Origin of the sequence: Halohasta litorea (assembly GCF_024494645.1) — an archaeon.
Taxonomy (GTDB): Archaea; Halobacteriota; Halobacteria; order Halobacteriales; family Haloferacaceae; genus Halohasta; species Halohasta litorea.
Genome location: NZ_JANHDJ010000005.1, coordinates 1 through 57,671, shown reverse-complemented (window position 1 = coordinate 57,671; position 57,671 = coordinate 1). Strand labels below are relative to the sequence as shown.

At 55.3% G+C, this 57,671-nt stretch carries 48 protein-coding genes (1 of these 48 running past the window's edge); 27 read left to right on the top strand and 21 right to left on the bottom strand.

Annotated elements, in window-relative coordinates; translation table 11 throughout:
* On the bottom strand, positions 1 to 396 hold the beginning of the coding sequence (locus NO877_RS12465; RefSeq protein WP_256396678.1) for a methyl-accepting chemotaxis protein. The gene continues 939 nt to the left of window position 1, outside the view; the window shows 396 of its 1,335 coding nt (coding positions 1–396); it begins with the start codon at positions 394 to 396; the stop codon falls past the left edge of the window.
* Positions 397 to 600: 204 nt separating this feature from the next.
* Between NO877_RS12465 and NO877_RS12460 the strand changes: the two genes are divergently transcribed.
* Both NO877_RS12460 and NO877_RS12455 read left to right on the top strand, forming a co-directional pair.
* Entirely contained in the window at positions 601 to 1,008 is a 408-nt protein-coding gene (locus NO877_RS12460; RefSeq protein WP_256396677.1) for a hypothetical protein, read from the top strand.
* A gap of 49 nt (positions 1,009 to 1,057) precedes the next feature.
* The gene (locus tag NO877_RS12455) at positions 1,058 to 1,333 is read left to right on the top strand and encodes a ribonuclease P protein component 4 (RefSeq protein WP_256396676.1); all 276 of its coding nucleotides are present in this window, start codon (positions 1,058 to 1,060) and stop codon (positions 1,331 to 1,333) included.
* A gap of 87 nt (positions 1,334 to 1,420) precedes the next feature.
* Here the strand turns inward: NO877_RS12455 and NO877_RS12450 are convergent, their stop codons facing one another.
* Positions 1,421 to 2,662 carry a cation:proton antiporter domain-containing protein gene (locus tag NO877_RS12450; RefSeq protein ID WP_256396675.1) on the bottom strand — a complete coding sequence of 414 codons (1,242 nt, stop codon included), beginning with the start codon at positions 2,660 to 2,662 and terminating at the stop codon, positions 1,421 to 1,423.
* Between the two features lie 115 nt (positions 2,663 to 2,777).
* Between NO877_RS12450 and NO877_RS12445 the strand changes: the two genes are divergently transcribed.
* From NO877_RS12445 to NO877_RS12430, 4 genes are all read left to right on the top strand, one after another.
* Positions 2,778 to 3,671: an AAC(3) family N-acetyltransferase gene (locus tag NO877_RS12445; protein ID WP_256396674.1), complete on the top strand. Its 894-nt coding sequence runs from the start codon at positions 2,778 to 2,780 to the stop codon at positions 3,669 to 3,671.
* A gap of 130 nt (positions 3,672 to 3,801) precedes the next feature.
* The gene (locus tag NO877_RS12440) at positions 3,802 to 4,332 is read left to right on the top strand and encodes a 50S ribosomal protein L16 (protein ID WP_256396673.1); all 531 of its coding nucleotides are present in this window, start codon (positions 3,802 to 3,804) and stop codon (positions 4,330 to 4,332) included.
* A gap of 45 nt (positions 4,333 to 4,377) precedes the next feature.
* Positions 4,378 to 5,253, top strand: coding sequence for an ATP-grasp domain-containing protein (locus tag NO877_RS12435; RefSeq protein ID WP_256396672.1), 876 nt, complete (start codon positions 4,378 to 4,380; stop codon positions 5,251 to 5,253).
* Between the two features lie 50 nt (positions 5,254 to 5,303).
* The gene (locus tag NO877_RS12430; protein WP_256396671.1) at positions 5,304 to 5,666 is read left to right on the top strand and encodes a hypothetical protein; all 363 of its coding nucleotides are present in this window, start codon (positions 5,304 to 5,306) and stop codon (positions 5,664 to 5,666) included.
* Positions 5,667 to 5,683: 17 nt separating this feature from the next.
* On the opposite strand, the gene NO877_RS12425 is transcribed toward NO877_RS12430, so the two are convergent.
* Positions 5,684 to 6,007, bottom strand: coding sequence for a nuclear transport factor 2 family protein (locus tag NO877_RS12425; protein WP_256396670.1), 324 nt, complete (start codon positions 6,005 to 6,007; stop codon positions 5,684 to 5,686).
* 107 nt (positions 6,008 to 6,114) lie between these two features.
* Between NO877_RS12425 and NO877_RS12420 the strand changes: the two genes are divergently transcribed.
* The gene (locus tag NO877_RS12420; RefSeq protein WP_256396669.1) at positions 6,115 to 6,615 is read left to right on the top strand and encodes a DUF367 family protein; all 501 of its coding nucleotides are present in this window, start codon (positions 6,115 to 6,117) and stop codon (positions 6,613 to 6,615) included.
* A 65-nt stretch (positions 6,616 to 6,680) separates the two neighbouring features.
* Positions 6,681 to 7,838 (top strand): hypothetical protein, encoded by a 1,158-nt coding sequence (locus tag NO877_RS12415; RefSeq protein WP_256396668.1) that lies wholly within the window; start codon positions 6,681 to 6,683, stop codon positions 7,836 to 7,838.
* An 11-nt stretch (positions 7,839 to 7,849) separates the two neighbouring features.
* Here NO877_RS12415 and NO877_RS12410 read toward each other — a convergent pair whose 3' ends face one another.
* Positions 7,850 to 8,209, bottom strand: a complete 360-nt coding sequence (locus NO877_RS12410) for a DUF5518 domain-containing protein (RefSeq protein ID WP_256396667.1) — start codon at positions 8,207 to 8,209, stop codon at positions 7,850 to 7,852.
* Positions 8,210 to 8,393: 184 nt separating this feature from the next.
* Here NO877_RS12410 and NO877_RS12405 point away from each other — a divergent pair, with 184 nt between their 5' ends.
* The 3 genes from NO877_RS12405 to NO877_RS12395 all read left to right on the top strand — a co-directional run bounded on the left by NO877_RS12405 (position 8,394) and on the right by NO877_RS12395 (position 12,816).
* Complete coding sequence (locus NO877_RS12405) at positions 8,394 to 10,781, top strand: heavy metal translocating P-type ATPase (RefSeq protein WP_256396666.1); 2,388 nt, start codon at positions 8,394 to 8,396, stop codon at positions 10,779 to 10,781.
* Positions 10,782 to 10,886: 105 nt separating this feature from the next.
* A complete protein-coding gene (locus NO877_RS12400) occupies positions 10,887 to 11,183 on the top strand; it encodes a WNWW family protein (protein WP_256396665.1) in 297 nt (98 codons plus the stop codon).
* Between the two features lie 400 nt (positions 11,184 to 11,583).
* Positions 11,584 to 12,816, top strand: coding sequence for an MBL fold metallo-hydrolase (locus NO877_RS12395; protein WP_256396664.1), 1,233 nt, complete (start codon positions 11,584 to 11,586; stop codon positions 12,814 to 12,816).
* A gap of 40 nt (positions 12,817 to 12,856) precedes the next feature.
* Here NO877_RS12395 and NO877_RS12390 read toward each other — a convergent pair whose 3' ends face one another.
* The gene (locus tag NO877_RS12390) at positions 12,857 to 14,299 is read right to left on the bottom strand and encodes a response regulator (RefSeq protein ID WP_256396663.1); all 1,443 of its coding nucleotides are present in this window, start codon (positions 14,297 to 14,299) and stop codon (positions 12,857 to 12,859) included.
* A gap of 294 nt (positions 14,300 to 14,593) precedes the next feature.
* On the opposite strand from NO877_RS12390, the gene NO877_RS12385 reads away from it, so the two are divergent.
* Entirely contained in the window at positions 14,594 to 14,992 is a 399-nt protein-coding gene (locus tag NO877_RS12385) for a hypothetical protein (RefSeq protein ID WP_256396662.1), read from the top strand.
* Here the strand turns inward: NO877_RS12385 and NO877_RS12380 are convergent.
* Positions 14,989 to 15,282: a DUF6360 family protein gene (locus tag NO877_RS12380; protein ID WP_256396661.1), complete on the bottom strand. Its 294-nt coding sequence runs from the start codon at positions 15,280 to 15,282 to the stop codon at positions 14,989 to 14,991. The genes NO877_RS12385 and NO877_RS12380 overlap by 4 nt on opposite strands.
* 63 nt (positions 15,283 to 15,345) lie before the next feature.
* Here NO877_RS12380 and NO877_RS12375 point away from each other — a divergent pair, with 63 nt between their 5' ends.
* On the top strand, positions 15,346 to 15,654 hold the full coding sequence (locus tag NO877_RS12375; RefSeq protein ID WP_256396660.1) for a hypothetical protein: 309 nt from the start codon (positions 15,346 to 15,348) through the stop codon (positions 15,652 to 15,654).
* Positions 15,655 to 15,688: 34 nt separating this feature from the next.
* On the opposite strand, the gene NO877_RS12370 is transcribed toward NO877_RS12375, so the two are convergent.
* The 3 genes from NO877_RS12370 to NO877_RS12360 all read right to left on the bottom strand — a co-directional run bounded on the left by NO877_RS12370 (position 15,689) and on the right by NO877_RS12360 (position 20,490).
* The gene (locus NO877_RS12370) at positions 15,689 to 18,118 is read right to left on the bottom strand and encodes a DUF2309 domain-containing protein (protein WP_256396659.1); all 2,430 of its coding nucleotides are present in this window, start codon (positions 18,116 to 18,118) and stop codon (positions 15,689 to 15,691) included.
* The gene (locus tag NO877_RS12365; protein WP_256396658.1) at positions 18,108 to 19,598 is read right to left on the bottom strand and encodes a proton-conducting transporter transmembrane domain-containing protein; all 1,491 of its coding nucleotides are present in this window, start codon (positions 19,596 to 19,598) and stop codon (positions 18,108 to 18,110) included. Before NO877_RS12365 ends, NO877_RS12370 begins: the two co-directional genes overlap by 11 nt.
* 211 nt (positions 19,599 to 19,809) lie before the next feature.
* Positions 19,810 to 20,490 carry a PadR family transcriptional regulator gene (locus NO877_RS12360; RefSeq protein WP_256396657.1) on the bottom strand — a complete coding sequence of 227 codons (681 nt, stop codon included), beginning with the start codon at positions 20,488 to 20,490 and terminating at the stop codon, positions 19,810 to 19,812.
* A 152-nt stretch (positions 20,491 to 20,642) separates the two neighbouring features.
* On the opposite strand from NO877_RS12360, the gene NO877_RS12355 reads away from it, so the two are divergent.
* The gene (locus tag NO877_RS12355; RefSeq protein ID WP_256396656.1) at positions 20,643 to 21,659 is read left to right on the top strand and encodes an amidohydrolase family protein; all 1,017 of its coding nucleotides are present in this window, start codon (positions 20,643 to 20,645) and stop codon (positions 21,657 to 21,659) included.
* A gap of 9 nt (positions 21,660 to 21,668) precedes the next feature.
* Here the strand turns inward: NO877_RS12355 and NO877_RS12350 are convergent, their stop codons facing one another.
* The 5 genes from NO877_RS12350 to NO877_RS12330 form a co-directional block, all read right to left on the bottom strand.
* Positions 21,669 to 22,133 (bottom strand): Lrp/AsnC family transcriptional regulator, encoded by a 465-nt coding sequence (locus NO877_RS12350; RefSeq protein ID WP_256396655.1) that lies wholly within the window; start codon positions 22,131 to 22,133, stop codon positions 21,669 to 21,671.
* A gap of 410 nt (positions 22,134 to 22,543) precedes the next feature.
* Positions 22,544 to 22,993, bottom strand: coding sequence for a toxin-antitoxin system TumE family protein (locus tag NO877_RS12345; protein WP_256396654.1), 450 nt, complete (start codon positions 22,991 to 22,993; stop codon positions 22,544 to 22,546).
* Entirely contained in the window at positions 22,990 to 23,565 is a 576-nt protein-coding gene (locus tag NO877_RS12340; RefSeq protein ID WP_256396653.1) for a DUF7342 family protein, read from the bottom strand. The genes NO877_RS12345 and NO877_RS12340 overlap by 4 nt, the downstream gene beginning before the upstream one ends.
* Before the next feature lie 1,109 nt (positions 23,566 to 24,674).
* On the bottom strand, positions 24,675 to 26,981 hold the full coding sequence (locus NO877_RS12335; RefSeq protein ID WP_256396652.1) for a hypothetical protein: 2,307 nt from the start codon (positions 26,979 to 26,981) through the stop codon (positions 24,675 to 24,677).
* Complete coding sequence (locus NO877_RS12330; RefSeq protein WP_256396651.1) at positions 26,978 to 28,315, bottom strand: hypothetical protein; 1,338 nt, start codon at positions 28,313 to 28,315, stop codon at positions 26,978 to 26,980. The genes NO877_RS12335 and NO877_RS12330 overlap by 4 nt, the downstream gene beginning before the upstream one ends.
* A 359-nt stretch (positions 28,316 to 28,674) precedes the next feature.
* On the opposite strand from NO877_RS12330, the gene NO877_RS12325 reads away from it, so the two are divergent.
* Positions 28,675 to 29,085 carry a TRAM domain-containing protein gene (locus NO877_RS12325; RefSeq protein ID WP_256396650.1) on the top strand — a complete coding sequence of 137 codons (411 nt, stop codon included), beginning with the start codon at positions 28,675 to 28,677 and terminating at the stop codon, positions 29,083 to 29,085.
* Positions 29,086 to 29,094: 9 nt separating this feature from the next.
* On the opposite strand, the gene NO877_RS12320 is transcribed toward NO877_RS12325, so the two are convergent.
* A complete protein-coding gene (locus tag NO877_RS12320) occupies positions 29,095 to 29,655 on the bottom strand; it encodes a TATA-box-binding protein (protein ID WP_256396649.1) in 561 nt (186 codons plus the stop codon).
* A 466-nt stretch (positions 29,656 to 30,121) separates the two neighbouring features.
* On the opposite strand from NO877_RS12320, the gene NO877_RS12315 reads away from it, so the two are divergent.
* The 5 genes from NO877_RS12315 to NO877_RS12295 all read left to right on the top strand — a co-directional run bounded on the left by NO877_RS12315 (position 30,122) and on the right by NO877_RS12295 (position 36,495).
* On the top strand, positions 30,122 to 31,525 hold the full coding sequence (locus NO877_RS12315) for a uracil-xanthine permease family protein (RefSeq protein WP_256396648.1): 1,404 nt from the start codon (positions 30,122 to 30,124) through the stop codon (positions 31,523 to 31,525).
* A gap of 90 nt (positions 31,526 to 31,615) precedes the next feature.
* On the top strand, positions 31,616 to 32,977 hold the full coding sequence (atzF, locus tag NO877_RS12310; protein WP_256396647.1) for an allophanate hydrolase: 1,362 nt from the start codon (positions 31,616 to 31,618) through the stop codon (positions 32,975 to 32,977).
* Between the two features lie 124 nt (positions 32,978 to 33,101).
* On the top strand, positions 33,102 to 34,460 hold the full coding sequence (atzF, locus tag NO877_RS12305) for an allophanate hydrolase (RefSeq protein ID WP_256396646.1): 1,359 nt from the start codon (positions 33,102 to 33,104) through the stop codon (positions 34,458 to 34,460).
* Between the two features lie 661 nt (positions 34,461 to 35,121).
* Positions 35,122 to 35,271 carry a DUF2080 family transposase-associated protein gene (locus NO877_RS12300; RefSeq protein ID WP_114585475.1) on the top strand — a complete coding sequence of 50 codons (150 nt, stop codon included), beginning with the start codon at positions 35,122 to 35,124 and terminating at the stop codon, positions 35,269 to 35,271.
* Positions 35,272 to 35,274: 3 nt separating this feature from the next.
* Complete coding sequence (locus tag NO877_RS12295) at positions 35,275 to 36,495, top strand: RNA-guided endonuclease InsQ/TnpB family protein (protein WP_256396645.1); 1,221 nt, start codon at positions 35,275 to 35,277, stop codon at positions 36,493 to 36,495.
* Positions 36,496 to 37,097: 602 nt separating this feature from the next.
* On the opposite strand, the gene NO877_RS12290 is transcribed toward NO877_RS12295, so the two are convergent.
* A complete protein-coding gene (locus NO877_RS12290; protein WP_256396644.1) occupies positions 37,098 to 37,334 on the bottom strand; it encodes a HalOD1 output domain-containing protein in 237 nt (78 codons plus the stop codon).
* A gap of 310 nt (positions 37,335 to 37,644) precedes the next feature.
* Between NO877_RS12290 and NO877_RS12285 the strand changes: the two genes are divergently transcribed.
* The 4 genes from NO877_RS12285 (at position 37,645) to ddfA (ending at position 40,870) form a co-directional block, all read left to right on the top strand.
* On the top strand, positions 37,645 to 38,133 hold the full coding sequence (locus NO877_RS12285) for an Lrp/AsnC family transcriptional regulator (protein WP_256396643.1): 489 nt from the start codon (positions 37,645 to 37,647) through the stop codon (positions 38,131 to 38,133).
* Positions 38,134 to 38,422: 289 nt separating this feature from the next.
* Positions 38,423 to 39,070, top strand: a complete 648-nt coding sequence (locus NO877_RS12280) for a helix-turn-helix domain-containing protein (protein WP_256396642.1) — start codon at positions 38,423 to 38,425, stop codon at positions 39,068 to 39,070.
* A 502-nt stretch (positions 39,071 to 39,572) separates the two neighbouring features.
* Positions 39,573 to 40,385 (top strand): TrmB family transcriptional regulator, encoded by an 813-nt coding sequence (locus tag NO877_RS12275; RefSeq protein ID WP_256396641.1) that lies wholly within the window; start codon positions 39,573 to 39,575, stop codon positions 40,383 to 40,385.
* Positions 40,386 to 40,492: 107 nt separating this feature from the next.
* Positions 40,493 to 40,870, top strand: a complete 378-nt coding sequence (gene ddfA, locus NO877_RS19920; protein ID WP_425492945.1) for a DdfA family disk-determining factor — start codon at positions 40,493 to 40,495, stop codon at positions 40,868 to 40,870.
* Positions 40,871 to 41,072: 202 nt separating this feature from the next.
* Here the strand turns inward: ddfA and NO877_RS12270 are convergent, their stop codons facing one another.
* A complete protein-coding gene (locus tag NO877_RS12270) occupies positions 41,073 to 42,086 on the bottom strand; it encodes a lysylphosphatidylglycerol synthase transmembrane domain-containing protein (RefSeq protein ID WP_256396640.1) in 1,014 nt (337 codons plus the stop codon).
* 699 nt (positions 42,087 to 42,785) lie between these two features.
* On the opposite strand from NO877_RS12270, the gene NO877_RS12265 reads away from it, so the two are divergent.
* Positions 42,786 to 43,958 carry an ISH3 family transposase gene (locus NO877_RS12265; protein WP_256396639.1) on the top strand — a complete coding sequence of 391 codons (1,173 nt, stop codon included), beginning with the start codon at positions 42,786 to 42,788 and terminating at the stop codon, positions 43,956 to 43,958.
* A 193-nt stretch (positions 43,959 to 44,151) separates the two neighbouring features.
* Here NO877_RS12265 and NO877_RS12260 read toward each other — a convergent pair whose 3' ends face one another.
* From NO877_RS12260 to NO877_RS12245, 4 genes are all read right to left on the bottom strand, one after another.
* The gene (locus NO877_RS12260) at positions 44,152 to 49,032 is read right to left on the bottom strand and encodes a S8 family serine peptidase (RefSeq protein ID WP_256396638.1); all 4,881 of its coding nucleotides are present in this window, start codon (positions 49,030 to 49,032) and stop codon (positions 44,152 to 44,154) included.
* 195 nt (positions 49,033 to 49,227) lie between these two features.
* Positions 49,228 to 49,740, bottom strand: a complete 513-nt coding sequence (locus tag NO877_RS12255; RefSeq protein ID WP_256396637.1) for a hypothetical protein — start codon at positions 49,738 to 49,740, stop codon at positions 49,228 to 49,230.
* 283 nt (positions 49,741 to 50,023) lie between these two features.
* On the bottom strand, positions 50,024 to 50,188 hold the full coding sequence (locus NO877_RS12250) for a DUF8065 family protein (protein ID WP_256396636.1): 165 nt from the start codon (positions 50,186 to 50,188) through the stop codon (positions 50,024 to 50,026).
* 25 nt (positions 50,189 to 50,213) lie between these two features.
* Positions 50,214 to 51,893: a sensor histidine kinase gene (locus NO877_RS12245; protein WP_256396635.1), complete on the bottom strand. Its 1,680-nt coding sequence runs from the start codon at positions 51,891 to 51,893 to the stop codon at positions 50,214 to 50,216.
* Positions 51,894 to 52,320: 427 nt separating this feature from the next.
* On the opposite strand from NO877_RS12245, the gene NO877_RS12240 reads away from it, so the two are divergent.
* Both NO877_RS12240 and NO877_RS19820 read left to right on the top strand, forming a co-directional pair.
* Positions 52,321 to 56,607: a putative phosphothreonine lyase domain-containing protein gene (locus NO877_RS12240; RefSeq protein ID WP_256396634.1), complete on the top strand. Its 4,287-nt coding sequence runs from the start codon at positions 52,321 to 52,323 to the stop codon at positions 56,605 to 56,607.
* 79 nt (positions 56,608 to 56,686) lie between these two features.
* On the top strand, positions 56,687 to 57,583 hold the full coding sequence (locus tag NO877_RS19820) for a UvrD-helicase domain-containing protein (protein WP_256396633.1): 897 nt from the start codon (positions 56,687 to 56,689) through the stop codon (positions 57,581 to 57,583).
* The last annotated feature ends 88 nt before the right edge of the window (positions 57,584 to 57,671 follow it).

Sequence of the window (57,671 nt, the reverse complement as noted above, 5' to 3'; positions counted from 1 at the left end):
TTCCTCCTGGAGCCACGGGCCGTCGTCGGCTGGCGGCCGCTCCTCGGTGTAGACGACATCGATCACGATCCGGGTCCCGCTGTCGGTCACCGTCTCGTGGGTCAGCGGTTCGCCGGTTCGCTCGAACCCCGCCGATTCGGCGATCCGGTCTCCCGCCGCGATCTGCGCCTCGGTCACGCTCGGGTACTGGAACCACTGGGTCAGTTCGCCCACGTAGCTGTCGATCAGCTCGCCGATCGGCCGGTCGGAGCCGACAAAGAGGTCGGTCGCCCGCGTGACTGCTTCCAGTTCCTTGGTTCGCTCCTGGAGTTCGACCTTGGCTTCCGTCTCGCCCAGCCCGCTGTAGGACTCGTCCAACCGGTACTGCGACGATGGCAACTCGCCTGACTGACTCATATCAGTTATACTGGTATCCCAACAGGAAATAACCTGCTGGCTCAATTATCTGTCCTGATAGTGGTCCGCTTTGGCTGATACCACGCGCGTCGGCCGCGCAGTCCTCGGCCATGATTTGTGCCTCCGACCGGCGCTCGGTGTCGCGGGTCACGCCACACGTATCGATGAACAACCGTTTTCCGTCCCCCCAGCCAACGGGAGACCATGACAGACGAGCCAGACCAATCGGATGTCGATGAGGAGCCCACCGAGGGCGACGACGAGGAGAAATCGTTCCGCGAGCGGGTCGAGGAGATCCGCGAGAAACGTCAGCAGGAACGCGAGGAACGCGGCGAGGGCGGCGCGCCGAACCCCGAAGAGATGATGGGCGGTGGCGGTCCGGGCGGCATGGGCGGCGGTGGCGGCAACCCCTTCGCCCAGATGATGGGCGGGATGATGGGCGGCGGTGGCGGCCCACCCGGCATGGGCGGCGGCCCCGGCGGTCCCGGCGGTCAAAGCGAGGAGTCCGGCGTCGGCAACGAGGAACTCGTCCGCGAGGTCCGACAGCTCCGCGATGAGGTCCGCGACGCCAACCGCGAGCTCCGCCGGATCGCCGACGCGCTCGAAGACTGACCACTGCGGTTCGGAACACCTAACCGACACCCACCTCGCTTTGTAGCTGATGAGTATCGCCGAGGAGCGGATCGATATCCTGTTCGATCTCGCCCGGTCGGCTGCCTCCGACGGCGAGTTCGACCGCTCCCGAAAGTACGTCCGGCTGGCCCGCCGGATCGCCGAGCGGAACCGGTGTGGCCTCCCACGGGAGTTCAAGCGCTTTACCTGTAGCCGGTGTGATGTCGCCCTCCGCCCCGGCGTCAACGCCCGCGTGCGCCTCAATAACGGCCACGTCGTGATTCGGTGTGACTGTGGCGCAACCCAGCGGTATCCGTATAAATAACTACGACTGCCTCGAAACCGGGACGCGCTCCGAAGCGCGACCCCACGTTACGCCGTGTTTGGGATTGTAGCAGCTCGTCGTTTGCGCTCACCACCAGTCGGCGTCGTCATCGAGTCGGCCGTAGCGGAGCGTGAGCAGCGTTCCAGTCGCCCCGTGAGCCAGAATCGAGCCAGCGACGACGAGCGTCACGATCGGCCAGATAGCTTCGATACCAGTCTCCCTGACAGCGAGTGTCGCATAGAAGACCGCAGCGATCCCGATAGGGCCGAACCAGCCCATAAAGAGCATCGCGGCGGGTCGGTCGAGGGGGTCGATCGCTGGACTCACCGCGACCATCATCGGGAGGCGTCGAAGGAGGAGAATCCCGACGACAAGGGCGACGCCAGCCCAGCCGAGGGCCTGCCACTCGCTCCACGGAATCACCATGCCGAAGAGGACGAACACGGGGAGCGTGAACAGCCGGTTGAACACCTCCTCGATGCGCTGTTCTTTGGCTTCGTCCTCCGGGTCGGCCTGCCAGTTGTAGGCGAGTCCGGCAGCGAACACCGCGAGGATTTCGTTGCCCCCGAGCAGCGTGACGAAGCCGACGACACCGAGCGTGAGTGCGACCGTGATCGTGAACACCGACGTTTCCTCCAGATACTGCTCGCCGCTCACCCAGCGTTCGAGCCGACCGACAACCGCACCGATCAGGGCCCCAAGCAGTATCGCACCGACGACCTCGATCAACAGGATTTGCGTCGACCACTCGACAAGGGCTGGACGGAGCGACTCTCCGACCAGCAGAATCGCCAGAAAGACGAACGGGTAGGCACCGCCGTCGTTCGCCCCGGCCTCCGCCGAGAGGAGATACCGGATTCGCTTCGGAATGTTCCGTTCGGCCGTCTTACCGATGACGATGGAGTTGGCCAACACCGGATCGGTCGGCGTAATAACTGCGCCGACCAGCATGGCGACGAGAAACGACACCGGAAGCACCGCGTACGTCACGAGCCCACTGACGAGCCACATGATGACCATCCCCGGACCGAGGAGGGCCGTCATCGACTTCCAGCGGCGTCGAACGTAGTTCTCCGGCAGCCGTAAGGCGATACTCGTCACCGCGAGGGCAACCGTCAGTCTGGCCGCCTGCTCGATCACGATCAGGGGATCGGCCCACGTCGACAACTGAAAGGCGTCGAGTCCGTGTGGACCGATTGCAATGCCAAAGCCGACCGCCATGATCGGCTCGGAGGGGAGGTACTGGCGGCTTTGCAGCAGCCCCGTCGAAAGATCGAGTACCAAGAGCAGCCCACTGATCAGCGCGAGGGCGATGTTGAGGTCGCTCATACGGGGGCTACTCCATCGGTCGAAGCCACATTAGTCGGTCTGTCCGGTGATATATGAATGGAAACAACGACGCAACTGAATGGCGTTATCACTGGGTAGTTGGGCACAACGGCTAATGGCGAGTATGGACACAGTGAGACAGATGTTGTCTGGGTCGGAACGCCGCCTTCCCATCTCCGAGAGGCTCCTCTCGCCCGACAGGCTGATCGAACAGTATCAGGCTGCCCGGACGATCCGGAACCGTGCGGCGATGGTCGCCCGGCGTCGGCGCCGGGCGGGATCGGCTGGCTCCGTTGCTGAAGCACGGCTGGATCAAATCTTAGACCAGTACAGCGACGAGACCGTCTTCGTCCATATCGGGCTCAGCGATATCAACGCCGCTTTCGAGGGCAACCCCTTCGAGTTCATCGTCGACAAACTCGACGAGCAGTTCGACAGTATCCTGACGCCCGGCTTCACACCCTCGTTCCGGAAAGACGACGGCCGCGTCTACCACAAACAGTACTCGAAACCTCGGTTCGGGACGTTCTCACAGCTGTTTCACTCGGCCGCCGACTACCGGACCGACGACGCGACCAACTCGATTCTGGTTCGCGGCCCCTACCGCTTCGAGGACTGTGACCACCACGACTCCTGGGGAAAATCGAGCTGTTTCGGCGCGCTCGACGACGATAACGTCCAGTATCTGAATATCGGCACCGACTGGCTTACTGCCTCCCAACTCCACTACACGGAGTGTTTTCGTGAGCTCCCGTACGTGGAGATGGTCGACTACGACGGCGTCATTTATCACGACGAGACCACCCACGAGGAGATCACCCAGCGGACCCACGAGTACCAGCGGTCGGTGACGTGGAACCGCGCCAAGGTCGCCGATGACCTCGCCGAGGCGGGCGTCCTCGACCGCTACAACTGCAACGGGCTCCGGATATTCGCGTTCAACGCCCGTGAGATGCGAGAAGCGCTCGCGCCGAAGCTGGCGACCGATCCCTACTATCTGGTGACCTGAACGTCGACACCGACTCATCGGCGAGGCGGGGCGGCGTGTTCGTCCGTGTGACAGCCTCACAGGCCCCGAAATCGCCGGATGCCATCGAAGGCTTTATTCGGGGCTGTGGCGTTCGACTCGACAAGTAACCATGGGAGAGAAACCCGCCTCAATGTACAGGGATATCGACAAGCCCTCGTACACACGACGTGACTACATCACCGGGATTCCCGGCTCGAAGATCGCACAGCACAGCATGGGTGACCTGCAGGCCGATCCCGACGACTATCCCGTCGAGATCAGCCTCGTCTCCGAGGAGGCCGTCCAGCTCCGTCACGGCTCGCTCGAGTCCTCGCGGCTCTCGGCGAACCGCCACCTGCTGAAAACCCTCGGTGAGGGCGAGTACAAGATGCTCCTCCGGAAGTTCCCCCACCAGATCCTCCGGGAGAACAAACAGGCAACCGGCGCGGGTGCGGACCGTGTTTCGGACGGAATGCGCCAGTCGTTCGGCAAGATCGTCGGCACGGCCGCCCGAATCGGTGCCGACGAGCCGATCTTCACGGCCTACTGTACCGCCGAGCAGGCTCCGGTCGTCAAGGAAGCGTTCCGACGCGCCTACAACAAGATCTCGCCGCCGTGCCGCATCGTCGTCGAGCGTGGCGAGCAGCTGCTCGTCTCGTAGCGCGAACCAGCACCACTTTTGCCGTCTCCCTCGAACCGCGAGCGTATGCTCCGGCTCGCCGTCTCGACCACCGCCGAAACCTTCGACCGACTCCGCGAGCCACTCGCCGACCGCGGCATCGAGGTCGGCCACCTTCAGGCCAAAGAGCGGTCGATCCGACTGACCGACCGCGAGCCAGTCGACCCCGCCGACCGCTTCGATGTCGGCTTCGTCTTTCCCGGTCGGCTGATGGAGGGCACCGCGGTCGACGCCATCTATGATCTGCCGTGGGTCAACAGCCGCGAAGCAGTCCTCACCTCCCGCAACAAGGGCGGCGTGATCGCCGCTCTCGATGCGGCCGACCTGCCGGTCCCCGAGACGGTGATGCTCTCGAACCCGGTCGACGAGTCGGTCGTCACCGAGGCCGTTTCCGACCTCTCGTTTCCGGTGGTCGTCAAACCCAACTCCGCAACGCGGGGAGTCGGGGTTGCGAAAGCGGGCGATGTGGACTCGCTGCTCGGGATCGTCGACTACCTCGATCTCGTCCACGACTACCGGGCGACCGGCGACAAATCCTATCTGCTCCAGGAGTACCTCCCCAACGCACGAGACTACCGGGTGATGGTCGTCGACGGCGAGTACGTCGGCGCGGTCGAACGTCGGCTGCCCGAAGAGCTGGGCGAGGGCCGGTGGAAACACAACGTCCACCGCGGCGCGGCGGCGACCGGTGTGGAGCTACCGGCCGAGCATCGGCGGCTCGCCGAGCAGGTCGCCGTGGAGCTTGGGATTTCGTATGTAGGTGTCGACCTCCTGGAGACCCCCGACCGGCTCGTGGTCAACGAGACCAACGCCCGGCCGACGGTCGACGCCGCGACGAAGTATGAACCGGATTTCTACGATCGGCTGGCAGCACTTATCAAAGAGACCGCTCGTGGGGAGTAGATGTCGGTCGATAGGAACGCCTATCAACCAATTTGTTGAATTATTTGGAGATGCGGCTGCTTAAATACAATATCGCGATCTTCGCAGTGATGGCAGGCGTTGGGAGCGTTGTGTCCGTGCTCATCGGATCTACTGGGCCACCGAGAATTGCGACGATATGGGGGATACCAGTTGGTGCGGTCATCGGGATCAATATGGGTCTTACCGAGGCAGAGATGACCGCCGAGTTCCAATCGTTAAAATCCGCGGCTCTGTGGGCGTTTGCTGCGGTCTCAATCGGGCTTTCAGTAGTAGTTACCTATCGTGAATTGGGAACTGGATCTGTGAGTGCGGATCTCGCTTTGATCGTCCTCCCCGGGCTGGTCGTGTTCCTGTTTTTCACGCCAGTCTCGAAACTCGTTCAGCGTGTCTGACCTCTATTAAAAAAGGATTACGAGAACGTCTCGACCGCTCGAATTCGCCCCTCCTCGAACCGAAACACGTCGATGAACGCGAACAGTTCGGAGCCCGCCGCATCGAACAGTCGGCCGGAGGCCGCGAGACCCTCGGCCGATTCGAGGAGGGTGTCGACGCGGTGGGTCGTATCGGTATTGGGGCGGCCGGTCTGCATGAACTCGACGAATGCCTCGCGGCTCTCGAAGCTGCGGTCGGGGCGCTGTTGGACGAACTCGGGGTGAAGGATCGACCGCAGGGTTTCGTACTCGTCGTCATCGAGACACCGGTAGTAGTCGGCGACGAGCGTCGACTGATCCATACTCGCCGGTGGGGTGGATCAACAAAGAGGCTTCTCCCCGGCCGAGTCGGTCGCCACCGATCTCGAACGCGCCGTTTTTAGCGGTCGGGAACCGAAATGAGGCCACTGTGGACCTCCACATCCGGTACGAGGGCGACGACGACCCCCAGAAGTGTACGGCCCGGAAGCTGGCCAAGTTCGACCGCGCTGAACTCCACCGTAGCCACCGGGCCACCCCCTACGGGATCGTCCTCAACCCCCACGCCGAGCAGGCCCTCTCGCCTGCCGATCGCTTGGTTGCCGAGGACGGCGCACTCGTTGCCCTGGATTGCTCGTGGGAATCCGCGGGCGAGGCCCAATTTTCCCTGGCTGGCGAGCACCGCGCGCTGCCGTATCTGGTGGCCGCCAATCCCGTCAACTTCGGTCGACCGATGCAACTCACAACTGTCGAAGCGCTCGCCGCGGCCCTCTGTATTTTCGGCGAGCGCGAGCAGGCCGAGGATATCCTCTCGAAATTCACGTGGGGCGAGACGTTCCTGGAGCTCAACGACGAACCCCTCCGACGCTACGCGGACTGTGAAGACTCGGGGGAAATCGTCGACATCCAGCAGGAATACCTCGACCGGTGACGCTTCTACCGCGACAGTCACCCGAGAACGAATAGCCTATCACCAGCCGGTTTGAGACGAAGCCAATGAGCGATCCCGTCCCGGAGCGTTCGCTGGCCGACCACCAGCGCGTTGTCGACCGCATCTGGACGCAGTATCCCGACCGACAGAACCGTACCTCCTCGTCGTGGTGGTGGTTCATCCTGTTTCCGGAGGGCGACGAAGGGTACGGTCCCGAACAGCTGATGTTTTCGATCGCCTCGCGTGCAGGCGACGACATTCGGGTCAACGATATCCCGATGGCTGGACTCGATCTCGACCGCTCGGTTGTGGGAGGTGTCGACGAGTTCAGCGCGATCTCGGTGGGCTGGTACGGCGACGACGAGGCGGTCCAGGAGGGCCTCGTCAATCAACCCGCCACCGCACGGCTCTCGCCCGATGGGTCGATCACGGCGTGGGCAGAAAGCGAGGACGGAACCAGGCGCGGCGGCGAAATCCGGGACGCAGCCGACCGGCCACTCGGACTGGAGGCCCACTTCGCCGGAAAAAAGGGCGAGGCGAGATTCGAGGCGTGGGGCGACCTCGAAAACCGCGTCGACTCGCCGGTCCAGGCGATGGATACCGACACCGCGGTCGGCGGCATGGATCTCGTCGCCTGGCGACGGATGCAGTTCGAAGGCGAGTTCGACCTCCCCGACGGCCCCGAACAGTTAGAGGGGATCTGCTACTTCCAGCGCGTCTGTCTCAACCTCCCGCTGTTCCCCTGGAAGTGGATCTGGGCGTTTTTCCCCGACGGGACGGCGTTTTCGGCGTTTATACCGTTCCTCGGCCCGCAGGTGCTCCGGCGGGGCTATCGCTTTTTCGACTCCAAGCGCCTGGAGCGGTCGACGCTCCCTGTCAGGCAGTCGGCCCTGTGGGATTCGGCCACCGGCGACCGGATCGTCGAGTTCGAGTCGGCGACCATCGAGCCGGTGTTCGACGGCGGCCCGCACCCGGATTTCGAGGTCGAGGTGAGCGATGGCGACGGTAACCGGGTGGCGTTCACGGCGACCAGCTACGGTCACGCGCGCAACTACATCGACCGCCCCATACTCGGCGGGCTAACCGAAAGCCACTGGAGCTACAACGAGTACCTGTTCCGGATGGATGATTTAACAGGCGAGATCGAGGGACGGCACATAAATCGAGAGTCGATGGGACAGGGGTTCGGCACGCTCGAATACGCCTGCGGGCTCGGACTGTAACCGTCCAGGAGTCACGAGAAGACGGCACCGAGTGCGCCAGCGAGGGCACTGTCGACGGCGAAAATAAGCGTCACGACTAGCCCACCGACGAGCACGCCGCCGAAGCCGAGCGCGCCGCCGAGTGGCCCGCCAGCTAATCCCAACACGCCCACCACGACCGCGAAGCCGACCGTGAGTACGAGTCCGGCAACCGAGCCCGCAAGCAGGCCGTGCCACGCACCACTCATCAGCCCGCCACCGGCGACGTAGCCCGCTGCCAGCCCGCCGATAATCCCGGCTCCGATGTGGCCGACAACAGGAAATCCTGTCGCCAAGGCACCTGTGATCACGATCACGAGAAAGCCGATACCGACCGCTCGCCAGTTTGTCATACCTGCTGTAGGCGGTCCCAGAGCAAAAGCCCGACGGCGACCGCTGGGGCAGCCAACTACCCCTGTCTCGACGAATCCTCCGGACATATTATTAAAAAGAGGTCCCTGATAGCCAATTATTCTAGCAACTAACCCCCTGTTTTAGCAGTTGAGTTAATAACCTTCGAGCAGCTACGCCCTAGTAATGACTGCAGATGACGCCATCGAGGAGCCGGCCGACAGCTGTTGTGACAGCGACAGCTGTAGCGCCTCGGTCGACAGCGGTGCGACAGCCGGTCGGCCGAGCGAGGCGGCTGAAACCGTCTCGCTGTCGGTGCCGTCGATGGACTGCGCATCCTGTGCAAACAAAGTCGAGTCGAGCGTCTCGAAACTCGACGTGGGCGAGATCGATCCCCGACCCACCTCGGGGACGCTGCTCGTCGGCTACGACCCAGAGAAGGCGACGCCCGAGGCGATCCGCGACCGCGTCGAAGCCGCTGGCTACGAGATCGAGGACGACGAGACACCACACGAGCCGAGGGCGGTCTGGAAAAGCAGCCGCGCGATCCGGACCGGACTTGGAGCCCTGCTCATGCTCGTCGGGATCACCTTCGAGTGGCTCGTCCCCGGCGCGAACGCGACCATCGGGACCGTCCTCGGCGCGGAACTCGGACTCGACTGGCTGGCCTACGTCGCCGCGGCCGGGGTCGCCGGTACCGAAATCGTCCGGAACGGCTACTACTCGATCCGCAACTGGAGCCTGGATATCGACCTGCTGATGACCGGCGGTATCCTTGGCGCGCTGGCGGTTAATCTCCCCTTCGAGGCCGCCACGCTCGCGGTGCTGTTTAGCATCGCCGAGTTGCTCGAACGCTACTCGATGGATCGGGCCCGCGGCTCCCTGCGGGAACTGATGGAACTGTCGCCCGAAACCGCGACGATCCTCGAAGACGGCGAGGAACGCGTCGTCCCCGCCGAGGAAGTAACCGTCGGCGACCGCGTGGCCGTCCGGCCGGGCGAGAAGGTCCCGGTCGATGGGATCATCCGCGAGGGCGACAGCGCGCTCGACGAATCCCCAATTACCGGCGAGAGCGTCCCCGCCGACAAGGGACCGGGCGACGAGGTGTACGCGGGCAGCCTGACCGAGGCGGGCTATCTGGAGATCGAGGCGACTGCCCCGGCTGACGAGTCGACCATCGCCCGCGTGATCGAACTCGTTGAGGCCGCCGAGGGCCAGCAAACGGAAACCGAGCAGTTCGTCGACCGCTTCGCAGCGGTCTACACCCCGATCGTCGTCGTGGCCGCGCTGGCGACGATGGCGATCCCGCCGCTGCTGTTCGGCGGGCCGTTCACCCAGTGGTTCGTCCGCGGGCTGACCCTGCTGGTGGTCGCCTGTCCCTGCGCGTTCGTCATCTCGACGCCCGTCTCGGTCGTCTCGGGGCTGACGAGTGCGGCCCGCAACGGCGTCCTGATCAAAGGCGGCACCCACCTCGAAGCGATGGGCGAGATCGAGGCGGTGGCCGTCGACAAGACCGGGACGCTCACCACGGGCGATCTCGGCGTCACCGACGTCATCGCGCTCAACGGCAACAGCGAATCCGACGTGCTGGCCTGCGCCGGGGCCCTCGAACGGCGGAGTGAGCACCCGATCGCCGACGCCGTGGTCGACTACGCCGACCACCAGTTGTCGGAGCGCGAGGGGCGGAGCGTGACGAACTTCGAGGCGATCACGGGCGAGGGCGTCCGTGCGGAGCTGGACGGGGTCACCCACTACGCGGGCAAACCGGGGCTGTTCGCCGACCTCGGCTTCGATCTCGAACACGCCCATTTGGAGGCCGACGGCGGCGTTGCTGCCGATCTCGCTGCGGGCGAGAGCGAGGACGCAGCCACGCTCCAGGAGGAACTGGCAGCCTGCGAACACGGCAGCTACGTCGATCTCGTCTCGAAGACGATCCCCCGACTCCAACGCGAGGGGAAGACGGTCGTCCTCGTCGGGACCGAAGACGAACTGGAGGGTGTCATCGCTATCGCCGATACCGTCCGGCCGGAGTCGGCGTGGGCCGTCGACCGGCTTAAAAAGGCGGGCATCGAGCGCGTCGTCATGCTGACCGGCGACAACGAGCGCACAGCCCAGGCGATCGGCCAGCAGGTCGGCGTCGACGAGGTGCGGGCAGATCTGCTGCCCGAGGAGAAGGTCGATGCGGTCCAAGAACTCCGGGAAGCCCACGACGGTGGCGTGGCGATGGTCGGCGACGGCATTAATGATGCTCCGGCGCTGGCGACCGCCTCCGTGGGGATCGCCATGGGAGCAGCGGGGACCGACGCGGCCTTAGAGACGGCGGACATCGCGCTGATGGCCGACGAGCTGAGTCGGCTGCCGTATCTCTACGATCTGTCGACCGCAGCCAGCGGCGTCATCCGGCAAAATATCTGGTCGAGCCTGGGGGTCAAACTCCTGCTCGGCGTCGGCGCGCCGCTGGGCTACGTCTCGGTGCTCATGGCCATCGTCATCGGCGATATGGGGATGAGCCTCGGGGTCACCGGCAACGCGATGCGACTGGCGGGCGTCGAACCGGCCGAACCCGACCAGTAGTTCCCGGATAGCCTCCGGCTGGTTTCGTCGTTCGTTGCTGTTTGTGATGTGATTCCGTAGCACGAATTCGTGAGCGTCTTATCCGCTGAGCCCCCACCAGTAGGTGTGGACACGAATCGCCTCACACACACCCTCAACGAGGAGTTCGGCGGCAGTGAGGCCGAACTCCGTGTCGTCACTCGCCAGGTCCGAGACCTCGTCGACTCCGGGCAGGTCGTCGCGGATCGCGGCCGGGAGTTGACCGTCGACGAGCTTGTCGATCATCTCCAGGATGCCCCCGAAGGGTCGGATCTCATCGAGCGGTGGAACTGGTGGATGGGCGCGCTCGATGTCGCCTACGGTGGCTACGAACGGTTCTCGGTGCGCTTCCTCAGAAACGACGAATCGGGTGTGAACACGTAGCGTTGCCCGCCCTCCTCGCGGTCCCAGAGCGGTAGCCAACGACCGAGCCCGGTATCAACAGACTGTGGCGCGGACGCTTTTCCGGAGTTGGTCTGGAAGATCGTTCAGCACAGTTGATTAGCTATCGTGAATTTTTATATGATTGTCAGAAAGGTTGGATTCGTGACAGCGATCGAATTAGAGTTGTCGGTACTGAATATGGTGGTGATTGTGGCGATATAGACAACAGTATTTGTTGTTCTGACTGTTCTCTCGCCACCGTTGTTATCGAATGTAGTACTATCAGGGGTTGCGGGCGGTATTTCGTTCGTTCTTTCGCTGTTGTATCTGCAGGAGTCGGGAACGTAAGCACGTACGCGAACCGACGGATGAAAACGTCTGCAGCGGCGACAAACCAGTAATGGATGTGCAGTTTCTCGGCGGGGCACGAGAGGTCGGCCGGAGCGCGATCCTCGTCAACGATCGGCTTCTCCTGGATTACGGCACCCTCACTGCGACCCCACCGCAGTACCCCGTCGGCGACGTAGAGCCCGAGGCAGTCGTCGTCTCCCACGGCCACCTCGACCACGTCGGCGCGGTTCCCTCGCTGCTGTCGGGCTCGAAACGCCCCGAAATCCACTGGACGCCGCCGACTGCCGAACTCGCTCGAATTCTCGCGCGTGACACCCTGAAACTGCATGGGGGTACCATGCAGTGTCCGTTTACTGAAACACACGTCGCCCGGATGGGCGAGGTCGACACCCGCCACGGCTACGCCGAGACCTTCGAGGCGGCGGGCCACGAGATCACCTTTTATAATGCGGGCCACATCCCCGGCTCGGCGCACGTGCTCGTCGACGACGGTGACACTCGCCTTTTATATACCGCTGATTTCCACACGGACGACACCCGGCTCCTAGAGGGGTCGACAGCGCGGCCCGAGGCGGACGTGGTGCTCTGTGAGTCGACTTACGCCGACGTACGCCACGACGACCGCAGCGGGGTCGAATCGCGGTTTGCGGAGACCGCCCGGACGACGATGTGGGAGGGCGGCACGGTTGTCGTCCCGGCGTTCGCCATCGGCCGGACCCAGGAGTTGCTGCTGGTCTGCGAAGCCCATGATCTGGACTGTTATGTCGACGGGATGGGTACCGAAGTACTGTCGATGCTCCGGCAGTACCCCGAGTTCCTGCGGGACGGCGACGCCCTGGGTCGCGCGGCCCGCCACGCCCGAGAGGTCACCGGACGGGACGGCCAGCGCAAGCGGATCGCCGACCAGAACACGGTGATCGTCACCACCAGCGGGATGCTCTCCGGTGGCCCGGCGATGACCTACATCCCTGAAATCCGGACCGGCCCGGTGAATCGAATTTCGTTGACTGGGTATCAGGTCGAGGGGACGCCCGGACGGGAGCTCCTGGAGACGGGCCGCTGTGAACTCAACGGTGGGATCTATCCGGTGTCGGCCCAGACCGATCTGTTCGACTTCTCGGCGCACGCCGATCACGATGGGCTGCGGTCCTTTTTAAGTGAGTATGAGGGGTCGACGGTGCTGGTGAACCACGGTGATTCGTGTGCGGCGTTCGCCGAGGAATTGCGTGAAGATGGGTACGAGGCGCAAGCTCCGGAGCTTGGCGAGACAATCGAGTGTTGAGGGCTGTGCGACCGGCCAACCTACTGGCTCGTTTGTTGGATTATCCGGTATGTTTCGTCGACACCGCATCCACCGACGCCGACTGGAGACTCTCGATACCCTTGATATTGAACCGAACCCCGCCACTCGCGGCGGTCGTCGACTCGATCTCCCAGTCGTGTTCGTGGACGATCTGCTTGACGATAGAGAGACCGTAGCCCGTACCCTCGTCGGCGGTCGTCACCCCCGACTCGAACATATCCTTGGTGATTTCGGGTAAGCCGCTACCGTCGTCGGCGACGTACAGAGCCGTCTCGCTCATCCCCGAGCCGACCGTAATCCGCTCGGCATCGCCGTGTTCGACGGCGTTCTCGAAGAGGTTCTCGAAGATGCGCTGGAGCTGGCTTTCGTCGGCCCGCAGCGAGGCCGTCTCCGCGACGTCGATCCGCAGCTCCGCATCGCCGGTCTCCGCAAACGCCCACGCCTCCGTGAGCAGTTCTGTGAGTTCGACCGTCGTTTTCTCGAACTCCTCCTGGCGGGCCATGCGCAACAGCTCGTTGATCAGGTTCTGCATCCGGTTGTGCGCCGAGGCCACTGTTTCCAAGTGGGTGAGCTCGCCGGTCTCTTCGGCCAGTTCGAGTCGGCCTTCAGCGACGTTGAGTGGTGTTTTGAGGTCGTGCGAGAGCGTCCGAGCGACCGATTCGAGCCGCTGATTACGCCGCGTGAGCTCCTGAACCCGGCGTTTATCCCCAGTCACGTCGGTCGAATGAACGAAGACGTTGTCGCCGACCGGATGGGCACGGATCGTCACCCAGCGATCGGCCGCCTCGAGATAGGCTTCGGTTTCGACGGTCTCGCCCGTCTCCGAGACCGACCGGAGCGCGTCTTCGACCCCCGTCTCGCTGATGGTCGGATGAACCTCCCACAACGGCTCGCCGATGACGTCCTCGGGCGTCGACCCGGTTCGGTCGGCCATCTGCTCGTTCCAGTAGGTGACCGTCCACTCGCCGTCGACCGCATAAAAACCATCAATCTGGTCGAACAGCGACTGCAACTGCTCGCGGGCCAGCGTTGCGTACCGCTCGGACTGGCTGTGTCCGACGGCTTGTGTGATGCGATTGGCTAACAGTTCGTAGACTTCCCTGTTGCCCGATTTTTGGAGGTAATCGGTCACTCCAGCCGAGATCGCCTCCGAGGCGACTTTTTCGCTTCCCTGCCCGGTAAAGAGGATATACGGGAGGTTCGGATACTCCTCGCGGACGTCCCGGAGGAGCTCGATACCGTCGGTCTCGGGCATCTCGTAGTCGCTGACCAGACAGTCGACGGTGTTTTCTTCGAGATGAGTCCAAGCGTCCTCGACGTTCGTCACGGTAGTCACCTGTAGCACGGGATCGATCCGTTCGAGATACAGCGCAACGAGGTCCCCGAAATCCGGTTCGTCGTCGACGTGCAACACGCGGATCGGCTCGGAGCGAGCCGGTCCGTCCAGTATCGAGTTCATCATTACTCACCCCTCGTTGAACTGGCGCGTGAGGAGTTGTTGAAAGACCCGGTACGCAGCCATAGCTGGTGCGTATCACGGTTCATAACGGATTCGGATATTGATTCCTGCATGGAAAAAGTTTTTGAAATAATAGTGAATACAACTCCCTGATAACCGTATTTCGCTGATATAACTGCCTCTCAGACCGATCTGCGTTGGTCGACGGTCACTGCTTTTCTGTCCGACGTTCTGTGTCGACAGACCTGTCTCGGTGCCTGAATCAGCCCTTTAGCTCGCAAGCCCCAAGACAAGCCTATGGCTGACCAGGACGACCCTGATCTCTCGGCGGCCGAAAAGAAAGCCCTCCACGACATCCAGCACGCGACCGAACACATTTATCAGGGGTTCGGCGACCTTCTCGCGTTCCACCACAAAGTCGGCCGCGCGATGGACAAACTCGCCCGCGCCGAGGAGGCCCTCCGCGAGGCGGGCCACGAGGAGTTCGCCGACGAACTCCGCGAGAAGCATCTCCCCTCCGGGGCGGTCGACGATATGTGGACCTACGAGGTCGTCGAGACGTTCCGCCACGGCTTTCTCTCGGATATCACCGACTTCGACGACCGGATCCGGGCCGACCTCGCAGACGGCGACCACCACATCACCGAGAGCGAACAACAGGACGAGTGGCGCGAGCGCGTCGACTGGGAGCCCTAATCCTCGCTTTCGTCGAGATACGAGTCGACTTTGGCGGCGTACCGTTCGAGCTCCGAGGCCAGCTCGCGGGCCTGCTCCGGCGTAAGCCGAACACGGTCGGCGTGGGCCGGAAGGTGCTCCAACTCGGCGTTGTCGAGCTCCAGTTCCAGTTTGACGTGGTCGGGCTTCTTTCGCGGCGCGGTGGCGTTGACGACGGCATAGGCCGATTCGGTAAAGTCGTGGGCCTCGGCCTCGCCGTCGATCAGGTCGAGGGTCGTGTAGGCGTTGACTGAGAGGAGTCGGTCGGACATAGGGGGACCAAAGACGGGCTGACTCTTGAGCCTTTATGGGTTGGGAGCACGATCAATTCGATAATGGCCGTCGACAGCCGATCAGCAGTCGAGGAGCAGGTTCGCACCACGGTCGACAAAACCCTCGATGCGACTGTCTCCTGGACGCTCACCGAGACTGCCGACGGCTACCGGATCACTCTCCCCGACCGAGAACTCGAAATCAGCCAGTACGAGGGCCCCGAGGAGGCGGCCCACTGGCTGCTTACGCTCCGAGCCGACGGCGAGACAGTGAGCAAGTTCGGTCCCTACGAGTCAGCCGCGGAACTCGGCGACCAACTCGAAACTGTCCTGACGAGCGACGTGTTCTACACCGTCTGTTGTGACGGGTAAGTGGGGGCCGTACGCTGGCGAGGCGTCAGCGAGGCTAGTCGTCGGCAGTGGGAGCTACTCTCGTCGTCGTCGCTATCGGCTCCGTGATCCGTTCGTCGGCATCCACAGCGGTCCATTCGAGGTCGCCCGCATAGTGGAATGCGCTGTGATCCTGGGTTGGGTCGACGACCGTCAGCGAGAGCCAACCGTTGTCCAGGAGTTCGGCGACGTTCTCGTTGTCGGTGAGGATCTCGGTCACGCGTTCGACAGGTGCGTGGATCACCGTCGAGAGGCGGAGCGGCTGGTGGTGGGGCTGGCCGTCGGCGGCCATCACCGACTGGAGCGGCAGGCCGGTCATCAGGTCACCGCCGTTGCCCTGATAGACGCCGACGTTGCCGACCGGGTTGTGGGTGACTTTCGAGCCGCTGCCGAAGGCCGCGGTGTCGACGGTAGCGAAGTAGTACTGGTTGTTGATCCACTGGGTGACGACCATCGGCCCGGCCATGATCGCTTCAAGGGCCTCGCCGTCGGGATCGGTCGCCCAGTCGTAGGAGTGGAGGAACGCCCGGCCGTCGAGGTCGTAGTCGGCCGTGAGATCGCGCGGCCCGACGACGAAGCCAGCATTGCCAGCCAGCCCCCACTCGGGGCGGGTCTCGGCCCAGTCGGCCGCGCGGCGGTCGGTCGCTGCGACACCGTCGCCGCCTGCGCCCAGCGAGTCGGCGCGCTCGGTGGCTGCTCCAGCGCGAGCCGTTTCGAGATCGGCCTGTAGCCCGTCGAGATCGTCGGCGTGGCTCTCGGGGACCGCGCTGTCGTACAGCGTGATCTCGTCGGTCGTCGTGTTGTGCTCGGCGGCGAGGAAGACGGTGTCCTCCGGGATATCGTGGCCGTGGGCACGGAGTGCGTCTTTCACGTCCTCGTCGTTGCAGATCGCCGCCAGCACCCGGGCGCTCGGCCCGCCGGGGTTGCCGGCGCAGGCCCCGCAGTCGAGGCTTGCGTCGAAGGGGTTGTTCGACGTCTCGCTGGCGTGGCCGGTGAAGACGACGAGGCGAGCGAACTGTTCCCAGCCCATGAACTCGAAGGCTGTTTCGGCGTACTCGACTTTTTCCTCGTGGGTCAGCCCCTCGCGGAGCTCGTGTACCCCGTCGGGGTTGTAGTCGACCGATGGCTCGCAGAACTCGTGGGCGTGTGGCGCGCTGTCGGCCGCATCTTTGGCCGCCGCAAAGCGGTCGGGCACCAGCGTTTTGGCAGCCAGCGCGGCCCCGTAGCCAGCGCCAGCACTCTCGACGAAACTGAAAGCCGTCGCAGCGTTGGATTTGAGCGCTTTGACGACGTCTTTGCCCATCCCGAGGGCGTCGTGCCAGCGGTCGTGGGCGTCGTGTTTGCTGTCGTGGCCCGCCGTGGGGCGGTCAGTGATGCGGTGCTGAGCGTCGACGATCGGCGGACAGGCATCGACGCTCACCTCGGAGTCGTACCCCTCGTAGCGCATCGGAACGCCGAAGAAGCCGGCGTAGCCGTGGGTTTCGTAGTTGCCAGTCGATTCGATGTGGCGGCGGATAATCTCCGAGCGGGTGTCGATACAGAAGACGAGTTGTGCGTCCGGGCGGCCATCGTCGCCGGAATCAGCCTGCGACTGGCTGGCTTCGGCGACGGCCTCGACCAGTTCCCCGCGGTAGCTGCGCTCCCACGCAGTTAGCCAGATTTCGGCCAGCGGAACCCCGTCGCTCGGTTCGTCGCTCGCAGCCCACTCGGCCGGTGGCTCGATGGGGGCGTCCAGGAGATCAGCCACGACGAGACGGACCGCGAGGTAGTCGGCCAACGAGATCGGATACGCCGACTGCCAGGCGTCCCCGCCGTCGGCCTGCTGTTTGATGAGTCCGGTCCACCCCGGCAGCGCCGTCAGGTGGTACTCGAAGATCGCCGACCAGTCGCCGATGTGGTGCTCGGCGAGGACCTCTTGAATGGCCGCAATCGGGTCTTCGGGCAGGTCGGCAATCGTTCGGCTGTCGGGAATCTCGCCGTCGTGGCGAGCCACTGCGCGGAATGCGTTATAAAAGCCGTCCTCGCGGTTCGGCATCGACCACTCGGTGTGGCCCTGGTCGAGGAACGCCGCCAGCCACTTGGTCAGCAGGTGATCGACCGGCTGCTGGGGGTCGTCACCGGAGTCCGTGGTTTCGGCGTCGGCATCGGCCGCAGCCAGCTGCTCCAGCAGCGCCTCGGGCGAGGCGTCGTAGCCGTAGTCGGCGAGTTCGGTCTCCAGGAGCTCGCGCTCGATGAGTCCCTCGTCGAAGGCCGCCTGGAACACCTCAGCACTGGGGTAGCCGTCGCTGCCGAACAGCCGCTCGGCCTCGGCGGCGGCCTCGTGGAACGGTCGGTCCTCGAAACCGGCCAGCGGGTTGGCCGTCACAAAGGAGGGGAGCGGCCACGCCGCGCCGACCGCGGTTGCTGCGTGGTCGATGCTGTCTTCGATCGTGGTGTTAGTACTCATTGTAGTCCTCCGTGGAAGTCAGGACAGTGCTGGCTGGTGGCTGAGTTGCGTTCAGGAGGGCGACATACAGTCGCTGGCTGCGCTGGTAGAGGCCGGTCTCGATTGCGATGTAGGCGACCCCGAATGCCGCCGCGACGAGGCCGTGGACGACTGTCAGCTCTGCGGGGGCCGAAACGAGCATCGTCCCGCTCATCACGCCCGCGATGGCGTTGTATGCCGCCGCATAAAGCGTGATGGCGGGCAGGAACACCAGTGGGATGAGGCCGTAGCGCGCTGACAGTGGGACCGATGTTTGGGCGAGAGCGTTGCGGGTCGCATGCAGCGTCGTCAACACGACCAAAAGCGCCAACAGGAGGCCGCTGTCGAGGCTCGTTCCCTTGCCGGTGAGAACGGCGAACAGAACGCCACCGGCCAGCGCCGTCAGCACGGTGACGACGAAGCCGACCGCGCCGAGCGAGTCGGGAGCGTGGCCGGTGTCGGTCGGGCTGGTCTGATCGACCGCCTCGCCCGCCGAGAGGAACTGGTAGGCCTTATAAAAGCCGTGGAGTACGAGGTGGGTGATCGCCGCGCCGAAAAATCCCAGCCCCGCCTGCATGATCATGAACCCCATCTGGCCGACCGTCGAACAGCCGAGCTGGCTTTTGATATCGGCCTGGACGGATTTCAGGAGCTTGCCGCCCAGCGCGCTGGCCGCGCCGACGGCCACGACCAGCAGCATGAACCCGGCGTCGACCGAGATCACGGGCGCGAAGCGAACCAGCAGCACCCCGCCAGCGTTGACGAACCCGGCGTGCATCAGCGCCGACGCCGGAGTCGGGGCGGTCATCGAGGCCAACAGCCAGGTGTGGAACGGCACCAGCGCCGACTGGATCATCGCCGCCAACAGGAGCGTGCCCGCGGCGACGAGCCACATCGTCTGCGGGATCGTGTCTGCCGCCGCCGCGATTCCGGAGACGGTGGTTGTGCCGGTCGCCGACCACAGCACGGCAAGGGCAACGGCCAGCAGCCCGCCGCTGGCGAGGAAGTAGCGACGGGCCAGCGAGGCCGCCGCCTGTGCCTGCGGCCATCCCTCCACGTGGCCGATCAACTCGGCCATCAGCAGGCCCATCGCCACCCACGCCAGCGCGAACAGCGCGATATGGTCGGCCGCGACCAGTGCCAGGACGACCAGCGTGAAGCCAAAGACGGTGGCGAAAAACCGATCGACGCGGTCGTGGGCGGCCAGATACCGGCGCGAGTAGCTGTGAACGATTCCGCTGAAAAAGGTCACCGCCACCCACATCACGACTGTCAGGCCATCAACGGCGATCACACCCGCCAACGACCAGCTCTCGCCGGTCGCAACCCGCAGGCCGAGTACACCCAGTGCCGCGACCCACAGCAGCCAGACGACCCGCGTAAGCGTCGCCGGGAGTGGCCCCGTCGATGGCGTCCTGTTCGGAAGCGATCCAACCGTCGTCAGCTGATCCTGTTGGTTCATCGTTTGGTTCTGTCACCGACCGCCTGCGACAACCGGGCGCGTTGCGAAACACCCGGTTGAATGGAGGCCGTCGCCTTCACTACTCTATACGAACAAACTGTGTATTAAATCCTTTTATCCTCCCAGATTGTTCGGCAAAAATAGCATCAAAGAACATTATGTTTTTTGTTCTCACAGACGTGGTAATCGGTCGACGGATAGCCGGGGACTCTCACTGACACAGACTCCCGACGGGGATCGACTCGTCGTCAGGGAGTCTGGCAGCGAGTTCGGCAGTGTCAGTGTCGCCGTCGACAGCCACCAGATACCGCTTTCCGGGGAACGTGCCGTAGACGCCGTCCTGATCGTGCACGTAGCCCGCGACGGTGATCGTCGACGGGAGCTGTTCGGCCAACAGTTCGACCCCCCGAACGACGGTACACTCGACGAGGCGGTGGCGTGCAGAGCGAAGCGGCGTCGTCCGATCAACAACGCCAGCCTCGACGGCGTCGTCGACAACCGACTCCAGTGGCCCGAACCGTGACTCGATCCCCGCTGGCTCCCGTGTGGGCGGGGCGAGCCATCGCTCGTAGAGGTCAGCGATCACCTCACACTGGGTGTGTCCGACGACGATCACGGCGCTGACGTCACGCTCGTCAACGAGATGGGTCACCGTCCCGTCGACGACCCGCTGGCCGTCCCGGCTGCGCCAGCTCACGCCGCCGAGTGTCGTGACCCGGTGGGTGGTCCAGGAGGAATCGATCGGCCACAGCGACAGCTCCGGCCGGTGACTCATCGAACACGACACGACGAGTGCAGTCCCCGATTCGGCGTCCACACGACCATCTTCGGCGGGAGATCGAGTCTGCGCGTCGAGTCCCGCCAAAAGCGAGTCGAGACCGTCGTCAGTCATCCGGACGCACCCTCTTTTTTTCGACCGGTCGGTTGGTCCACTCGAAATCACCTGTTCGAAGTCATATCGGTCTCCATTCGGACATAATTCTACCGATCTGTTCGATATTCAGATATAGAAACCCATATCGTGATCCGACTGCGCCACACTGTATGGAACAGTTCGAGGGAACGATCCTTGCGGGAGCGTCGTTTGAACCGATCGATGGCCGTGTCGTGGTCGACGACGGGCGGATCGAGGCCGTCGAACGGGTCGACACCGACTCGACGGCCATCATCCTCCCCGCGTTCGTCAACGCCCACACCCACATCGGCGATTCTGTCGCCAAGGAGGCCGCCGTCGGCCTCTCGCTGGATGAGGCGGTCGCTCCACCCGACAGCCGCAAACACCGACGACTGGCCGCCGCGAGCCGCGAGGAGCTGGTCGAGGCGATGGGCCGAACGATGGGATTCATGGAGCAGACGGGAACCGCGGCGTTCCTCGACTTCCGCGAGTCGGGACTCGAAGGCGCGCGGGCGCTCCGGGCGGCCGAAGACGGGCGGGACGTCGACGCGTTCATCTTCGGCAGTGACGATCCTGCCGTCCTGGAGGTCGCCGACGGGTTCGGTGCGAGCGGCGCGAACGACGCCGACTTCTCCGCCGAGCGTGCTGCCGTCCGTGAGGCAGGGGCCCCCTTCGCGATTCATGCGGGCGAACCCGACGCCACGGACATCCACCCGGCGATCGATCTGGAACCGGAGCTCCTCGTTCATATGGTCCACGCGGAGCAGCCACATCTCGACCGCGTCGACGAGCAGTCGATTCCGATCGCGGTCTGTCCCCGCGCGAACTCCGTGCTCGGTGTCGGCCGCCCGCCAATCGGCGAGCTGCTCGATCACACGACTGTCGCGCTGGGGACGGACAACGTCATGCTCAACGAGCCGTCGATGTTCCGTGAGATGGCCTACACGGCCAAGGAGTTCGATGTCAGTTCACGGGCGGTCCTCCGGATGGCGACGACCGCGGGCGCGGAGATCGCCGGGCTCGACTGCGGCGTCATCGAACCCGGCCGCCGGGCGGCACTGCTTGTCCTGGACGGCGAGTCGGACAACCTCGTGGGGACCGCCGACCCGGTCGAGGCGGTTGTGCGGCGGGCGACCGCCCTCGACGTCGACCGCGTTGTGTTGTAGGCGACAGAATTACTCGGGGTCGAAGCCGCCGAACGGCGTGGTCTCGTGGCTTCTGACCAGCACCTCGTCGGCGACGGTCAGGCCCATATCGAGCAGCTCCTGGGCGACTGGTGTAATGTCGCTGTCGGTCTCCCCGACAGCCATGACCAGGAGGTTCTGCTCGCCGGTGACGAGCTCCTGGACCGAGACGACGCCGTCGATGGCGAGGATCTCCGGAATCAGCTCCCCGCGTTCGGGGATCGTGGCCGTACAGAACAGCAACATTCGGAGCGGATAGCCGGATTTCTGATAATCAATCTCCGCGCTGTAGCCTTTGATGATCTCGTCGGTTTCGAGCCGCTGAATACGCTTGCGGACTGTACTGCCGGAGGTCCCCGTTCGCTCCGCGATGTCGCCCGACGACATATTCCGTGCGTCCTCCTGGAGCGCCTGGAGGATCGCCCGGTCGACGTCGTCGATATCCTCGCCGGTCATGATTGATTGTCTCACGGCATTGATAAAGTCACTTTGGCTCGACGGAGCCCTCGCTCAATGGAACAGTGCTGAGAGAATGCTCGATCAGGGATTCGAACCCTGGTCCTCGGCTCGAAAGGCCTCTATCCATCAGCGGATGATGAGGTGTTTCGAACACATCCAAACTCGCCCAAGTGCGGTTTTCGGCCGCTTACAATAGCTAATACGTAGCCTTACCACTTAAACTACCCAGATGATTGTCCACCTGCCAAGTACGGTTCAAAGGATTCTCCTACCCAAACCAACGAACTATACGAAATCTAGAAATTCAAGCTATAAACCAGTACCAGCTATTCTCACTCGTTCGTGGAACGGCACATAACTCAAAAATAGAAGCAACGCAGGTCAAATGAGTGTCTGTGGATGAAGAGTTACTCAGTCCAGAATCCTCGTTGGCGGTTTTCGATCTCGTTGAGAGCCATCGAAAGGACGTCACGCCAATCGCGTGGATGTGTCGCATCTGTTCCTGGTGTCGGTGCATCCGGACCCGGATGGATGTGATCTAGCGTGTTATGAGTTGAGGGATGTCGGTCCCACCGATGATCGAAGGCATCGTCACCGTGGTCTTCGTGGTAATGCAGCGAGAAGTCACCGTTCTCGTACCACGCAATCTCTAATCGGGACGTCTGAACGCTTTCAGGATAGAATTTAGGATCGTACACGCACACCAACCGATCCGGTGCGAACTCGGGTTGTTCATCGATTCGACGAAACCGCCTGTCGGAACCGAATCGCTCTTTGATCACGGCCAGCCGTTCAAAATCAATCGGCGCACCACTCCCCTCATTAGCCGATCCGACACGGTCGTCCGTGCCGGTCATACGGCAGTCGACTGATCGACGTGATCACCAGCGCCACTCGCCAGTGCTCGTTCGAGCAACGTAATCCGTCGCTGAGTTGTTTTCCACGCTGAAACGGCCTCCCACACATCCTCCACCGAACGATCAGTGTCTGCAGCAGCGCTCGTGATTGACACGGCCTCAGGAGCTGTAACACCGAACTGCTCGGTATACGCTTCGTCACGCTCGGTTTCGGTCTTCAAGAACTCAAGTAGCTTCCCGGATGTGTACTGGTCTCGAAGTTTTTGCACGCGCCGCCAGTTCAAATACGCTTGATTCCGCTGGTACGTTGCTGGCGAATCAGTGACTTGCTTGACGATCCCCATCCGTTCGAACCACTCTAAGTACTCTCGGGCGGCATCAACCCCGTGACCTGCGAGCTCAGCAACTTCGCTCGCCGTCGACGGGCTGTCTAATCCAAGGATAGCATCGAAGAAATCATCGCGTGTTCGATCTCCTCGAACAAGCTCTTCGGGTGGCGTCAGCGAATCGAAATCCGGCGACTTAACGCGCTCGTCAGCGTCTGCGGTCTGTTCAGGGCGCGGTTCCTCCATACCGACTGTAGACTCTAACACGGAATAAATCTTTGTGTAGTTGGATTAATCCGGTCACGACCGTCTTTGAATATCAATACACGACCTGTCGACTATTCTTATACAACTACTAACCGCAGTATTCCGTATGGGTTCTACACCGAAATGGTTCACCACAAAAATTATCAGATAGAATCCAAATTTTATTTACATTTCATAGGTATGAATCCTATCAGGCAATCACACGCTCTTTTGAGACGTTTCCATTGTTTTTAAGATGTTTTGTGGAACCACACAATAAACTCAGTTCGAATCACTTGTACGAGACAAGTTGAGAGGTGCTTTTGAGACGAATAAACTGTTTTTGGAAAATTATTCGTGGATGATGAAAAATCTCTTTCTCTGAGAGTCCAATCTTTGGGTGTTCAAACAGATTTTCTGCCAGCTAAATGTTCCAAATAGCTCTTAAATTCTGTTTTGGTACATTAGATTTGAGGATATTTATCCGTATACATGTGTCACTGAGAGCTTGGTGTTGTCCGGTTGTTGATCTTCGTATGTAGAGGGTGTTTTTATTGTTCGTTTGATGTGTATTATTGTGGACTGGTTTGTTTAGCAGGGCCTGAGTGAGACTAGTCTGAATTCGTGTGAGAATACTTGGTATGGAAGCAAATCGGAGTCAACTACCCCACCCTGAGCGCCTGCGGCGCTCTGGGAGTGGGGCTTGCGTGCGGCTTCTCGGGATGGGATTCGTCTCGACGAAAGACGCTTGTGGCGCACAGACAAACGCCAGCAGCAATTTGATTAGACGTGACCTCCACTTTACCCCGCGACTGAGGTCACGGGTGACGGAGAGGCACGTGGCGTCATGTTCACTTCCTCGGTCCGTCTTTCGGGGGGTTGATTGCGAGAACCGTCTATGCCGAGAAACGTACCGTGGCCTTGTTGGCACGCTGGCCCTCGCGGACTGTCTGTGGCCCGTCATGGATACTCAAAGGGTCGTCACACTTGGATATTGGATATTAACATTCACACGCTCTTTTTCCCTCCTTCCTGCTTGCTCCGCTCGCCCTTGGAAGGGGATTTCACGCTATCACTTTTGTTGAAGTAACTTCCTAGTCGTGTGTTTGTTAAACGTGCCCAACGATTTTGTGTTGGTGGTCACTTGTTCCAGCATTGATGTGTTCGGTGTTGAGAGACCGGTACGTGTGGAGTGTATCGAAGTATTCTCCGAGGAATCCTTCGGCGATTAGTTCCCGCTCCCAGTTTGATCGGCCATAAGAGTCTGCAGTAGAGTCAGGGAATGTTTTGAAGTCAAGATGATTTGGATCGTTCAAATGATTCATCACTCTCCAGAGGTGTTGACTGTTCGGGGTGATAAACCATGTTTCGATTGTTTCTGAGAGTGCAGAGAGTTTTTGAACGCATCGTTGTGATTTTGATGCTGCATTTGATGCTGTTTCGACACCAACTGCGTACTTTGGAGTTGTTCCGTTGAATGCGATAACGTCGACACGCGTTGAAAACAAGTGTTGGTCGGCGAGTGCTGGTTCGCACGATGTTGCGCGGAGTCGCCAGAGGTCGCAGTACCGAATGACTCGTGTCACGTCTGGCTTTGCGGCGAGTGCGGCAGCGCAGTAATCAACGCCTTTGCGATGCAGAGATTTCTCACTCGGTGTTTTTTCGCCGTACCCGTCGTGTGAGATATTTTCGATCCCTAAATCACGACGTTTTCGGTACGGAACGGTGTACAAGACGTCGGTGCCTTCGGTGTGTTTTTCCAGCCATTCATCATCAATTAATTTCGCTTCATTGATTTGTAACTCGTTTCCGTCTGCATCGTATCTTAACGGCCGCATGCTGCGCGTCAGGGATGCGTTATTGAGTAATCGCTCCATTGCTAGGCTGATCCGGGTGAGGAAAACGACTTCGTCGTATGTGAGACGTTGGAACGATTCTGCGTCGACGAGTGGCTCAGTGTCGTGCAGTGCGGTGACCGCGGGTTGGGTTGTGACTGCGGCTCGTTGGGCGTGCGTTAATTGCGTCTCGTACGGTTGTAGGTGCGCCTGTGAGTATTTAGGTGGGAGAACCGGGCGAATTCCTTGGCTTCGGTGTCTGTTCGTTGCTTGTTGTCCCCGTTTAGCTTGACTTTGTTTAGCGAGAGTCACCTGATACTGTTCCCAAGGGTTTACTCTCATTTGAGGGTGATACGGAGAGGGTTTCGGTGCCGGGATGGTACAGCCGAGTGCGTTACTGTTTGAGTGGTTGAAGACTTTGAACTGGTCGTTCGCGGCGGCTTGAAGCGCGTTTCGCAGTGTCTCTTTCGTTCCAATATCGTTCCCTGGGCGGTGTGGCGCTGGGAAAAACGTTCGAATCCGGTCAAACAACGTGTTGATACGTATTGGTTTACCGAATTCAAGATCGGTGTTCGCGCGGATACAATCAATGACGGTGATGAGTCGTTTGTCTTCGATCTCTATTGAGTGGTTCGTGAGTGTTGAGTCCGTACTGGTTGTCCAGTCGCGTTTTGGGTTCTCTGTGTTTGTGGTCCCGTAGTACGGTATGAAGACCGTGCTTTTCGATTGGAAACGTGTGAATAAGTCTTCGTCAACGTTCGGGGTTGCCGTTACGAGACGGGTTAGGTCGTGTGATGTGAGTGTGTTGTACGCGATGTTAACGAGTTTTCCCCATGCGTGCCATGCGTATTCAGCGAGATGCAGCCGGAACTGTTTTTGCGGGATCTCGAAACCACCACGTTTGAATTCCACGTACGAGAGTCGTTCAGGGTAGTCGTGACCGATTTGACTCTCTGATTTCTGGAGTAGTTGGCAACATCGTGAAATGTGGTCGCTTGGGATACGGATATCTCCATTGTCTGTGATTTCCACTCGGTTTTTGTACCGCTGGTGAACGGCTTCAGGCTCCGTCTCTGTGTACGTTTGGTAATCCGTGTTTTTCGTTGAGTCTGCTGGGTCTGGTGCGAGTAGTACTGCTGCGATTTCTGATTGGAGTTCTGTTGGGAGTTCCTGTTCGAAAAAATCGGTGAGTGTGGCGATGTAATATTCACGCGCGTTGAGTTCGAACCATGTGAGGCCGGGATGTTTCAGTAATGGTTGTTGAAGCATGCGTCGTTCGGCGCTCTGTTCTGGTTCTCGTGTTTCGTATTTCGTTCCAACAAGTGGGTCTGCATGTTGGATGCGAAGCGGGGTGACTGCCGGGAACGTTACGAGTTCTTGTACTGTGTTAATTCCAGTAACAGTTTGCGGCGTGATGTTTACATGGGCAAGCCCGGTTCGTACATACTGTTCGAACCCGTCTGCGTTAGTGAGGAGAGCTTCAGGCTGGTTTCGAAATAACGCTTCAAGTGACTCTCGCGGACAATCTAACGGGAGGAATGCTGCTCTGACAGCATCTCGCGTGTTTTTTACCGGGTTCATTCGCTCACAGAACTGTTTTCTCGGAACTGGTCGGAGAACACATCAACCGGTGTAACGATCTCATCAATGAGCTGCTTTGCCGTCACGAACTTGATGTGATCAAGCTCCGGGACACGTGTCGTGAGTTCATTGTTGACTGCTTGAATGCTTGGTTGGCGAGCGTAGTACTCTTTCGTGTCCTCAACCGGTGCAGCAGGTGTTGCCAATAACTCATCTGCATCAAACTGATAGATGAGTTTGTGTATCGCTTTTCGATTAGGAACAACAACCAACGCGACAGCCGTGGTCGCCCGAATATGTTTCAATTTAGTCACCAATTCTCTATTGTCTTCATCCGCGACGACACACCCGATGACGGCTATATTCGAGCGTGACTCGCCAGTAAATCCAGCGAAATCGAACATGTAAATAGAGTCTGCCGATGGTTCTTTTCCGGGGTTTGGTGGTGATTGTGTTTTTGTTTCTCCTTCGGTTACTTGCGGTGAACCAATCACGTGTGGGGCACAAGCCCAATCAATCACCGGATGGGTAGCAAGCCAGTTACGGGCCTCACAAACGATTGTATTGTGCGATGTGGGTTGAGCGAACGGAACAGACATTGGGAACTCAATTTCAGCCCACTGCGGTGGGTTAGACATTTCCCACTTCGACAGGAGGTTGAACCCATTGTCTGTGTGTTTAAACTGATCAAAGAACGCTTGTGTCACCGAGAGAACTTTCGCTCGGTATATTCTACCCTCTTTGAGCAAATTTGATTCACGAATCTGCGCTTCAGTAACACTGCCATTAAATCGACCCTCAGCGTTACAGAATTCTTGAATCGAGACTCTCTCACTTTCAGTTATATTCCTGAAAATCGGGTATCCAGGAAGTATTTGATATTGTTGTAACCAAATGAGGTGCGTGAATACATCGAATGCTTGTCTTTCGTCTGACCGGGCTGGTAAGTGACGAACGATCACGTCAGCTGCAGCAGACAACACGGTTGCTTCGCTAGTTTGCCGGATCGCAGCGCGGATTTCCTCTAACAGATCCTTGGTGCTTGACTCCATTTGTGGTGGGAAAACAAACCCTACGTGTCCATTCTCTGTGTTAGTGATTGCTGTGTTGCGTTCTCTATCGAGTTGAGAGACTGGGTGACAGTTCTCTACAACAGATTTATTCGGGCTTCCAAACCCGCACACACGGCACGTCCATTCATTTTCGTTTTTCGATACCGGTTGGTAATCGTTGAGTTGATACTGGTTATTGTCCGATTCTAAACCCATTTTGTTCGCCTCGTCGATGGTCGCGTTATTGTTGTCATAGTTGTTCGACGATACCGGCGGAATCACTGTGTAAAAGCTCTTAGACCGCCGTGTAGCAAACAATCACAATAACCACTCACTTATAAAACTCTGCCCTCACACACAGGTTTCAAAGGAAAATGGAGGGGTCGTGCGTCCACCACAACGCACGACACATTGGGGGCTTTGTAGTCGCACGTCACTGCAACGTACGACATCTTTGTTAGTGGACATACCTACTTAAATCTCTGTAAAACTACTCAAAGTTCAATCCTAATTAAAGCATTAAGTAATTCGGATCAAGGTCAAAGACACCATTGACTCGACAACGTGTGTCTCGTACAGTGTTACTCATAATGAGTAGAGTCAAGATGCCAATAACACAAACACATAATCAGAATCAAGAGATGAATATTCCAGAGCAACTCTCCTGTCTGTTTACCGCTGAAGTGCAAGCCCAAGATGACTCATACGCTATCGAGATCCCAAAGAACGAGATCGAAACCGGGTACGTGAACCTAGACCACAACTATCGCGTTGCAGTGTTAACATCGTCGACTGAATCGGATGACACAGTCGAACCCAGCCCAGACACAAGCCAGGACTCACCGCAACCGCCGGTGACCGAAGGCGAGACTCGAACTGTCGAGATCGAAGATATCGGCGATCAAGGAGACGGGATCACTCGCGTCGAACGGGGATTCGTTATCATTGTCGCCGACACTGAGAAAGGAGAACAAGTCCGAATCAAAATCGACACCGTCCAAGAAAACGTCGCGTTCGCAACCGTGGTAGAACGACTCAGCTACTTCGACTAACGCTGAAGTTCACCCTAGGAGGCCCAGATCATTGAGGCGTTCGACGATATTCTCAACTGCGGCAGTTGCATCCTCAGCGAATTTCCCGCCCGTAATCACGATTTTGCCACTCCCAAACAGGAGGAGTACGACCCCTGGATCGTCCATTCGGTAGACGAGGCCGGGGAACTGTTCGGGTTCGTACTCAACGTCCTCCAACCCAAGCCCGATTGCAAGCGCATTCAAATTGAGGTCGTGGCCGAGGTCTGCACTTGAAACAATGTTTTGGACAGTGATTTCTGGAGACTCAGCAACTGGGATCCCCAGCCCACGAAGCTTCTCGAAGATGATCCCGAGGGCCTCGTGAACATCAGCAACACTTGCAGCGCCGGTACACACGATTTTTCCAGAGCGGAAAATCAGTGCTGCAGCTTTTGGGTCTTGTGTCCGATCAACGAGTCCAGGGAAGTTGTCTGGGTTGAACTCGGCACCGGGAATGTCGTCGACGAGTGTTTCGAGGTCGAGTTCCTGGTCGATTGCGGTTGATGCGACAACGTTCTGAATTTCGATTGTTTCTGTAGGCGCGTTCATAAATTGGATCAGACTAGTTAGATACCCGATACGGTTTAATATAAAAGTAGTACAAGCGAGTTGTGACTTGGGTTGTCACTCCTGGCTGACGATCCAAACTCAGAGACCTTGACTTACTGTTTTCCACAGACACCAGTTAGTCGTGACGAACACTCTAACGTGAACTCAGTTTTATTTTGTTGTTTGATTAGTGAGCGAGTTGGTCCACCTATGGTACGCATATAAACGGGAGAGAGTGGAATCTGGTTATTTCAAATTATACCCGTTCAACACTGGCCCAAGTGTGTGGTTGTCACACCTTTCTTCGATAGTCAGCAGACCAGACATGATTTATCACACACACCAACAAAAAGGGCTCGGAGAAAAACCCGATTGTAAAGTTTATCGGTGAGTTGCCTAATATTCAATGCCTAATATAACTCATACCTTGACAAACACTATATGTTAGGGCGAAATTTGAGTTGGTATGGCATCTGGCCAAAATGAAGAAAGCAGTAGCATCGTATACGGTCTTGATGACCGACCCCCGCTAAGCGAAGCCATTCCGATGGGGGTTCAACACGTCATGTTCATGATCGTGATCAACTTGTCACTTGCAATCGTAATTGCAGGTGGCGTTGGTCTCACAGTAGGATCTGGACAAGCTTACATTATCCAAATGGCATTATTGGTCGCCGGAGTCGGAACAATCGTTCAGTGTTACCCGTTCGGTGGCAAACTCGGATTCCCAGTCGGTGCGAAACTGCCTATTGTCATGGGTACCAGCGCATCTTTCATAGCACCGTTAATTATTATCGCTGACTCATTCGGGTTGGCTGCGATGTTTACAGCCATAATCATAGCAGCACCAGTCGAAATACTGGTCGGCTACCACTTCGACAAATTCCGGAAAGTCTTCCCACCCCTTCTTGGTGGGATCGTGGTTACACTTATTGGACTCTCGCTGGCACCTGTTGCAATTGATTACTTCGCTGGGGCCGCTGGAGGGCCTGGAGAACCAGGCTACGGAAGCCTCACCAACTTAGGGCTCGGGACCTTGGTACTCATCGTCTCGTTGTTCTTCAACCAGTTTTTCGACGGTGCAATGCGAGCTGCAAGTATCCTCGCCGGTTTAGCCGTTGGATACGTGGTAGCGATCCCACTGGGAATGGTTGATTTCACTCCAGTTTTCGAAGCAGGCTGGGTTGCACTTCCCTCCTTCATGCCGCATGGGTTCGAAATAAACATCACGGCAATTCTCACACTGCTTTTCATTTACATTATTGTCGCCGTTGAAACGGTTGGAGATGTGAACGGCATCACGCAAGCAGCAAATCGGAATCCAAAAGATGAAGAAATAAAAGGTGGGTTAATCGCCGACGGTGTACTCAGTGCTTTCGCCGGTGTCGTCGGAATGTTCCCCAACACGTCCTTCTCGGGTAACGTAGGGATGGTAAGCTACACAGGCGTGCTGAGCCGGTTTGTCGTCGGTATTGGTGGTGTTATCTTAGTCCTGATGGGTCTCAGTCCAAAAGTTGGTGCCATCTTCAGTATCACGCCGACGCCTGTCCTTGGTGGTGCAACCATCATTCTGTTCGGGATGATTCTCGCACTCGGAATCCGAATCATCGTTAAAAATGTCGACCTGGATCTGCGAAACATGATCGTTGTCGGGACATCACTACTTGTCGGATTAGGTGTCGAAATTCGTCCTGAAGTAATCGGACAACTGCCAGAGGATATTCAGGTGATCTTTGGCTCTGCACTCGCTGCCGGAACCGCAACTGCACTCGTATTGAACATTACTCTTCCAGAAGAGCCTCCGTTCAACCTGAGCGACATAATGTCTGGACAGGAGACCCCAGCGGACACTATCGAAGCTGATGACTAATCAAACGAGCCACTAGGTGTGAAGATCTATTTGCCACACCTCTCAAAGAGACTGTATCAACTGCCGTACATCAAACGGTAACCCTCTACAATGACTTTCGACACGACAATCCCGGGCGTAAGTGAACTGTTGGAGCGCTACAAGCGAAATGAAACAACCCCAAAGGAGGTTGTCCAGCAGGTCTACTATCAATTAGCGACTGAGGACACCAACGCTTGGATTGCAACGCGGGACAAAGCTGATGTTCTGGACGAAGCAGAGGCGCTAGCTTCGGTGTCGATAGATGAGAAACCGTTGTACGGCATTCCATTCGCAGTGAAAGATAATATCGATTACAGCGAGTTACCCACGAGTGCTGGCTGCCCTGCATACACGTACAAGCCCGATGAGAGTGCCCCAGTCGTTGAGAAGCTCCTCGATGCTGGCGCACTTCTCATTGGAAAAACGAATATGGACCAGTTTGCGACCGGACTGGTCGGAACGCGAAGTCCCTACGGCGTCTGCAAAAACGTCTTCAATTCAGATTTCATCTCCGGAGGCTCCTCCAGCGGATCGGCCGTTGCGGTCGCCACTGGTCATGTTTCGTTCGCTTTAGGAACGGATACCGCTGGCTCCGGCCGTGTGCCAGCAGCACTGAATGGGCTTATCGGATTGAAACCAACACGAGGAGTACTCAGCAACAGTGGAGTTGTCCCTGGCTGTGCCAGTCTCTCGTGTGTATCAGTCCTTGCACACACTATCGATGATGCTGTCCGTGTTGAACAGATTGCCGCTGGATATGATCAAACAGATCAATACTCTCGACACTCGAAAGGGACGTTCGAATCGACAACACCAGCAGTAGAGACGCTTCGAATCGGTGTCCCAGCCGAAGACGATCTGGAGTTCTACCAGAATAAGGAGGCCAAGCAGCAGTTTGAATCTGTGGTCGACGATCTCACGGCCTCGTTCAGTAGCGTCGAACGCATCGATTTTTCCATTTTTGAGGAAGCTTCCGACCTCTTGTACAACGGACCGTGGGTCGCCGAGCGACTAACGAATGTTGGAGAGTTCATCAAGGAACACCCTGATGATATCGACATTACGGTTCGAGGCATCATTCGAGACGGAGAAATGTACTCCGCCTCTGACGCCTTCGACGCATTTCATCGGCTTGAACGACTCCGTAAAGATGCGGCAGTAATATTCGAAGATATTGATGCGTTAGTTGTGCCAACGATTGGGACAATATATACTATCGAAGGTGAGCAACTCCATCCACTCGAAATCAACAGTGAACTCGGGTACTACACTAATTTCGTTAATCTGCTTGATCTCTCGGCAGTCTCGGTCCCAACAGGCAAGTACACTGCTGGACCGACGTTCAGCGTGAGCGTTATTGGAGAAGCGTTCGATGACCTGCAAATCGCATCAATCGGTGACACACTTCACGACCGAGAGCTTGGCAAATGAGCGATATTACACTGGATTCTGCGGAGTTATTTGATTGTCTACTCGACTTTACCCGCAATTACCGAAGCCGAGTTGCACCGATTCTACAGACCACCAGCGTACCACAAAACACACTATAGCAACAATGCAAGTACACGATCTCTTAACCCAGTACCAAACCGGAGAAAAGACTCCCGAAGAGACGGTTGAACAAATTTATGATCGAATTAAAACCGATGAGACGAATGCCTGGATATCCGTCCGTGAGAAAGATGCAGTCCTCGCTGACGTAGACGCACTTGAGACACCTGCAGAAAATCCATTACACGGCATTCCCTTTGCGGTGAAAGATAACATAGACTTCGCTGGGTTACCCACCACTGCAGGGTGTCCAGCGTATGCTTACGAACCGTACGAAGATGCGACTGTCGTCTCGAAACTCATCGAGGCAGGGGCATTACTGATCGGGAAAACAAATATGGATCAGTTTGCCACTGGGCTCGTCGGAACAAGAACCCCCCACGGAGCCTGCCGGAATGTTCACAACGAATCATATATTAGCGGTGGCTCAAGCTCGGGATCAGCCGTTGCTGTCGCCCGCGGTCACGTTGCATTCTCATTGGGAACAGATACAGCTGGATCGGGACGCGTGCCTGCAGCATTCAACGGCCTTGTTGGACTGAAACCCAGCCGCGGATTGCTAAGCACAGATGGCGTCGTTCCTGCTTGCAAGAGTCTTGACTGCGTATCAGTCTTCACTCACACATGCAAGGACGCGTTGTTAGTCGAAGAGATCGCTGCAGGCTATGATTCAGCCGATCCGTACTCACGCCCTGAGCTTTCTCTCAATACAGAAGGCGAGACATCCGAATCCCTTGATGTGGAATCAGTCACTGTTGGAGTCCCGAACGTAGCTTCACTCGAATTCTTTGGCGATCAAGAAGCCGAAAACCTCTACCAAGATGCTATAGCGGATGTGAAGGCGGTTTTCGGTGAGGTCGTTACAGTCGATTTCGAGGTGTTCACTGAGACTGCAGATCTTCTTTACGGTGGTCCGTGGGTTGCTGAACGATTAGCTGCTGTTGAACAGTTCGTTAATGAACAAGCTGAAGAAATACATCCAGTAGTGCGAGAGATCCTCGCTGGAGGTAAAGAATACTCTGCAGTTGAGACATTCAATTCATTTTACAAGCTCGAAAAACTCAAAAAACGATGTCAAGAAGTCTTTGTAGCCAACGACATCGATATCTTGGCTACCCCGACGACAGGGACTGTCTACACCATCTCAGAAATACGCGAAAAACCAATCGAACGCAACTCAAATTTGGGCTACTACACAGACTACGTGAATCTCCTCGATCTCTCAGCAATTGCAATCCCAACCGGAAACTTTGCTGACGGCCCTGGCTTCGGACTAACTCTACTAGGGGACACTGGAGAGGATCATCTGGTAACCACAGTCGGTGAAAAAATATGCGCTGCAACCGGCGAAACCAGCAGCTAATCAGAGTGGTAATCCCATGAGTAGACTCCCACGTAAAACAGTCTACCTACACTTATTGGGTGTTGGACTCTGTATACTATCGATTATTCTCAACGGACCGATAAGCCACGACACAGGTGTTGCTATCGCAATCGGCACAGTAACCCTGTTAGGTATTCGGTCATTGCCAACTGTCGAGCAACGCGACAAACTTAATCTCATCATTGGCAGCGTAACAGATGGCGGCATGCGGCAAGGACAGTTCATCAAATCTTGTTTCACAATTGCACTCCTTACCTCTGGACTCGTCCAACAGTTCCTGAATTCCAATCCAGGAGTACCAACACTCCTACTCGGGGCCGCACTAGGTATCTCAGCAATCGCAAACGAATTCGAGATTCGAGCCCTTAGAAGCCAGTTCTCAACAATCAACTCACACACCTCGTCTGAACATGAGACAACCTCAGAGTCCTCTCACAACTAACTCCAAACCACAATCTGCATACAGTTCTTTAACTGGAATTAGGCGCTAAGTCCCCTTCCTCAAGGAGCAACGCAGGGAGCGAAGCGACCGAGTAGCGCAGTAGGGAGGGGATACAGCGCCGCACGATTCTCAAACACGTTCGCCGCTCGCCCCACAGGCCCACCGCCACCTTTATGTCTATCCATAGTATATACATCAGTGATGGATAGGTTTGAAATCGAAGGCGAAGAAGTCCTCGACGGAACCGCAAAACCTTCGGGGAACAGTGCCCACGTCATCGTCCCGAAACGCTGGCGCGGGGCCGACGTGAAAGTCGTCCGCGTCTCCGATCCCGACTCAGACGAATAGCCCATGCACTACAACTACAAGTATCGACTCAACCCGCCAGAAGCCCTCGAAGAGGAGCTTCTGTACCACGTCGATACTTGTAGGCAACTGTACAATCACGTCCTCCACCTGTTCAACGAGGCAGACAACATCCCCGCCCGCTACGAGGTGCAGGGGCGACTCCCCGACCTCAAATCGTGGTGGGACGACCTCGGAGATGTCCACTCGAAAGTTCTCCAGATGGTTGTCAAGCGCGTCTACGACAACCTCTCTACGCTCAAAGCACAGAAGGAGAACGGACGCGCCGTGGGAATGCTCAAGTGGAAACCGCCTCGGGAGTATCGGTCGCTCACCTACAACCAGTCCGGCTTCGAACTCAAGAATACGAGTGGTCGGCCCACGTTGTGGTTGAGCAAGATTGGCGAGATTCCGATTCACCTCCACCGAGACATCCCCGAGAATGCGACCATCAAACAGGTCGCGGTCAAACGCGAACCCACGGGCGAGTGGTATGCCACGTTCGGCATCGACGTGGACGAGGATACACCAGAGAAGCCGCAGAATCCCGAGCGGCTCGTCGGCATCGACGTGGGAATCCTCAAATACGTACACGACACCGACGGGTACGCCATCGAGAGTCCCAATTTCAGCGAGGAACGTGAGCGACTCGAACGCGCACAGCGCGACCTCTCGCGGAAGGAACACGGCTCTGCGAATTGGGAGAAACAACGCCGAGTTGTGGCCGAATGCCACGCCGACCTCAAGCGGAAGCGTCGGGACTTCCTTCACAAGTTGTCGAACTACTACGCCTGCGAGTACGACTTCGTGGCGGTCGAGGACTTGGACGCGAAGGGGTTGATCGAACTGCCGGGCAACTCACGCAACCGGGCAGGAGCAGCTTGGGGGACGTTTCTCCGGATGCTCGAATACAAGTGCGAACGTAAGGGGACGCACTTTGTTGCAGTTGACCCGAAAGATACGACGAAGGAGTGCGCTTCCTGCGGCGTCAAGACGGATAAGCCGCTGTGGGTACGCGAACATACGTGCCCGTCGTGTGGGTTCGAGGCGGACAGGGACGCGAATGCGGCGTGGAACATTCTTTCTCGCGGTCTTGAACACATAGGAGTGGTATACTCCGAATCAACGCCTGTGGAGACTGCGCTCCCTACGGACACCGATTCGGTGTCTGCAAAGCGCGTCGTGGAAACAGGAAGCCCCATCACCAGAACCGGAGGTTCTGGTTAGCAGTCAGAAGCCTTGCTTCTGACGACACCCTCAAGGAGCGAAGCGCGTTAGCGGTGAGCGAGTAGGGTGGGGTAGTTCACATCGCCAATTTCCGGTACAATGTGTTATATTATTTGTTAATAAGAAAAAAGGCTATACTTCGCGTACTGAACGGCATGGCTCAAACGAATAGTCCAACTATAACACAGTCAGAGAGCCTCTTCAAGATAATTCGAAGTTTCGAGTCATTCGAGAAATATCTTGCCCGCGCCAATTCAATGCGCATCGTTAGCTACTGTACGTCTCCACAAATGCTGCTGGAGTTATTCAAGCAGTACGAACTCAACGAGCTCGAAGTTATCGTCGGAGAAAAAACAGACTTCCGCGAAATATACATCTGTCTTATATTATCCATCCCTACCATTTTTATTGAGGTCAAAAATCCGTTCTCATTGATCAAGACGCGTCTTGAGTCGAGCAGATTCAACTGTGCTTTACTTAGTGACTCTATAAATCACTGCACTAAACAACTCTAGGGATCTACAACTTTTGCAGGTAACTGCTGGAGAACGTCAGTTAGTACGCCTAGATTCAGATCCCTCAGTCGACATCCGTTGTAGAGGTCACATCCAAAGTCCTTCTTGAGTCCCGTCTACGAAGATTCCCCCATCGCTTGTGACGGTTACTTCGTGCTCAGGGAGTTCAAATGTCAGTGTCCACGACGCAGTTCCATGTGATGTCAAACGCTGAATTGCCTCGGGATCAATATACTCGTAGAGAGCAAGGTCGAGTTCGGAAGATTCAGTCTCTTTTGCTTCAGCAATAGCTTCGACAATATCCGGAACCGGAGACTGCTCCATAATAGCATATGAAAATATACTTGTCATATATAAGATACTGTTTTTGAAAATAATCAACAATGGTTGTAAAGTAATACTAACATCCCTAGAATGAGGTTATCGTGCTACACTTGCGTCTGCAGTCTTGCACATCTGAGCTTGACTGAGATTCGAAGAACTCGATTACATGACTCAATGCAACACTCAGAGTCTGAATATAACAAAATAAGATCCTCCGCCCAATATTTCACTCTTGTTTCCGATTCGATAATTTAGAATGTCAATGGCACCATCGAAAATACTCATGAGTTATCAGACACTATGTACGTTAATGGTCGGAATCGAACTCGACACCGTCGACCGAACGATTCTTCATTTACTCCAGGAAGGTGCACGAACAGTTACAGCTGAAGAAATGGGAGAGGTAGCCGATGTCTCTGCGAGCACAGTTCGGAATCGGATCGAAAAATTGGAACAGGCTGGTGTGATCCAGGACTATCACCCACAGATTGATTATGCCCAGGCAGGCTACCATCTTCATCTCTTCATTATTTGTCGAGTTCCTCGGGCAGAGCGTGCAGCCCGTGCCGAAGATGCGTTAGATATTGTTGGGACCGTAACTGTCCGCGAAATGCTTACTGGGTCGAATAACCTCCATATTGAAGCAGTAGCCGAGGACGCCAGTGCCGTCGATACCATTTCTGAAAAGATAGAATCTCTTGACCTCGAAATCACAAGTATTGAAGTCGTGAAAGAGACACACGTACAGCCATTCGATCACTTTGGTCCTGCCCCACAGACCAACAACAGCGACCAGTAGCGATACTGTCACTCGGTGATCATAGCATTCCACCACCAATTGCTGAATCCGGGCTGTATATGGAATAGACTACGAAATACGCAGGGTTTGGTGGTGTGGAATCCACAACGCAATTCGGGTCATAGGTCCATTATACAAGTATGGCTGTGGATTCCCAAACCGGGCACACACAGTGGATATGTGAGTTTTCTGTTCAGGCGTCCCCCCCAATCTGTGCCCAGTATCCAATCTGTGCTATCTCCTACTGCATTGCAACTGAATCCATCAGTAACAGTCAACAGGGAGAGAGATGTCGACGGTAGCTGAGTTTACGTTGGCGGCAGATAAGTTTCCGTTAGGAACTGTATTCAGTCAACTTCCGGAGGTGGCAATACAATTAGAGCGAGTTATCCCGGATACAAACGGTGTTGTCCCGTATTTTTGGGTCCGAGGAACCGAGACAGACGCTATTGTCGAGCAGTTCACTGACCATCCAGGCGTACGTGATATTCGGTTGGTTGATCAGGTCGACAGCGAGTATCTCATGCGGTGTGAATGGATACCAGAGTATGATGGTGTCCTTGATGCGTTAATATCCCCAGAAGTGGTCCTCCTGTCTGCTATTGGAACCGCTGAGGAATGGAAGTTCGAACTTCGAGGCGAGAGCCGCGGAGCTATCGCCGAATTCCAAGAATACTGCCACAATCACAGTGCCCCTGTCACTCTGACCAAAATCCATGGGCTCCAACCCCTCAATGCGAAACATGATCTCACAGAGCCACAACGTGAAGCACTTCTACTCGCATATGAACGCGGCTATTTCAAATCCCCACGAGAGACGACTCTCGAAGAGATCGCTGACGAACTTGATATTTCTCAACAAGCACTTGGTTCTCGGTTGCGCCGCGGGAACCGTCGACTTATCGAACAAGTTCTGTTCAACACACGTAACAAGTGAAGATTCGATGGGGGAGTTAAATATCCCGTTGTAGCTGAAACAATCAGACTCACGCATGTAAGCCCCCAATAGTGCAATGCGGACAGAGGGGGAGAAGCAGCGAGTGAAGAATTGTCAGATGAACGTATCCGTATGCAGTGGGGGATTCGGTTACTGACTCATTGGACGCTGTGTGATTGGCTCGTGGGGGCGACCAATCACCAAACTGGGGGACACCCAACTATTTATCCGATCTTTGAGTAGACCGAACGAAGAGGGGGGGGAAACTGTCCGGTCATATAGCGGTCAGGTGAGTATCGCCTCCAGGGGGAAGGGGGAAAGATAGGCACTATCACCTGACTACATAGTAGTACACTGTACCCCAATATATTCGTTCGTATATTTTCCGAAGAACAACTCGCCCGTTGTTACTGCCGTACTAATCGGGAAAACACACTGTCTACTGTTACTCTCATGTAAACTTGAAAAACATACAATTATGGTTAATCTCCTACGGCCATCCGTGAATGCAACCGAGAATGCAATCAGTGCCCTCGAAAACCTTGGACTCACATCCTACGAAGCCCGGTGTTTTGTTGCTCTTTCAGAGTTACCCCACGGCACCGCCAAGGAGATCTCACAGGTAGCAGACATACCACGCTCACAAGTGTACGAGACGATGGATCGGTTACAAAATCGCGGGCTGGTCGAACTCCATCAAGCCGATCCACGGGCCTACCAGAGCGTCTCGATTGACACGACTCTTCGAACGTTTCGTGCGCGGTACGATTCGTATCTGGAGACCCTCGATAACTCGCTCCAGGAACTGGAACCTGAATTCAGACAAACCGTTCAGGGGGTCTGGGCAATCGATTCCCACGAACAGGTCACTGGACGCATCATCGACTTGATTTCGGAGGCAAGCGAGGAAATCGTACTGATCGTCTTAGACGAGAACCTGCTGGATAGGAAGATATTCGAGGCGTTGGATGAAGCTGATAGCCGTGGAGTTAGTCTGTATATCGGAACGGCGGCTGAGCCGGTTCGAGACCGTATCATGACCGCCGAGATCGATGCACAGCTGTTTGAGACGGAGCTCATTAAGTGGTTTACTGGCATGTCCGATTCTCCTCGAATGGGTCGACTGCTCATGGTCGACCGTGATCCCGTCTTGGTGAGTGCGCTTCACGAGGAAACACTCCCGGGAATACCGAACGAAACCGCCGCCTGGAGCGACGGCATCAATCACGGCTTTGCAACCTTCACTGAGCGGATATTCACCTACCATCTCAAACAGAGCCTCGAAGACATATCCGAGTTGGCTGAGACCGAGTGATTACCGCTCCAAGCTGATTTCGCTGTTGAATGTGACAGAGAGATAGTTTAAATATCGTATTGTAGCTGAAACAAGCAGACTCACCTGTGTAAGCCGCCTATCAGGTGATGCTGATGATTGACCAAGCACCTTCGAATACACAATCCGAACAACCAGCGCACAGAGAGGAGTATACTCCGAAATGGAGTATCTGTACATTTGAATCGTTTGAATACTTTCCAGACCAGAACATGTACCGCGCACTCTATGATCACGATAGAACCGAAACAAGTACAGCAGTGATCAGTACGGTGGCAGAAGCCGCTGACACCGATCCAATCGACATGGAACCACTGCACAACACAGTGGATATAGATGCATTAGATGCACTCCTGTCACCTCACAGCGCTCGTAATGGAGATCGACATATCTCGTTCAGATATCACGATCACGATGTAACCGTTAGTAGCTATGGGGGAATCACAGTTCAATCCACCTCTGATTAATTATGCCCGAGAGAGTGGGGGCTTTCAGGGGGGCTCTCTCAGGCACCAGATTATTTGTGAGGACAATCAAAAAATTGCTTGTAAGGTTATTAACCAATTTAACAACTAACATAAAATACTACAGTTGCGCTCGCAGTATAGCAAATATTTTTAACTCAACCAACCGGCGGCCAGCTACCCGTTTGAATTGGTACATTGCTTACTATGGCTTGTCTCTCGGTCGCCATCCACACAAATAGCCCACACAGATTCCTCCAACAAGAGCGCTAAATGGGAGTGAGAGCGTCCGGAACAGAAGCACTGCGGCTGTTGCAATGGCACTCGGGACACCAGTAACCACCACTAACGCTCCACCGAGCAACAGGTCGTAAGCCCCGAGGCTACCCGGAATCGGAATCGCGCTTGCGACCTGAGGTAATGGGATTACGACGAGTATTGGAAGAAAGACACTGTCGACGCCCAACCCAGTGAGTGCAACCCACAATGCTGTGGCTGTCAAGAGCTGTTCGAGGAGCCCCCCAACAGCGATGAACAACAACAATCGCGGTGTCTCTCGAAAGTCGACGATCCGTTGCCAATACTGGTCGACAGCAGTAGCGACGAACATCCGATCATAAGGTTGGTCACGGTACAAGCCAGAAATCCAACTGACAAGTGGTGTGAGACCAACGACGAGGCCAGTAGAGAGACGAGTTCGTGATCTAAGAAGAATGCCACCGAACAGTACGAGACCTGTGAATGAAATGCCGAGCATGAATAAAATTGGTGTTGCATCGGGTGAATCGAGAAGAATAAACAGTCCAAGAGCTCCTGAAAAGAGAATCTGAACGCCTGATTTGACGTATTTTGCGGTCGACCGGACACCAAGTGCTTCAGAATAGCCAGTCTCCGTTTCGACACTGAAAAATCGAGCCATGATCGGCTCCGAACTGACCGGCCCTGCCGGACTCAGTGTATCGAAGAAATCACCCGCAAGTGCGAATTGAACGCTTCTGGTTTTCGAAATACCATCTCCCAGGGGTGCAATCGACGCCCAAACACCGATTCCATCTGCTAACCCCTCCAAAATCACAAGGAGGGCAACAACCGCAAGTGCCCATGGAGCAATCACGGTCATTCGGGACAGCACGGTCTCTGCACCAACGGTGTAGAGATACCCTACTAAAATACCAAGCCCTGCAGTAATTCCAACACCAAATCGTAGTAACTGCTGCATTAACTAGGACATCCTCTGACTACCGTGTCGTTGACCCGATGTAAGCGAGTTATGGTTTACTAACCGTTTTTCTGGACTTCCTCAGAGTCAGCGTCAACAGTTGCCATGGTAATCCGACCAATACCTTAGGCCTACTCAGGTGTCTAGTTCGTCAATACCAGATACCGTTACTCATTTCGACGCTCCTGAAAGCGACGGTTAGCGGCTATCTATAGTGAACAAGCCAGTCCGCGAGTGTTTCTTAGCCCGATCTCGTTGTTTGGATAACGGTTGTAGAGGACAATTTCCCCGCGTCCAAACAAGGCTCCTATGACGGAGCCGTACTGCCTACTTTCAGATGAACGTATGTTACTTGTAACGCAGTAGATGATCATGTGTTGAATCCTTAGTGTTCGTTCATTGAGCCGCTACCTGGTACACAAACGGAACAGTCGACAAGAGTTACTATGACGAGAACCTGACCGCTCGGCTTTCGAAATCCTGCTTACCGAGATACAATCCCCGCGTTCAAATGAGCTGCAAACTGCTTTGATCTACAAGTACATCAATCGGTGCAGAAGCCCGATCCGGTGTCCCAGCACCGATCAACTTCCAGTCATCACTTGCTACTGTATAGTCCGTCAATCGGTACTTCCCAACCGATTTGAGAGCTGTAGCTAAAACGTAGCTCTCATGATGAAGATGTCTGGTTGAGGAAATGTGTTCACCATACCTCAGCCAGACGGCTGTCTTTCAGCCACAGACGTGAAAGAACTAGCGAAAGATCTTGTTGGACAACTTCCGCTGCCGGGAATCGAGGGCTCGCCCCTCGATCCCGGCGAGATTTGGCCTGCTGTCACCCTTGCAGCAGTCAATCAGACGTCTATCTGGGAAACCTGCAAAGACAACGACAACGCACCCTGTGACGACACTGTCATGGATTGGCTCCATACACTCAACCGAGAGTGGCTAGAGCGGATTGCTAACGACCTTCTCAAGGAGATGGCAATGACGATCCTCGACCCTAACCGGTCGAGGATCGTCTCCATTGACTTCGTCGATAACCCCTACCATGGAACGCACAGCGATGAAAGCGGAGAACTCTGTCGTATGGCAGCCAAAGACGGTACAACAACGTGTCACCGCTACTGCACAGCATATCTCGTCTCAAACGGGAAACCGGTAACACTGGCAACAACGTACGTGCGAAGCGATGAGAAAGAGGCCGATGCGGTCGAGCGTATCCTCGACCGCATCGTGGCCTATCCCTTCGAGATAGACCTTCTATTGGCTGACCGTGGCTTCTACAACGAACGTATCCTGCGTCGATCACGTGAAATTGCTGCGACTGTCGTCCCCGTCCAAAAGAAGGGCAAACGCATGAAGAAGAAGCTAGACACGCACTGTTCGTACATGACGACCTATCGAATGTACAAAGACTGCAAGCGGGAACTGGAATTCCCGCTTGCAGTCGCTGTCTCCTACCAAGCTGGAGATCGTGGCAAGAGTGGAGAGGTTGTTCGAGGTTATGTGGCGTGCGATCTGGCTGATCGCACGCCCAAACAGGTCGAACGGCTTTACCGGAAACGCTCGGCGATTGAGACCAGCTATCGTGTGTTCCGCCAAGCACGAGTGGTAACGACGACTCAGGATCCAATCGTCCGCTTTGGGTTCGTCCTAGTTGGATTCTTGCTGGAGAACCTCTGGCTTGTGCTTCGATGGGCGGTCGTCGCCCGCCCACGGCGGGGCGGGCGCGACCTGCCCGAAGAGTTCACATTCAAAACCTTCTCTGACTGGATCAGACACGCATTAGAAGAGGAATTAGAGCGGAGTTGGGAGATCGAAATGAACGGCGTTGGTGTACCAGAAGCGTACGCACCGGCCGCGGGCTGAGCCAGCCCGCGGCCTCGGGTAAGCGTCTCCTGAGCTACAGCACCCTTCTTTGAGGGCTACATGAGTTCTTTCTGCTTGGTTCTCTTGATTTGTGAACTCTATTCCACTCTTCACAGAGCAATCACGAAGCGTTTGATCTAATGGAGCGTGACTCAGCACAGCTCACGAAGCAGCGTTGGGGAAGTACCGTCAATCAGTGTCTGGATCTCACGGCTATAACACTCATCAACACTGCAATGAGTGTGACTACCACTCCGAACCCGGGCGTGTCATCATTAGTTACAGGTGATTCATCACTCGCTGCATCATCGGCACCTGCTTCTTCTGGGAGTTCGCTTTCGTCCGTGACGACAAAGTACGAGAACCCTGTAGTATCTGCTTCAAGCGTGATACCATCGGCACTCTGCTCGACAACACGTGTCTCAAGCGGTTCCCAATCCTCGCCAGTGTGACGCCACACCGTTAACTCCTCAGTATTCAACTCGCTGTACGCGATGTTTTTATACTCAACATTTCCGAGATTGAACGTTAGCGTAGCCGACGAGTCCGATATTTCTCGTGGAACCATGACATCCGTTGTGGAGAACACTTCACCCGGTGGACTCCCAACACTCGATGGCACTCCATCGAAATCAAGGACACGAGCTATACCGTCAAACCCGCCTTGGTGAAGCGTTCCGCCTTCGACAATCGGGGACTGAGTGAACGCGCCGAAGCTGAACGTACTCTCGTTTGCTCCGCCTCGGATGGTCCCGTCAGCATCCGTCAGGAGGTTCACATCATCTGGCAGCGTCGAAAGAGACGGTGGTTCTGGAACACCAGCACCGCCACCACCGCCGCCACCGCCACCACCGCTACTGCCACCACCGCCGCCGCCAGCATTGTTGTTCTCGTTATTGTTCTCTTCGTTACTATCCTCGCTCACAGTGATTGTGACAGTGTCTTCTACACTGTTCCCTGCTTCATCAGCCACAACCACATCCACCGTGATCGTTTCACCATTACTCAACCCGTCAACGGTGAGTTCAGCATTGTTCTGCGTTACTTGCTTGGTCACACGAGCATTACTCACATCGGCAGTAACGTCGGTTGCACTCACGTTAACTGACGACGTTTCCTCCGAGTACTCGAATCGAACCGTCACAGGTCCGTCTGCAGCTGTCACGTCCTCACCGGGCGTCACATCCACTGCATCAATCGATGGCGGTGTCGTATCCGTACCACCAGCAACAAACTGACTGAACCCGTCAACAACCGCGACCAGTTCACCAGTCTCACTATCGTACTCGGTTGGAACCTCACTGTACCCTTGCTCACCATCTTCCGACTTGAAAATCGTTAGCTCGTCAGACTCGAAGCCGTTAATCGCGTCCTCGTTAAGATTCTCAACCGGAATCCGAATGGTTGCATTATCAAGTTCACTATCGGATACCCCAATGTCTGCAACATTCACGTACCCGCCGCTCACACGATTCGAATCAAGATTAGTTCCGGCTGGTGTACTCGAACCACTACTAACCACGGCTTGACGGACCAGCGACCCGGTACCTAACTCGGTTTCGTTCCCATTCACCGTGATATTGGTGAAGTTACTAACTGAAACACGACCATCACCATTGGTGAGTTCGTAGTTCGAAACACTACTCGATAGTGTTTCAGTCACCGTGTTCTCGACTTCATCACGTGCGGTAACAGTGATGTTGAACTCGGTCTTGTCACCACCAGTTGCACTACTATCAAACGGAACGGTGACACTGTCCGTATTCAATCCACTCGGAATTGTTTGCGGAGAGCGGTCTTCGTCGTTATCTGCAGTGATAGCAATTGATGTGATCTCAAACGCTTCACTGCTCTCAACAACAACGTCACCGTTAGCACCGTTGATTCCGGTTGTTCCTAACTGGATTTCAGGAGCGGTCGCGTCGACACGCACCTGTTCACCGTTGGATTCGACGTATTGACCGGATTCGTCAGTCACACCAACGAAACTATCATACGTTCCATCTCCGACAAGACTTCGCGTGTCGATTGTGACATTGAATTCACCGCCATCACTCACATCACCAGTTACAGCGTTCTCGGCTGTGAATGACGTGAACGAGGACGACACACCCATTTCGATGCTGCGAACGTCAACACTCCCATTCGCAACAGTACCGTTCACCTCAACTACATTGTTCGAAACAGATTCGTTAACCGTGACACCCGTGATGACTGGTGGCTCAGGGTCACTCACAACAATGTTCTGAGTAGCTGACGATTCACTTACCGTAACCTGCAACTGAACATCACCCATATCGGCTACCGTTGTTTTGAATTCGAGTTCAACTACTTCACTCTCACCTGCAGGTACTTCCACCGTTGCAGAGTCACGAACCGTGTTTGAAGTGTTCGTGGTTAGTGACACGGTTTCCTCACCGATTTCACCACCAGTGTTCGCCACAGACGCGTTCACTGTGACATTGTTCCCAGCGCTCACGTCACTACTCGCGTTCGCAATTCCTACATCGAATGCTGCAGGGCCTCTCACAGTCACCGGAATCTCACTTGTCGAATCCGGTGTTGCAGCTGTAACCGTGTACTCACCAGCATCACCGTCACCAGTTGGGATATGCAGCTCAACATCTTCCGAGCTCCCATTCGCTACTGTTACTGCTGTTTCGTTCGACCCGATACCATCAATGTTCGCTGTAAGCGTTTGTGAAAGGCTTACATCACCGACGTTCTCCACAGACGCGTTCACAACGATGTCATCACCCTCTGTAGGAGAATTCACTGAGTTAATGCCGACAACCGATTCTGCAGCACGTAACACGCCGACAGTTGTGTTCTGCTCATCATCACTGGTTCGGATACTCACATTCGCTTCCGGGTAATCCTCTACACTCACGTTGTACCCGAGTGACACAGATTGTGTCTCACCAGTAGATAGTTCACGCGTGTCCACGCTTGCATCCGGTTTCACAGTCCCGTTGACAAGCAAGTCAACAGTCCCGATTCCTGCGGCTCCACCAGTGTTCTCAATCGTTGCGTTAACTGGCACTGTTTCACCAATCACGAACGATTGATTTGCAATCTCTGCACTCGACAGGTTAACGGAGAACGTTGAATATCCAATGACATTGAATGCAGCTTCAATACTGTCTGTTGCAGATTCCACGCGAATCGTGGGTGTTCCAACATCGTCCTTGGTTGGTGTGTACGGTACATCAACAATCCTTGTTTCGTCCGGTGCGGTTTCAGGGATGGTTGTACTGCTATTTGCTCTCGCTTCCCCGTTCACGAACAAGTTAAGCGACCCGGAGCCTGATGACTCTCCGACGTTCTCCACTCCTACCGTGATATTTGCTTCTTCTCCGGTGACAAACTCTCGTTCACTTTCCGGTGCGATACTCACTATAAAGTCTGCGGGAGCCCGTACACTCGTGGTATTCGTCGCGTTCTTGTTTTCAGTCCCAACGGTAACAACTTTCTCACCAGAATCAGCACCAGTGGTTTCGTACACGAACCCGACTTCAGTTTCCGTGTCAGACTCGATCACTACATCTTCTTTCACGCTGACTTTCCTATCGCCAACGTACAGGCTAACGTTTTGCGTGCCAGTGTCACCGATAAGGTTCTCATTCGAAACCGTTGCATTCACGACTAAGTTATCACCGGAATCAACCATTTGGGTAACACGCACGTTTGCAGGGGAGAAGTACCCGTTCGGATTAGTCGCTTGAAGCACTTCGTAGGCGTCAACAATACCGTACCCTTGACGCGTATTCCGTTCGCTGTACCCATCTGCGTTTCGTGCCGTTCGCATTAACGCGTACTCAAATTCATCTTGTGTTAACGACGGGTTGTTCGACAAGGCAATTGCGGACGTTCCGCCCACGTGCGGCGTGGCCATACTTGTTCCAGTCTTTGGCACAAGGCCATTATCAGTATGACTTGCACTGTAAACAGATACACCCGGCGCGACCACATACGGTGCAATTAACGGGTTCTCCCATTCGCTTGCGAAACTATTCGTGAATTCCTCAGTCGGGTCGTATTCTGCCCCTCCCGAAAACGTTGGGACAGTACCACCACCGTCAACAGCACCAACTGAAATAACATCACCACTCGCCGCTGGTACGGCTGTGTTTCCATTACCACCGAATTTGTAGTTTCCAGACGCTCCAACGAGAATGGCACCCTGATTCCGTGCCATTCGTGTTGCATCCAGGACAGCCGATGAGGAACCTGCACTGAAACTCATCGTGATGACATCTGCATCGTTCTCAGCGGCCCACTCAATTGATTTAACAATATTTGTTGTATTACTGGTCCCATTAGCATTGAATGCTTGTACGTGCATTGCAGTTGCATTCGGAGCGACACCGATTTGCGTCCCGGCTGAATTATCACTCTCACCAATAACAGTCCCGGCCACGTGCGTGCCGTGGCCCTCTGGGTCGAATGGTTCAGGTGTCCCATCTAATTCTGACCCTTCTTTAACATCACCTTCGACAACTGCCCAGTACCCTTTGTAATTGTTACTCGGGTCACCACCAACATCGATATCCGGGTGAGAAATACTCGCACCCGTATCAATGACTGCAACCTTCACACCCTCTCCAGTTGCATTAAACTCTTTTTGAGCATCATCAGCGCGAATCTGTTCTAATCCGTAACTGATTGTACTGTAATCCTGAGTCCCTGCCTGACGCTCGTTTTGTGGTGGGTTTGGGAGTTTTACAGGTTCATCCTCAATCACTTCTTTAACAGCACTGTGATTTCCTACCGCAGCTTTCGTGGTTTTCCCAGTATCAATTTTTACGATGATACTGTTAGACGACCATAGCGTTCCTGTTACGGTTGTCCCGTTCAATGATTTAATGTGATTGATAACGGGTTCTTGGAATGCTTTCGCTTTCTCTTTCGATTCTGCAATCGAGTCTGCTTGAACGTCTCCCTCAACTTGAACGATTAGTTTGATTTCACTCTCGTTCCCGTTAGGTGTTTCACTTATCCCCGTTCCAGAAAACCCAAGCAAAAGCACAAATGTAAAAAATATTATAAATATAGCCGCCGATTTTTTTATCATACCTATTTTTATTTAATATGTAATGTTAAAATTGTTTCTAATTGTCTAATCTTATGTGCAGATTAGATCTACTTTGAATACAATTATAAAAGATGAGAGGTGGCAGTCGCCACGTCGAAACCTTGCGACTGCAGGACCCGATCACCGACCTGATCGGGGGATAATTAACGAGATGCGCACATTTTTGAGAACGACTTATTGACTTCGTGGCGGTAACGCAGCTTTCTGTGCGAGTCGGTCTCTGAACTCCTCTATGCACTCAAGAATTGCAATCTGGCCATCCTCAGAACACTCTACAACGTTTTCCAGGAAGACTAGCGCAGACCGCACACAGTAATTGTACTCACCGTCATTCAACAGATTTTCTCTTGCGATGTTAAGATCCTGTTTCACATGGTCGACTTCGGCTCCGGTTTCCTGTTCGACGGTACACAACAGTTCGTCTGCTTCATCGAGGACTGCGGTTCGCCGTTCTTCAATTCCTCTATCTAACTTGCCGCCGCCACAAGATCGACACAGCACTCGCGGTTCATCTTTGAGCATCTCGTCGTTTCCGAAGCGTTGTGCAGTCTGTTCTACCTCGCCGTCAATCACTTGTTCCGATGTCATGGTTTTTGTTGAATTCTGAGACAGCAGTTCGCCTGCTAGTCTGTACTGTGTGATTCGCATTCGCTCTTTACCGATATGCACGCTGAAGTCATGCACCATCACTAGCGACGGCTCAGACAGTCAGCTGTGCTGACGGGTGGCGACGGGAGCCGGACTCTCCGTTAAAATACTATGGATGCAGGGATTACGCATCGCAGGATGTGTGAGTTGTCCGGTTGTGTGTTTACAGTAGATAATATGTGAATAACATACATAAACGTTTGGTGGTTACAAAATATATCAGAATATGAAATAATGCGGGGCTACAGGCTCGTGTTTGCAACAACAATCAAGACATCAGTGTCGACGAGTACGGGAGATCATACGTTATCGTCGACCATCGTCACTCTAGGAACACATCAGTCGTGTTAAGCTCTGTAGCCTCCTCGAAAGCCCCTCGCTCGCAGTCGATACCTTCGATAGTATCTCCAAGTAGGATATCCGCAGCGTCATTGGACAGCTCTCCATCTTTGTAATGCTGGTGAAGCGTAATTCGTTCTTCGTCCACCAGGGTTTCTCGGGCTTGACCTGGGTTATGCGGCAGTAGATGCTACACCGGTGATCTCAAATCGGACGCCGCCATCAGCACCCTCTGCTCCCGTGATTTCCCAGCCATGATCATCAGTGATTTGTTTGACTATTGCTAATCCAAGCCCTGTTCCATCTTGTGATGTTGTGTGGCCAGCATCAAACAGACGGTCGTAATTTCCTTGCGGGATCCCAGACCCATTATCTTCTACATAGAAACCCTGTCCGAGGTCACCAACCGTGATCGTCACTGTTTTTCCTCCATGTTCTATTGAATTTCGGATGAGATTCTCGATCAGTTGTCGGAAACGACCGAGGTTTGCAAACACCATTCCATTTGCCTCGTTGACGAGAGTAGCATCCTCAGTATCGACGTTCTGCCAGCATGTACCAATCTCATCTGACAATGTGATTAATTCCCGGTCACCTTCGAGATCACTTTCCCGTGCAAGCATGAGAAGATCATCAATTAGGGCTTGCATACGGGTATGACCTCGTTCAACTCGTTCTAAGTGATCAGTGTTACCTGTCTCCCGTGCAACTTCGAGCCATCCTACTGCAACGTTGAGCGGATTGCGGAGATCATGTGAGACGATACCCGCAAACTGATCGAGACGCTTATTCTTTTGTTTAAGCTCATCTCGTTGCTGCACGAGTCTCGTGATATCCTGCAGAACAATCAGAGACCCACGAGACCTGTTTTTAAGCATATCAGAATCAACAATCGGTGAGATCGTTAGGTCGTAGTGTCGCTTTACACCATCTCGTTCGAGGGTGATTTGAGTCTCACTTCTATCTGCGGTTCCGAGTCGTTCGAGAAGCTCGGGATTTGTCTGGAAGACCTGTTCTGCATGGACACCGATTGCACTGGTATCAAGATCATACAGATTCCCCGCCTTTTGATTGAAATTGAGAACACGATCCGAAGCATCAACCGCAATAACGGCACTAGGCACGTTGTCTAGAAGTGTTCGTTGTTCAATCGGAGTTGTTTTGAGGAAATCAGAATAGAATAACGTCCACAATATCAATAAACTCGCTCCGAGGAGCCCAATTGTAGCAACGTCAAACGCTGGATGTGGTGGAGAGAGCGTTTGCCAGAGGAAGAACGCAAGTGCAATCAGATATGCCAAAATAAGTGTCATCATCTGTTGACGATGAATGCCACGAGTATCTGGGAATTTGGCCACCATCCACCCAAGCGAAACAAACGCGACAGTAAAATTCGTGATCGCTTGAATCCAAAATAGTGGTCCAGCATTCTCAGCGGTCCTCGAAAACCCGCCATTCGCGGTGATTACTGGCTCTGTTATCAGAAGGTGGTGAATAGGATCCGTAATAGAAATAACAAAACTGAGAGAGACATACCCGACAAGAATGCCGATTATTCTGGGTTGTCGATATTTTTCTCCGTAGGTGAACTCGATTAGAATGTAAATTACGGAAGCAACCGCAGCTGTGACAAACGGATATGTGAGATTATGAATGAGGTGCTTCAATAACGGCTCAGAAACAAGTACGTTTAGCCCGCTCATAAACGCGTATCCACTCGCCGCGATCAACAGAATACACACTGGAACACCGGCAGCCCGGTCTCGGTGCGTCCATGCGATAGAAGCTACAATGGCAGCACTAAGACCAATAAAAAGTTCTACAAAAACAAGCCCTGTGCTTATTGAGATCATTCCTTTTTGCTAAATTAAATCCGATCTACATTTAGTTTCCGGTTACATATATTGCATCTATTTTTATTGATTTTAATTCAACTTCACATGCCAGAAAAGACGAATTGTTCGATGCTACGTGAACCCTCGTGAGCACACCACATTTGAAAGCCGGATAAATAGACAATAAACTTATTTTTATTTGTTCGACAAATTTTATCTATGATATTACTAATTTCTAATACACGTACGGGCGACAAAACCAGCGACAGCAGTGTCACCCATCGCACTCACATACTCTGTTGCTGTGTCAGCGTTTACTTTTTTACACGAATGTGAGCGACTGAGTCTCGGCCAGTAGATACCCTGATTCCAAAATCAACATCAGCAAAATATCAATTTTACTCAGAATATAAGGATATATGACTTATACGCTTGAGAGTAGTACATGACCAAGCCGACACGGCTTATTCGAGATTCTACTGATCGATACAAACTGAAAGTATCGTTACCCGGTGGGCGGTATCAGTTATCGCTTGATGATCGGGCAGTGATTTTCCTCACCGACCAACTGGGAGTCTCCGAGCAGGATACGGTTCCGAACCCGTTCGTTCCGTTTTTTATTGCGATGGGCGATGCATGGTTTCCAAACGAACGTGATGTCGAAGAGATCTTAGATAACATCCACGCAGAAGGTACACTCACCGCTGCTGATTGCTCAGCGTTAGTCTCGTATTTGAAGAACTCTCATATTCAAGCACGCAACGAACAGCGTGTCCGTGAGGTTCTTCAGGAATCACCCATTGCAGATGCGATTGATCCATCCGAACTGAATATCAAAGAACTTCCACCGATCCCTGATGGGCTTGCATCATCTGAGCCAGACGATTCGCCGACGAACGAACGAGATGGCCACTCCAGTACAGAAGACGAGGCTCACCAAGACTCAGACGACGAACCGACTTCTGAAACAGACTCACCCACGGACCCACAAGCATCCCTAACAGAGATTCCTGGAGTCGGAGCCGTCTATGCAGAAACGCTTCGTAACGAAGGGTACACGACAATCTCGAATGTTGCTGAGACACCCGCAACCGAACTTGCCACTGAGACCTCACTCTCTGTGGAGACGGCACAGTGTATTCGATTGGGAGCAAAACAAATCCGTGGCGATTCAGGAACCCCGCTTGAAACAATAGCCGAAGAAACCAGTACACCTCAGTCAACTGTTGCGGATGCGTACGTAACTATAGCGAGTTGCCCAGGCGATGTTCAATCCAAAATCGACGCGCTCCACACATTATTCTCTAAGGACGAATCGGTCCTGGATCTCGAAAACCACTCGCTGTATCACCTGTACTTATTATACAACGCAGGATTCGAAGACCTGCACTCAGTTGCCGACGCCTCTCTTGATGAGCTTACTGCAGTTCCATATATTACACTCCAAGCAAAGGATATCAGAGACACAGCCAGAGAGGCAATAGAGTTCACCGACGAAGCTAATGACTCCTCAGAAGAGTCGACAGGTGAGCCACCCTACACCTGTCCAGACTGCGGCAAGGAGTTCACATACGAGCGTGTACTCACCAAGCACCGATACAGCTGTGAGGGAACTACCCAGACAGACGATAACGATGACGATTCAAACGAACCGACAGATGAGCCACCCTACACCTGTCCAGACTGCGGCAAGGAGTATACATACGAGCGTGTGCTCACCAAGCACCGATACAGCTGCGATGGAACTAGCGAAACCGACGCCAATGTCGACAACCAGATGCGAACCACGGACGAAGACGAACTCTCACCGTGTGCTCTCACGGAGTATTACGAATCACTCCGTTCAATTCGAACCGTTCTGAAACGGTTGTATCCGAAAGCCACGTCGGATGACTACGAAGACCCACTGGTACAGTATTATACAATACTCAATTCAGTTATCAACAACCAGTACCTCGATCAGGATGTTGCTACTGGATATGGACCACAACACGTCGACCGTGTCTCCCACGCAGTCGGCGAGTACCGAGACACGTACGGAAACGGCGAATGGATCACTGAATACCAAACGATTACAACCGTTCCACTATCGGAGTCGGTTAAAAAACAACTCAGCACGGATCTCTCAGACCACGATCTTCACGTCGTTCGTCCAGTAGTTCCGACGACAAACACACCGTTGCCTGTCGTCGTCGACTCCAAGGCAGAGTTGCAAGAGGCACTCGGAGTCCTCGCACAGTTCCCTGCAGAACCCAGTACAACCACAGCAAACACACGTATTGAAACACAGTACCCTGTCAAAGAGACGTACCAAGCACTAGCCAAAAAGAACGACATTGAGCCAGTATCAGTTCCGGAACCGATTCGCCGATCACACTCTACGGACCCAGATTCTCGTTCGGCAACCGAACGACAGGTTGACACGGAAGACCGCATCCCTACTCGTTTCATCGCGTTCGGACACGTCGGTGGCAACGACGACATCATCGAGAAAATCGCAGCTGAAACAAGCGGAATCGAGGTAAATGCATACATATACACTGGCTCACAGCAGGTCGTGCTTGACTCACCGACAAGCGATCACACCGACACCACCATAGAAGCACTCGCAGACCTTTCAGAACAGGCTCCAGTGTATATCGTCGATGCAAGTTCCGAATCAGTCTGGAGTGATGATACCGATACGTACGCACCACCGTCACCCCCGACACCCAGCCGCTCAACAGAGCTCCCCGACAACGTCGCGTACATTCCCATCGATGAGCGGGTGGAAGTCGGTGATTTCTACCTCACACAGAATCCTTGGTTAAATGGAGGCGACACAGTACTCGTTTCCCACCAAGCCCGGCCAGAACAATGGCACGGCAAGCATGCAGCATACATCGCAGGCGAACACTTTGTCGGCCGACAGGACCGAACATATCTCAACGTTGGATTTTCGAGTTTTGACCCTGGCGTCGGCCGGGACACGCTCCACGGTCAATACGTCTCACTAACCGTGGGCAATGACGGCCTCAAAGAAACCTCGTGGGAAACCCTTGGAACCATCGACAAACACACCTGTTCGGACCACGAAGACCGCGGACAAATATATCTATTAGAGGGGCTTAGCTGTCCGTTTTGCGCGATAGAAGACCGCGAGCAAAGCGACAACGAGCGAGTCAAAGAGACACCGACAACCGTCTACGAACGGCCATATCTAATTGCATCGGACAACCTTCCTGCAAGACGGGCCTATCAGATCGCATACTTCGATCAGTTCTCGGTCCCACATCCAGACGAGTTGTCCACCGAATCATTCCCACCGACGACGGATGCTACTCAGGCAGATTTTGATGCGCAAGCACTCGCTCAGGGTGATGTCCGGGGTGAACTCATGTACTTCCTTGATACAGAGACTGCCGACGAGATATGGTTGGCAGTCCAGGATCTCGTCGCTCAGGGTGAGCTGTATGATGCCCGTATTTCAACGGCGTTCACCTGTACTGCCCGAGGCGACAGTCAGCATCTGCTGATGGTGGCAATCCCAAACTACGCTGACATTGAGGATGCACACCGTGTTCATCGACTACTCACTAACGAACTCGCTGTCGACGATCCTGCAGTGGTGAAACCGACGCTGTATACGAACCTCGGGATTTACACGTCGAACGCTAGTGAGTGGGGGTTGACGCGAAGCACACGGTATACGGTCCACGCTGATGAGCCACCGAGTACTGGCCGCGGTCTCCCGGAGCAACTCGATATCGATTCAGGCCAGTATCCAGATGATATGGCACGCTACGACCAGTGGCTGCTCTGGAAACCAGAACCCGACGGTCGAAAAATACCGCGTGCACCGTGGGAAAACGGTGATGACAGATTCGTGAGTGCGATGGACCCAGACAACCAGACTTCGTTTGAAACTGCCATAGAGAATCTTGAATCGCTTTCGAACCCTGAGTACGGGCTGGCGTTCACGCTCACTGAAAACGACCCGTTCGTTCTCATTGATTACGATGACGCCAGAAACCCAGACACCGGAGAGGTTGCAGCGATGGTTCGACAGCACATCGAAGACGCCGAGAGCTACGCCGACATCAGCACGTCAGGCACAGGTGTTCACCTGCTTATCCGGGGGGCGCTCTCAGACGATGTCCAAGCAGTGATTGCTGACCTCCCGGATCACGACCTCTCAATCGAAGTTTACGACCAAGATCGGTTCGTCGTTATGACGGGCGACCATCTCTCAGCAACCCCATCACGAACGACTGATGCCCAAGGACTCCTTGATCGGTTGCAGTCAGAACACGCTACACGAACCACTCGTGGTGACCAAGACCGGTCAAGTCGACCTGAAAAATCACGCACTGAACTCTCGGCAATCGACGAAACAACTGATGTTGCAGACGTATTCGACAGTATCAATCAAATCCGGCCAAGCGACATTCGACTCCGAAGCACAGTGACGAACGAACGTGCGGACGGCTCAAAATCACTCGATCCATCCTGGACGACGAGCGATTCTGGAACTCGGCTTGGCCAACTCGATGATATCTGGGTCTACCGGAAAGGAATGTACGTACTCAATGCACTGCAAGTGGTTGCGTTAGAAGAGCGTCTTATTTCGAGCCCTGATGAGTATCCGTCCGGCGAAACGTTCTGGAATGCCGTTGCAGCGCTCCGTGACCGGGGTGCCCACATTCCAAAGTACGTCACTTCCGAAGAGTCGAAACGGTCAGAAGAGATATAGACTATTTACCAATCTTGAATGGATAAACCCCAATCAACAGTAAGTATTTTGTTCCGGTGATAAGTAATCAATCGTATACGTGTCTGGAATCCTCAACTTTATCAAAGGCCTGTTTTCGACCGAGAGTGTCTCTGAAACCACTGATGATGAGATATCAGTAGATGGTGAGGCAGTCATCAGGGGAACGGGGTCGACTCAAGGTGTTGCAACAACTTGTGATGAGCTAACTAGTTGGCAGACAAAATATGCTGACGATCATCAGGATTTCTTGACAGTCAAGGAAGCACTGAAGACATACCAACGGGCGCAAGGAGCAATTCATCAGCTTACCCCACTCCTCGAAGAACCCGACCAATTTGATCCCGAGGTCACAGATGCAGCCGAGACGCTTTTGAGTGATCTCCAGGGAGTATGTGAATTTATCGAGGCCCGCGACAGCTACAATGAAGAGTGGATTGAAATCATGAAAGCAAGCCACGGCGATGAACTAAACAGTTATTTTGAGGCAGACACCCTCACTCACACAGATCAGCAGTTTCGGGCTATCTTTGCGAATGACAATTTCAACCGGGTGAATGCAGCAGCTGGAACCGGGAAGACAACCACATTCGGCCGTCGTGTAAATTTTATTCTCTCAGAATACGACGACGTTGCTGCATCGGATTTGTTGGCGATCACGTTTACGCGAAATGGCGTCTCGGAGATGGAAACAGAACTCCGAGAGACGTTCGATATTACGGGTGCTGAAGTCTCGACAATCAATTCTTACAGTAAATCAGTCGCCGAAGACCAGTACTCTGACTTGGAGTTTATTGTCGGCGAAGCAAAAACAACTGAGATTGCAGCCATCTGGAGGGCCATCAAAGCCGACGACGAGTACGCAGATACCTATGAGAAATTTATCGAGGCGTGGAAGAAAAGCAAGTATGATCCTAATCATCCGTCTTTAGTTAAGACTCACACCTCGGTTGCGTAGCGGTAGCGAGCGTCTCTTGAAGGATTGGCCGTTGCTGGTGTATCTTCTGGGCGTCTTCGATCAACCGCTCCAACAGTGGCTGTGGCGA

Coding starts and splice junctions, on each gene's coding strand:
- NO877_RS12425 (WP_256396670.1), bottom strand. CDS start 6,007: ATGGATCAGTCGACGCTCGTCGCCGACTACTACCGGTGTCTCGATGAC.
- NO877_RS12345 (WP_256396654.1), bottom strand. CDS start 22,993: ATGACCGGCACGGACGACCGTGTCGGATCGGCTAATGAGGGGAGTGGT.
- NO877_RS12405 (WP_256396666.1), top strand. CDS start 8,394: ATGACTGCAGATGACGCCATCGAGGAGCCGGCCGACAGCTGTTGTGAC.
- NO877_RS12260 (WP_256396638.1), bottom strand. CDS start 49,032: ATGATAAAAAAATCGGCGGCTATATTTATAATATTTTTTACATTTGTG.
- NO877_RS12255 (WP_256396637.1), bottom strand. CDS start 49,740: ATGGTGCATGACTTCAGCGTGCATATCGGTAAAGAGCGAATGCGAATC.
- NO877_RS12365 (WP_256396658.1), bottom strand. CDS start 19,598: ATGAACCAACAGGATCAGCTGACGACGGTTGGATCGCTTCCGAACAGG.
- NO877_RS12450 (WP_256396675.1), bottom strand. CDS start 2,662: ATGAGCGACCTCAACATCGCCCTCGCGCTGATCAGTGGGCTGCTCTTG.
- NO877_RS12290 (WP_256396644.1), bottom strand. CDS start 37,334: ATGGAGCAGTCTCCGGTTCCGGATATTGTCGAAGCTATTGCTGAAGCA.
- NO877_RS12395 (WP_256396664.1), top strand. CDS start 11,584: ATGGATGTGCAGTTTCTCGGCGGGGCACGAGAGGTCGGCCGGAGCGCG.
- NO877_RS12415 (WP_256396668.1), top strand. CDS start 6,681: ATGAGCGATCCCGTCCCGGAGCGTTCGCTGGCCGACCACCAGCGCGTT.
- NO877_RS12430 (WP_256396671.1), top strand. CDS start 5,304: ATGCGGCTGCTTAAATACAATATCGCGATCTTCGCAGTGATGGCAGGC.
- NO877_RS12355 (WP_256396656.1), top strand. CDS start 20,643: ATGGAACAGTTCGAGGGAACGATCCTTGCGGGAGCGTCGTTTGAACCG.
- NO877_RS12245 (WP_256396635.1), bottom strand. CDS start 51,893: ATGATCTCAATAAGCACAGGGCTTGTTTTTGTAGAACTTTTTATTGGT.
- atzF (WP_256396646.1), top strand. CDS start 33,102: ATGCAAGTACACGATCTCTTAACCCAGTACCAAACCGGAGAAAAGACT.
- NO877_RS12285 (WP_256396643.1), top strand. CDS start 37,645: ATGGTCGGAATCGAACTCGACACCGTCGACCGAACGATTCTTCATTTA.
- NO877_RS12460 (WP_256396677.1), top strand. CDS start 601: ATGACAGACGAGCCAGACCAATCGGATGTCGATGAGGAGCCCACCGAG.
- NO877_RS12380 (WP_256396661.1), bottom strand. CDS start 15,282: ATGTCCGACCGACTCCTCTCAGTCAACGCCTACACGACCCTCGACCTG.
- NO877_RS12410 (WP_256396667.1), bottom strand. CDS start 8,209: ATGACAAACTGGCGAGCGGTCGGTATCGGCTTTCTCGTGATCGTGATC.
- NO877_RS12455 (WP_256396676.1), top strand. CDS start 1,058: ATGAGTATCGCCGAGGAGCGGATCGATATCCTGTTCGATCTCGCCCGG.
- NO877_RS12385 (WP_256396662.1), top strand. CDS start 14,594: ATGGCTGACCAGGACGACCCTGATCTCTCGGCGGCCGAAAAGAAAGCC.
- NO877_RS12280 (WP_256396642.1), top strand. CDS start 38,423: ATGTCGACGGTAGCTGAGTTTACGTTGGCGGCAGATAAGTTTCCGTTA.
- NO877_RS12315 (WP_256396648.1), top strand. CDS start 30,122: ATGGCATCTGGCCAAAATGAAGAAAGCAGTAGCATCGTATACGGTCTT.
- NO877_RS12270 (WP_256396640.1), bottom strand. CDS start 42,086: ATGCAGCAGTTACTACGATTTGGTGTTGGAATTACTGCAGGGCTTGGT.
- NO877_RS12340 (WP_256396653.1), bottom strand. CDS start 23,565: ATGGAGGAACCGCGCCCTGAACAGACCGCAGACGCTGACGAGCGCGTT.
- NO877_RS12440 (WP_256396673.1), top strand. CDS start 3,802: ATGGGAGAGAAACCCGCCTCAATGTACAGGGATATCGACAAGCCCTCG.
- NO877_RS12320 (WP_256396649.1), bottom strand. CDS start 29,655: ATGAACGCGCCTACAGAAACAATCGAAATTCAGAACGTTGTCGCATCA.
- NO877_RS12390 (WP_256396663.1), bottom strand. CDS start 14,299: ATGATGAACTCGATACTGGACGGACCGGCTCGCTCCGAGCCGATCCGC.
- NO877_RS12335 (WP_256396652.1), bottom strand. CDS start 26,981: ATGAACCCGGTAAAAAACACGCGAGATGCTGTCAGAGCAGCATTCCTC.
- NO877_RS12375 (WP_256396660.1), top strand. CDS start 15,346: ATGGCCGTCGACAGCCGATCAGCAGTCGAGGAGCAGGTTCGCACCACG.
- NO877_RS12435 (WP_256396672.1), top strand. CDS start 4,378: ATGCTCCGGCTCGCCGTCTCGACCACCGCCGAAACCTTCGACCGACTC.
- NO877_RS12350 (WP_256396655.1), bottom strand. CDS start 22,133: ATGACCGGCGAGGATATCGACGACGTCGACCGGGCGATCCTCCAGGCG.
- NO877_RS12240 (WP_256396634.1), top strand. CDS start 52,321: ATGACCAAGCCGACACGGCTTATTCGAGATTCTACTGATCGATACAAA.
- NO877_RS12445 (WP_256396674.1), top strand. CDS start 2,778: ATGGCGAGTATGGACACAGTGAGACAGATGTTGTCTGGGTCGGAACGC.
- NO877_RS12360 (WP_256396657.1), bottom strand. CDS start 20,490: ATGACTGACGACGGTCTCGACTCGCTTTTGGCGGGACTCGACGCGCAG.
- NO877_RS12295 (WP_256396645.1), top strand. CDS start 35,275: ATGCACTACAACTACAAGTATCGACTCAACCCGCCAGAAGCCCTCGAA.
- NO877_RS12325 (WP_256396650.1), top strand. CDS start 28,675: ATGAATATTCCAGAGCAACTCTCCTGTCTGTTTACCGCTGAAGTGCAA.
- atzF (WP_256396647.1), top strand. CDS start 31,616: ATGACTTTCGACACGACAATCCCGGGCGTAAGTGAACTGTTGGAGCGC.
- NO877_RS12370 (WP_256396659.1), bottom strand. CDS start 18,118: ATGAGTACTAACACCACGATCGAAGACAGCATCGACCACGCAGCAACC.
- ddfA (WP_425492945.1), top strand. CDS start 40,493: ATGCTGATGATTGACCAAGCACCTTCGAATACACAATCCGAACAACCA.